General features: G+C 61.2%; 47 protein-coding genes and 1 tRNA gene (1 of these 48 running past the window's edge). 19 read left to right on the top strand and 29 right to left on the bottom strand.

Features of this window, described 5'->3' with window-relative positions:
- The 9 genes from RGM2987_RS16910 to RGM2987_RS16870 all read left to right on the top strand — a co-directional run.
- Positions 1-521, top strand: the 3' portion of a protein-coding gene (locus tag RGM2987_RS16910; RefSeq protein ID WP_245143332.1) for an alpha/beta fold hydrolase. It extends 211 nt beyond the left edge of the window; 521 of the gene's 732 nt are visible here — the last part of the coding sequence; the start codon falls outside the window, past its left edge; it ends in the stop codon at positions 519-521.
- A complete protein-coding gene (bioC, locus tag RGM2987_RS16905) occupies positions 514-1,326 on the top strand; it encodes a malonyl-ACP O-methyltransferase BioC (RefSeq protein WP_245143330.1) in 813 nt (270 codons plus the stop codon). The genes RGM2987_RS16910 and bioC overlap by 8 nt, the downstream gene beginning before the upstream one ends.
- The gene (gene bioD, locus RGM2987_RS16900; protein ID WP_245143327.1) at positions 1,323-2,003 is read left to right on the top strand and encodes a dethiobiotin synthase; all 681 of its coding nucleotides are present in this window, start codon (positions 1,323-1,325) and stop codon (positions 2,001-2,003) included. The genes bioC and bioD overlap by 4 nt, the downstream gene beginning before the upstream one ends.
- Positions 2,004-2,111: 108 nt before the next feature.
- Entirely contained in the window at positions 2,112-2,408 is a 297-nt protein-coding gene (locus RGM2987_RS16895) for a pyrroloquinoline quinone biosynthesis protein PqqE (protein ID WP_245143325.1), read from the top strand.
- A 276-nt stretch (positions 2,409-2,684) separates the two neighbouring features.
- Positions 2,685-4,490 carry a phenylacyl-CoA dehydrogenase gene (locus RGM2987_RS16890; protein ID WP_245143322.1) on the top strand — a complete coding sequence of 602 codons (1,806 nt, stop codon included), beginning with the start codon at positions 2,685-2,687 and terminating at the stop codon, positions 4,488-4,490.
- A gap of 332 nt (positions 4,491-4,822) precedes the next feature.
- The gene (locus RGM2987_RS16885; protein WP_245143320.1) at positions 4,823-6,112 is read left to right on the top strand and encodes a GGDEF domain-containing protein; all 1,290 of its coding nucleotides are present in this window, start codon (positions 4,823-4,825) and stop codon (positions 6,110-6,112) included.
- Between the two features lie 91 nt (positions 6,113-6,203).
- Positions 6,204-8,000 (top strand): acyl-CoA dehydrogenase C-terminal domain-containing protein, encoded by a 1,797-nt coding sequence (locus tag RGM2987_RS16880; RefSeq protein ID WP_245143318.1) that lies wholly within the window; start codon positions 6,204-6,206, stop codon positions 7,998-8,000.
- A gap of 276 nt (positions 8,001-8,276) precedes the next feature.
- On the top strand, positions 8,277-10,055 hold the full coding sequence (locus RGM2987_RS16875; protein WP_245143316.1) for an acyl-CoA dehydrogenase C-terminal domain-containing protein: 1,779 nt from the start codon (positions 8,277-8,279) through the stop codon (positions 10,053-10,055).
- Between the two features lie 334 nt (positions 10,056-10,389).
- Positions 10,390-10,548 carry a YqaE/Pmp3 family membrane protein gene (locus RGM2987_RS16870; RefSeq protein WP_003177654.1) on the top strand — a complete coding sequence of 53 codons (159 nt, stop codon included), beginning with the start codon at positions 10,390-10,392 and terminating at the stop codon, positions 10,546-10,548.
- A gap of 136 nt (positions 10,549-10,684) precedes the next feature.
- Here the strand turns inward: RGM2987_RS16870 and RGM2987_RS16865 are convergent, their stop codons facing one another.
- The 9 genes from RGM2987_RS16865 to RGM2987_RS16825 all read right to left on the bottom strand — a co-directional run bounded on the left by RGM2987_RS16865 (position 10,685) and on the right by RGM2987_RS16825 (position 21,027).
- Positions 10,685-12,514 (bottom strand): S9 family peptidase, encoded by a 1,830-nt coding sequence (locus RGM2987_RS16865; protein ID WP_245143313.1) that lies wholly within the window; start codon positions 12,512-12,514, stop codon positions 10,685-10,687.
- Positions 12,480-13,631: a pyrroloquinoline quinone biosynthesis protein PqqE gene (gene pqqE, locus RGM2987_RS16860; RefSeq protein WP_245143310.1), complete on the bottom strand. Its 1,152-nt coding sequence runs from the start codon at positions 13,629-13,631 to the stop codon at positions 12,480-12,482. Before pqqE ends, RGM2987_RS16865 begins: the two co-directional genes overlap by 35 nt.
- Entirely contained in the window at positions 13,603-13,878 is a 276-nt protein-coding gene (gene pqqD, locus RGM2987_RS16855) for a pyrroloquinoline quinone biosynthesis peptide chaperone PqqD (RefSeq protein WP_245143308.1), read from the bottom strand. Before pqqD ends, pqqE begins: the two co-directional genes overlap by 29 nt.
- On the bottom strand, positions 13,875-14,627 hold the full coding sequence (pqqC, locus tag RGM2987_RS16850) for a pyrroloquinoline-quinone synthase PqqC (protein ID WP_245143306.1): 753 nt from the start codon (positions 14,625-14,627) through the stop codon (positions 13,875-13,877). The genes pqqD and pqqC overlap by 4 nt, the downstream gene beginning before the upstream one ends.
- A gap of 213 nt (positions 14,628-14,840) precedes the next feature.
- Positions 14,841-15,752, bottom strand: a complete 912-nt coding sequence (pqqB, locus tag RGM2987_RS16845; RefSeq protein ID WP_245143304.1) for a pyrroloquinoline quinone biosynthesis protein PqqB — start codon at positions 15,750-15,752, stop codon at positions 14,841-14,843.
- An 81-nt stretch (positions 15,753-15,833) separates the two neighbouring features.
- Positions 15,834-15,908: a pyrroloquinoline quinone precursor peptide PqqA gene (pqqA, locus tag RGM2987_RS16840; protein ID WP_003177660.1), complete on the bottom strand. Its 75-nt coding sequence runs from the start codon at positions 15,906-15,908 to the stop codon at positions 15,834-15,836.
- 156 nt (positions 15,909-16,064) lie between these two features.
- Positions 16,065-18,494 carry a pyrroloquinoline quinone biosynthesis protein PqqF gene (gene pqqF, locus RGM2987_RS16835; RefSeq protein WP_245143302.1) on the bottom strand — a complete coding sequence of 810 codons (2,430 nt, stop codon included), beginning with the start codon at positions 18,492-18,494 and terminating at the stop codon, positions 16,065-16,067.
- 43 nt (positions 18,495-18,537) lie between these two features.
- Positions 18,538-19,332: a carbon-nitrogen hydrolase family protein gene (locus RGM2987_RS16830; protein ID WP_245143299.1), complete on the bottom strand. Its 795-nt coding sequence runs from the start codon at positions 19,330-19,332 to the stop codon at positions 18,538-18,540.
- Between the two features lie 12 nt (positions 19,333-19,344).
- On the bottom strand, positions 19,345-21,027 hold the full coding sequence (locus RGM2987_RS16825; RefSeq protein WP_245143297.1) for an NAD(P)/FAD-dependent oxidoreductase: 1,683 nt from the start codon (positions 21,025-21,027) through the stop codon (positions 19,345-19,347).
- A 347-nt stretch (positions 21,028-21,374) separates the two neighbouring features.
- Here RGM2987_RS16825 and RGM2987_RS16820 point away from each other — a divergent pair, with 347 nt between their 5' ends.
- Both RGM2987_RS16820 and RGM2987_RS16815 read left to right on the top strand, forming a co-directional pair.
- Entirely contained in the window at positions 21,375-21,740 is a 366-nt protein-coding gene (locus tag RGM2987_RS16820) for a type II toxin-antitoxin system RelE/ParE family toxin (RefSeq protein ID WP_245143295.1), read from the top strand.
- Positions 21,733-22,038 (top strand): XRE family transcriptional regulator, encoded by a 306-nt coding sequence (locus tag RGM2987_RS16815; protein ID WP_245143293.1) that lies wholly within the window; start codon positions 21,733-21,735, stop codon positions 22,036-22,038. The genes RGM2987_RS16820 and RGM2987_RS16815 overlap by 8 nt, the downstream gene beginning before the upstream one ends.
- 50 nt (positions 22,039-22,088) lie before the next feature.
- Here the strand turns inward: RGM2987_RS16815 and RGM2987_RS16810 are convergent, their stop codons facing one another.
- The 7 genes from RGM2987_RS16810 to rpsU form a co-directional block, all read right to left on the bottom strand.
- Complete coding sequence (locus RGM2987_RS16810; RefSeq protein ID WP_245143291.1) at positions 22,089-22,550, bottom strand: Lrp/AsnC family transcriptional regulator; 462 nt, start codon at positions 22,548-22,550, stop codon at positions 22,089-22,091.
- Positions 22,551-22,585: 35 nt separating this feature from the next.
- Positions 22,586-24,904, bottom strand: coding sequence for a hypothetical protein (locus RGM2987_RS16805; protein ID WP_280639959.1), 2,319 nt, complete (start codon positions 24,902-24,904; stop codon positions 22,586-22,588).
- 192 nt (positions 24,905-25,096) lie between these two features.
- Positions 25,097-25,173, bottom strand: a tRNA-Ile gene (locus tag RGM2987_RS16800).
- A gap of 15 nt (positions 25,174-25,188) precedes the next feature.
- Positions 25,189-28,932: an EAL domain-containing protein gene (locus tag RGM2987_RS16795; RefSeq protein WP_245143289.1), complete on the bottom strand. Its 3,744-nt coding sequence runs from the start codon at positions 28,930-28,932 to the stop codon at positions 25,189-25,191.
- A 125-nt stretch (positions 28,933-29,057) separates the two neighbouring features.
- Positions 29,058-30,905: an RNA polymerase sigma factor RpoD gene (gene rpoD / locus RGM2987_RS16790; RefSeq protein ID WP_245143286.1), complete on the bottom strand. Its 1,848-nt coding sequence runs from the start codon at positions 30,903-30,905 to the stop codon at positions 29,058-29,060.
- A gap of 67 nt (positions 30,906-30,972) precedes the next feature.
- Positions 30,973-32,931: a DNA primase gene (dnaG, locus tag RGM2987_RS16785; protein WP_245143284.1), complete on the bottom strand. Its 1,959-nt coding sequence runs from the start codon at positions 32,929-32,931 to the stop codon at positions 30,973-30,975.
- A 478-nt stretch (positions 32,932-33,409) separates the two neighbouring features.
- A complete protein-coding gene (rpsU, locus tag RGM2987_RS16780) occupies positions 33,410-33,625 on the bottom strand; it encodes a 30S ribosomal protein S21 (protein ID WP_002551877.1) in 216 nt (71 codons plus the stop codon).
- Positions 33,626-33,824: 199 nt separating this feature from the next.
- Between rpsU and tsaD the strand changes: the two genes are divergently transcribed.
- A complete protein-coding gene (tsaD, locus tag RGM2987_RS16775) occupies positions 33,825-34,850 on the top strand; it encodes a tRNA (adenosine(37)-N6)-threonylcarbamoyltransferase complex transferase subunit TsaD (protein ID WP_245143282.1) in 1,026 nt (341 codons plus the stop codon).
- Between the two features lie 7 nt (positions 34,851-34,857).
- Here the strand turns inward: tsaD and plsY are convergent, their stop codons facing one another.
- Positions 34,858-35,427 (bottom strand): glycerol-3-phosphate 1-O-acyltransferase PlsY, encoded by a 570-nt coding sequence (plsY, locus tag RGM2987_RS16770; protein WP_245143279.1) that lies wholly within the window; start codon positions 35,425-35,427, stop codon positions 34,858-34,860.
- Positions 35,428-35,500: 73 nt separating this feature from the next.
- On the opposite strand from plsY, the gene folB reads away from it, so the two are divergent.
- Both folB and folK read left to right on the top strand, forming a co-directional pair.
- Positions 35,501-35,854 carry a dihydroneopterin aldolase gene (folB, locus tag RGM2987_RS16765; RefSeq protein WP_245143277.1) on the top strand — a complete coding sequence of 118 codons (354 nt, stop codon included), beginning with the start codon at positions 35,501-35,503 and terminating at the stop codon, positions 35,852-35,854.
- On the top strand, positions 35,845-36,372 hold the full coding sequence (folK, locus tag RGM2987_RS16760; protein WP_245143275.1) for a 2-amino-4-hydroxy-6-hydroxymethyldihydropteridine diphosphokinase: 528 nt from the start codon (positions 35,845-35,847) through the stop codon (positions 36,370-36,372). The genes folB and folK overlap by 10 nt, the downstream gene beginning before the upstream one ends.
- 139 nt (positions 36,373-36,511) lie before the next feature.
- Here the strand turns inward: folK and RGM2987_RS16755 are convergent, their stop codons facing one another.
- The 11 genes from RGM2987_RS16755 to RGM2987_RS16705 form a co-directional block, all read right to left on the bottom strand.
- A complete protein-coding gene (locus tag RGM2987_RS16755; RefSeq protein WP_245143272.1) occupies positions 36,512-37,738 on the bottom strand; it encodes a multifunctional CCA addition/repair protein in 1,227 nt (408 codons plus the stop codon).
- 63 nt (positions 37,739-37,801) lie between these two features.
- Entirely contained in the window at positions 37,802-39,367 is a 1,566-nt protein-coding gene (locus tag RGM2987_RS16750; protein ID WP_245143270.1) for a SpoVR family protein, read from the bottom strand.
- A complete protein-coding gene (locus RGM2987_RS16745) occupies positions 39,364-40,635 on the bottom strand; it encodes a YeaH/YhbH family protein (RefSeq protein WP_245143267.1) in 1,272 nt (423 codons plus the stop codon). The genes RGM2987_RS16750 and RGM2987_RS16745 overlap by 4 nt, the downstream gene beginning before the upstream one ends.
- Positions 40,636-40,747: 112 nt before the next feature.
- Entirely contained in the window at positions 40,748-42,670 is a 1,923-nt protein-coding gene (locus tag RGM2987_RS16740; RefSeq protein WP_003177689.1) for a PrkA family serine protein kinase, read from the bottom strand.
- A 300-nt stretch (positions 42,671-42,970) separates the two neighbouring features.
- Positions 42,971-43,300, bottom strand: coding sequence for a thiosulfate sulfurtransferase GlpE (gene glpE / locus RGM2987_RS16735; protein WP_245143265.1), 330 nt, complete (start codon positions 43,298-43,300; stop codon positions 42,971-42,973).
- 25 nt (positions 43,301-43,325) lie between these two features.
- Positions 43,326-44,204 carry a symmetrical bis(5'-nucleosyl)-tetraphosphatase gene (locus RGM2987_RS16730; RefSeq protein WP_245143263.1) on the bottom strand — a complete coding sequence of 293 codons (879 nt, stop codon included), beginning with the start codon at positions 44,202-44,204 and terminating at the stop codon, positions 43,326-43,328.
- On the bottom strand, positions 44,204-44,584 hold the full coding sequence (gene apaG / locus RGM2987_RS16725) for a Co2+/Mg2+ efflux protein ApaG (RefSeq protein WP_245143261.1): 381 nt from the start codon (positions 44,582-44,584) through the stop codon (positions 44,204-44,206). Before apaG ends, RGM2987_RS16730 begins: the two co-directional genes overlap by 1 nt.
- A gap of 107 nt (positions 44,585-44,691) precedes the next feature.
- Positions 44,692-45,510 carry a 16S rRNA (adenine(1518)-N(6)/adenine(1519)-N(6))-dimethyltransferase RsmA gene (rsmA, locus tag RGM2987_RS16720; RefSeq protein WP_245143259.1) on the bottom strand — a complete coding sequence of 273 codons (819 nt, stop codon included), beginning with the start codon at positions 45,508-45,510 and terminating at the stop codon, positions 44,692-44,694.
- Positions 45,507-46,496 carry a 4-hydroxythreonine-4-phosphate dehydrogenase PdxA gene (pdxA, locus tag RGM2987_RS16715; protein WP_245143257.1) on the bottom strand — a complete coding sequence of 330 codons (990 nt, stop codon included), beginning with the start codon at positions 46,494-46,496 and terminating at the stop codon, positions 45,507-45,509. The genes rsmA and pdxA overlap by 4 nt, the downstream gene beginning before the upstream one ends.
- On the bottom strand, positions 46,493-47,809 hold the full coding sequence (gene surA / locus RGM2987_RS16710; protein WP_245143254.1) for a peptidylprolyl isomerase SurA: 1,317 nt from the start codon (positions 47,807-47,809) through the stop codon (positions 46,493-46,495). Before surA ends, pdxA begins: the two co-directional genes overlap by 4 nt.
- Complete coding sequence (locus RGM2987_RS16705; RefSeq protein ID WP_245143252.1) at positions 47,790-50,591, bottom strand: LPS-assembly protein LptD; 2,802 nt, start codon at positions 50,589-50,591, stop codon at positions 47,790-47,792. Before RGM2987_RS16705 ends, surA begins: the two co-directional genes overlap by 20 nt.
- A 130-nt stretch (positions 50,592-50,721) precedes the next feature.
- Here RGM2987_RS16705 and RGM2987_RS16700 point away from each other — a divergent pair, with 130 nt between their 5' ends.
- Genes RGM2987_RS16700 through RGM2987_RS16690 form a run of 3 tightly spaced genes read left to right on the top strand, consistent with a single transcriptional unit; the run spans position 50,722 to position 53,184 of the window.
- Complete coding sequence (locus RGM2987_RS16700) at positions 50,722-51,747, top strand: phosphotransferase (protein WP_245143250.1); 1,026 nt, start codon at positions 50,722-50,724, stop codon at positions 51,745-51,747.
- Positions 51,744-52,415, top strand: a complete 672-nt coding sequence (murU, locus tag RGM2987_RS16695) for an N-acetylmuramate alpha-1-phosphate uridylyltransferase MurU (RefSeq protein WP_245143248.1) — start codon at positions 51,744-51,746, stop codon at positions 52,413-52,415. The genes RGM2987_RS16700 and murU overlap by 4 nt, the downstream gene beginning before the upstream one ends.
- Position 52,416: 1 nt before the next feature.
- Complete coding sequence (locus tag RGM2987_RS16690) at positions 52,417-53,184, top strand: TerB family tellurite resistance protein (RefSeq protein WP_245143246.1); 768 nt, start codon at positions 52,417-52,419, stop codon at positions 53,182-53,184.
- Positions 53,185-53,363: 179 nt separating this feature from the next.
- On the opposite strand, the gene RGM2987_RS16685 is transcribed toward RGM2987_RS16690, so the two are convergent.
- Complete coding sequence (locus tag RGM2987_RS16685) at positions 53,364-54,359, bottom strand: alpha/beta hydrolase family protein (RefSeq protein ID WP_245143244.1); 996 nt, start codon at positions 54,357-54,359, stop codon at positions 53,364-53,366.
- Positions 54,360-54,434: 75 nt separating this feature from the next.
- Here RGM2987_RS16685 and RGM2987_RS16680 point away from each other — a divergent pair, with 75 nt between their 5' ends.
- Together RGM2987_RS16680 and RGM2987_RS16675 are read left to right on the top strand one after the other, a co-directional pair.
- Entirely contained in the window at positions 54,435-56,831 is a 2,397-nt protein-coding gene (locus RGM2987_RS16680; RefSeq protein ID WP_245143242.1) for a sensor histidine kinase, read from the top strand.
- Positions 56,832-56,892: 61 nt separating this feature from the next.
- The gene (locus RGM2987_RS16675) at positions 56,893-57,582 is read left to right on the top strand and encodes a response regulator transcription factor (RefSeq protein ID WP_245143239.1); all 690 of its coding nucleotides are present in this window, start codon (positions 56,893-56,895) and stop codon (positions 57,580-57,582) included.
- Positions 57,583-57,671 lie beyond the last annotated feature (89 nt).

Genomic DNA, 57,671 nt, shown 5'->3' with positions numbered 1-57,671 from the left:
GCATGCTGGCCGCAGAGCTGGCGGCGCGCCGGGGCGAGCGCTGCTGCGGCTTGCTGACGCTGGCGAGCAATGCGTCGTTCGTCGCCCATGAACAATGGTCGAGCGCAATGGCCGGCGAGACCTTCGACGGGTTCCTCGCCGGGTGCGCCGCCGATCCACGGCAGATCCTCAAGCGTTTTAGCCTGTTGTGCGCCCAGGGTTGCAGCGACCCACGCGGCTTGTCGCGGCTGCTGCTGGCCGGTGCGCCGGGAAGTTCAGATGATGTGTTGATGGCCGGCCTGCAAGTGCTGGCGCAACTGGACACTCGCGCGGCATTGCAGAGTTATCGCGGTCCGCAGCTGCATCTGTTCGCCGGGTTGGACGCCTTGGTGCCGGCCGAGGCCGCGAGTGACTTGCTGGCGTTGTTGCCGGATGTTGAAATCGGCCTGATCGAACAGGCCGGCCACGGATTCCTTCTGGACGACCCCCACGGTGTGGCAGCGGCGATCCAGGCTTTTCTGCATGAGTCCGGTGATGACTGATTTGTCTGTTCCCCCATTGCCCGGCGCCTTGCCCGACAAACGCCAAGTGGCCGCCTCGTTTTCCCGGGCGGCAGCCAGCTATGACAGCGTCGCCGAATTACAGCGAAACGTGGGTGAACAATTACTGGCGCGGTTACCTGCCGGGTTTGTGCCGGGGCGTTGGATGGACCTGGGCTGCGGCACCGGTTATTTCACCCGGGCCCTGGGTGCGCGCTTTGGCGCGGCGAACGGCCTGGCGCTGGATATCGCCGAAGGCATGCTCAATCACGCCCGCCCTCAGGGTGGCGCTGCGCATTTTGTCGCCGGCGATGCCGAGCGCCTGCCGGTGCAGGCGTCGAGCTGCGACCTGGTGTTCTCCAGCCTGGCGGTGCAGTGGTGCGCGGAGTTTGCTTCGGTGCTGAGCGAGGCCTATCGCGTATTGAAACCCGGTGGAGTGCTGGCCTTCACCAGCCTTTGCGTGGGCACGCTGTACGAATTGCGCGACAGCTGGCGTCAGGTAGACGGCCTGGTGCACGTCAACCGTTTCCGCGCGTTCGAGACCTATCAACAACTGTGCGCGGCCAGCGGGCTGAATCTCATCTGCCTGGAAAACCGTCCACATGTGCTGCACTACCCCGACGTGCGCAGCCTGACCCACGAGTTGAAAGCGCTGGGCGCGCACAACTTGAATCCCGGTCGCCCCGGCGGATTGACGGGCAGGGCGCGGATCAAGGCGCTCGTCGAGGCCTATGAACAGTTTCGTCAGGCACAAGGACTGCCGGCGACCTACCAGGTGGTCTACGCCGTTTTGGAGAAACCGCTATGAGCCAGGCCTATTTCATTACCGGCACTGACACCGACGTCGGCAAGACCACCGTCGCGACCGGCCTGCTGCATGCCGCTCGCCTGGCCGGCTTGAGTACCGCGGCCGGTAAGCCGGTGGCTTCCGGTTGCGAGATCACCCCCAAGGGCCTGCGTAACGCCGATGCGTTGGCGCTGTTGGCCGAGTGTTCGGTGCCGCTCGATTATGCCCAGGTCAACCCGGTGGCGTTCGAGCCGGCCATTGCGCCGCACTTGGCGGCCCGCGAGGCCGGCGTGGCGCTGACCGTGCAATCGTTGCTCGGGCCGATGCGCGAAGTGCTGGCCCTGCAAGCCGATTTCACATTGATAGAGGGCGCCGGTGGCTGGCGTGTCCCGTTGGCCGACCAGGACAATCTCTCGGACCTGGCCATGGCGCTGGGCTTGCCGGTGATCCTGGTGGTGGGCGTGCGCCTGGGGTGCATCAGTCATGCGCTGCTGACCGCCGAAGCCATTGCCCGGGACGGTTTGCAACTGGCCGGCTGGGTGGCGAATATCATCGACCCCAAGACCTCGCGTCTGGAAGAAAACCTCGCCACCCTGGCCGAACGCCTGCCGGCGCCGTGCCTGGGCAGAGTACCGAAAATCAAAGGTGTCACCGCCGAAGCCGTGGCCAGTCATCTGCACCTGGAACTGCTCGATTAAGGTTTTCGCTATGGTGAGGCAGTGTGCCATTAGTGTTTTTGTCGGGCCTTTCCGAAAGGCTTCTGCTTCAATAGCCCCTGTCGACCCTTCAAGAAGACGAGCTCTGCCATGCAAATCTCAGGAAATACCGCGTTCTATGCCGGTCTGAGCACTGTCCAGACGGGGCAGAACCGTGTCGATCAGGCAGCCAGCCAGATCGCCAGCACTACCATCGAGCGTTCGGTCACCAGCCAGTCCTCCGAAGTCCAGGTCGATCGCCTGCGCTCGGTGGATCGCAGCCAGCAGTCAGACGTGGCCAGTAACATGGTCGAAATGGCCCAAGGCAAGTTCCAGGTTGACTTGGGCGTGAAGGTTGCCAAGGCATCCGACGAAATGCTCGGTACATTGATCGATACCTTCGCCTGATCGCTGTACTTCAGATGTGCAAAGACGCCGCGATCATTCGCGGCGTTTTTGTCTCTAACCTCTTCTTGCTCAACTAATCTTTTATCTACACGTATCGCGGACCTTTGTCTGTGAAGAATTCTCCTGCCCGATTTTTTCCCGATTCGATGACGAATGGCAAAAGATCGACGCTTGACAAGATTTGGGCGTAAACGTATGTTTCAAACAACTGTTTGACCGCCACAACAAATCCACGCGGTCGTTCATTCCCGGTTACATCAGCAGAGGTTTATCGCTATGCCTGACTACAAGGCCCCCTTGCGTGATATTCGCTTCGTTCGTGACGAGCTGCTCGGCTACGAAGCGCATTATCAGAGCCTTCCGGCTTGCCAGGACGCAACTCCGGACATGGTTGACGCCATTCTCGAAGAAGGCGCCAAGTTTTGTGAGCAGGTGCTGGCTCCGCTGAACCGCGTGGGTGACATCGAAGGTTGCACCTGGAGCGAGTCCGGCGTGAAAACCCCGACCGGCTTCAAGGAAGCCTACAAGCAATTCGTCGAAGGCGGCTGGCCAAGCCTGGCCCACGACGTGGCGCACGGTGGTCAAGGTCTGCCCGAGTCCCTGGGCTTGGCAGTCAGTGAGATGGTCGGCGAATCCAACTGGTCGTGGGGCATGTACCCAGGCCTGTCCCATGGCGCGATGAACACGATTTCCGAGCACGGTACGCCCGAGCAGCAAGAGGCTTACCTGACCAAGCTGGTTTCCGGTGAATGGACCGGCACCATGTGCCTGACCGAACCTCATTGCGGTACCGACCTGGGCATGTTGCGCACCAAGGCCGAACCGCAGGCAGACGGCTCCTACAAGGTCACCGGCACCAAGATCTTCATTTCCGCTGGCGAACACGACATGGCCGACAACATCGTCCATATCGTCCTGGCACGCCTGCCGGACGCACCGGCCGGCACCAAGGGTATCTCGCTGTTCATCGTGCCCAAGTTCCTGCCCAATGCTGACGGCACCGTCGGCCAGCGCAACGCCGTGAGCTGTGGTTCCCTGGAACACAAGATGGGCATCCACGGCAACGCCACCTGCGTGATGAACTTCGACGCGGCCACCGGCTTCCTGATCGGCCCGGCGAACAAAGGCCTGAACTGCATGTTCACCTTCATGAACACTGCCCGCCTGGGTACCGCGCTGCAAGGCCTGGCCCACGCCGAGATCGGCTTCCAGGGCGGCCTGAAATATGCCCGCGACCGCCTGCAAATGCGCTCCCTGACTGGCCCGAAAGCGCCGGACAAGGCGGCTGACCCGATCATTGTCCACCCCGACGTGCGTCGCATGCTGCTGACCATGAAGGCCTTCGCCGAAGGTAACCGGGCGATGGTGTACTTCACCGCCAAGCAGGTCGACATCGTCAAGTACGGCGTGGATGAAGAAGAGAAGAAAAAGGCCGATGCGCTGCTGGCGTTCATGACGCCGATCGCCAAGGCATTCATGACCGAAGTCGGTTTCGAATCCGCCAACCACGGCGTGCAGATCTATGGCGGCCACGGCTTCATCGCCGAGTGGGGCATGGAGCAGAACGTTCGCGACAGCCGCATCTCGATGCTGTACGAAGGCACCACCGGCATCCAGGCGCTCGACCTGCTGGGCCGCAAAGTGCTGATGACCCAAGGCGAAGCGCTCAAGGGCTTCACCAAAATCGTTCACAAGTTCTGCCAGGGCAACGAAGGCAACGAAGCAGTCAAAGAGTTCGTAGGACCTCTGGCTGCCCTGAACAAGGAATGGGGCGAGCTGACGATGAAGGTCGGCATGGCGGCGATGAAGGACCGCGAAGAAGTCGGCGCGGCATCCGTGGACTACCTGATGTACTCCGGTTATGCCTGCCTGGCCTACTTCTGGGCCGACATGGCGCGACTGGCTGCGGAAAAACTCGCTGCCGGCACCACCGAAGAGGCGTTCTATACCGCCAAGCTGCAGACCGCGCGTTTCTACTTCCAGCGTATCCTGCCGCGTACCCGCACTCACGTGGCGGCCATGCTGTCGGGTGCCAATAACCTGATGGACATGAAAGAAGAAGACTTCGCGCTGGGCTACTAAGCCTTACGCGGTACTTCCCCAAAGCCGCTGCGTTCTTCGGAACGCAGCGGCTTTTTCATGCCCGCTTTAAATAAACTGTGGGAGCGGGCTTGCTCGCGAAAGCGTCGTTTCAGGCAGTACGTAGGTAACAGAGACACCGCCTTCGCGAGCAAGCCCGCTCCCACAGGGTATCGGTGTGATCTGAAACAATATTCATCCCGCCAGCCCCTAAGAAAACCTTCGCGCCTGCCGTTACAGCGATGGCAGTGTGACATCTGTCACATCTTCCGTGCCTTACTGCCCCATTAGCAGGCACAATGCCATCTTTGATCAGCCGGGTCGGAGCTTTACCCTTGCCGCGTTCTTCCGCTATACGTTTCAGCCATTTCCTACCGTCGCTGCTGCTATTGCTGGCGGGGCTCGGGGCTGCCTACGTCAAGGATCTCAACGTTTTCTTCACGTCACTGTTCAACGTCCTGCCGACCCTGGTGTTGCTGCTGGGCGGGGCGTATTGCGCTGTCTACCGGCGCCAGCGTGAGCTGTTTCTGATGGTCACGGTGTACATCGCCTACTTCCTGCTGGACACCCAGACTGACTTTTTTCGCGATAACGGCAAGGTGCGCGAAGACGCGGCCGTGGTGTTCCACCTCGTCTGCCTGCTGCTGCCGCTGTTGTTCGGGTTGTTTGCCGCGTGGCAAGAGCGTACTCATCTGTTCCAGGACATGGTGGCGCGGTTCGCGGTGCTGTTGGTGTTCGGCAGTGTCGCGCTGGCCCTGGAGCAGAGCTTCCCCCAGGCGTTGCTGTTGTGGCTTTCGGAGATCCGTTGGCCGGCGTTGCATGGCGCCTGGATGAGTCTGATCCAGTTGTCCTACCCGGTGTTCGCCGCCGCCTTCCTGTTGCTGGCCTGGCAATACTGGCGCAACCCTCGGCCCTTGCACGCGGCGCAGCTGGTGGGGCTGCTTGGATTGTTCTGGATGCTGCCGAAAACCTTCATCCTGCCGTTCACCCTGAACATCATGTGCAGCCAGGTGATGTTGATGATCGCCGCGGCGGTTGCCCATGAGGCCTATCAGATGGCATTCCGTGATGAACTCACCGGTCTGCCGGGACGTCGGGCGCTGAATGAACGCATGCAACGCCTGGGGCGCAATTACGTGTTGGCGATGAGCGACGTGGACCATTTCAAGAAATTCAACGACACCCACGGCCACGACGTGGGCGATCAGGTGCTGCGCCTGGTGGCGAGCAAGTTGTCGAAAATCGGCGGTGGCGGTAGGGCGTATCGCTATGGCGGTGAAGAATTTGCCTTGGTGTTCGCAGGCAAGACCATTGATGAGTGCATGCCTCATCTGGAAGTCATCCGACAGTCCATCGAGACGTACAACATCCAGTTGCGTAATCCCGACAGTCGCCCCCAGGACGATCAACAGGGTCGCCAGCGCCGCGCCGGGGCTGGCGCGTCCAGCGTTTCGGTGACGGTCAGCATCGGCGTGGCCGAACGCCTCGAGCAACGCACCCCCGAAGAAGTGCTCAAGTCGGCCGACCAGGCCCTCTATAACGCCAAGGGCGCGGGGCGCAATTGTGTGATCGCCTTTGGGCAGAACCGGCGCGGCGCGGTCCGCATGGAGGCCGCCGCGGGTTGAGTGATGACGGCGCATTCAGCGTCTGGACAGTGATTGTGAGCGTCGATGGCCGGCAGTAGGTTGCAATGATCTGCTACCGGAGAAAACCACCATGCCCGAGTACAAAGCCCCGCTGCGCGACATGCGCTTTCTGATCGATCACGTTTTCGATTTCCATGGCCGTTATGCCGAGCTGGGCGCCAGCGATGCCAGCCCGGACATGGTCAGCGCGATTCTCGAGGAAGGTGCACGATTCTGCGAGAACGTGCTGGCGCCGCTCAATCGTTCCGGTGACGAGCAAGGCTGCCATTTCGACAACGGCGTGGTCACTACGCCTACAGGTTTCAAGCAGGCTTTCGCACAATACGTGGAAGGCGGCTGGCATGGGCTGGCGGCGGATCCGGTGTATGGCGGCCAGGGCCTGCCCAGTTCCTTGGGACTGGTCATCAGCGAAATGGTCGGTTCCAGCAACACCTCCTGGGGCATGTACCCGGGCCTGACTCACGGTGCGATGTCGGCCATCCATGCCCATGGCACCGAAGAACAGAAACAGACCTATCTGAGCAAGCTCACCGCCGGCCAGTGGACGGGCACCATGTGCCTGACCGAAGCCCATTGCGGCACCGACCTGGGCATCATCAAGACCCGCGCCGTGCCTCAGGCCGACGGCAGTTATGCGATCACCGGCAGCAAGATCTTCATCTCCGCCGGTGAGCACGACATGAGCGATAACATCATCCATCTGGTGCTTGCCAAACTGCCGGACGCGCCCGCCGGGACCAAGGGCATCTCGCTGTTTATCGTGCCCAAGTTCCTGCCCGACAGCACGGGTGAAGCAGGGGCGCGCAATGGGGTGAGCTGCGGCTCGATCGAACACAAGATGGGCATCAAGGCCTCGGCCACCTGCGTGCTGAACTTCGACGGCGCCAAGGGCTTCCTGATCGGCGAGCCGAACAAAGGCCTCAACTGCATGTTCACCATGATGAACCACGCCCGGCTCGGCACCGGCATGCAGGGGCTGTGTCTTGGCGAGGCGAGCTTCCAGGGTGCCATCCGATATGCCAACGACCGCTTGCAGATGCGCTCGCTGACCGGGCCCAAGGCGCCGGAAAAAGCCGCCGACCCGATCATCGTCCATCCGGACGTGCGCAGGATGTTGCTGACCATGAAAGCCTTCAATGAAGGCAACCGGGCGCTGACCTACTTCACTGCGCAACTGCTGGACACCGCGCACCTGAGCAAGGACGAGAATGCCCGCCAGGAGGCCGAAGACCTGTTGGCCTTCCTGACGCCGATTTGCAAGGCCTTCATGACCGATACCGGGCTTGAGGTGACCAACCACGGCATGCAGGTGTTTGGCGGGCACGGTTTCATTCGTGAATGGGGCATGGAGCAACTGGTGCGAGACTGCCGCATCGCGCCGATCTATGAAGGCACCAACGGCATCCAGGCCCTGGACCTGCTGGGGCGCAAGGTGCTGGGCAGCCAGGGCAAGTTGCTGCGCGGCTTCACCAAGATCGTTCACAAGTTCTGCGCCGCCAACGCGGCGCATCCGCAGTTCAAGGATTATGTCGCGCAACTCGACGGGCTCAACCAGCAATGGGGCGAACTGACCACCCGGGTGGGCATGGCCGCCATGAAGAATCCGGACGAAGTGGGCGCTGCCTCGGTGGATTACCTGATGTACAGCGGCTACATCATCCTCGCGTACCTGTGGCTGCGCATGGCGTTGGTGGCCCAGGCGCAACTCGACGGTGGCGACGGTGACGCGGACTTTTGCCGTGGCAAGCTGGCGACCTGTGAGTTTTACTTCAAGCGTCTGCTGCCGCGCACGGCCGCCCATCGGGCTGCTGTCGAAGCCGGGAGTGATTGCCTGATGAAGCTGCCGGCGGAGCTGTTCGCCCTTTAACGAGCGGTTGAAACACAAAACCTGTGGCGAGGGAGCTTGCTCCCGCTGGGACGGTCCGACGCCTCGGGCGAAGCGGCCCCATGTTTTGCGATTGCTGCGCAATCGAGCGGGAGCAAGCTCCCTCGCCACAATAATCGCGTTGGATTCCTTTGTGACTAAAATTAACAAAAAGGTCACAGGATGACCCTATGTGTCGCAAAAGTTGTTGAGGTACACTCCAGCCATTGCCGAAACCCTTTCCTACGAACCAATTGTTTAGATCCTGCGAGGTTTGCCATGGCTGACTACAAAGCGCCCCTGCGCGATATGCGCTTCGTCCTCAATGAAGTGTTTGAGGTCGCAAAGCTCTGGGCCGAACTGCCGGCGCTGGCTGAAACCGTAGACGCTGAAACCGTCGAGGCGATCCTTGAAGAAGCCGGCAAGGTCACCAGCAAAAGCATCGCGCCCCTCAGCCGTGCCGCTGACGAAGAAGGTTGTCACTGGGCCGACGGTGCTGTCACCACGCCGGCAGGTTTCCCACAGGCCTACAAGACTTACGCTGAAGGCGGTTGGGTCGGTGTCGGCGGTGACCCGGCCTATGGCGGCATGGGCATGCCCAAGGCCGTTTCGGCCCAGGTCGAGGAAATGGTCAACTCCGCCAGCCTGTCCTTCGGTCTGTATCCGATGCTGACCGCCGGGGCTTGTCTGTCGATCAATGCCCACGCCAGCGAAGCGCTGAAGGCCGCGTACCTGCCGAACATGTACGCCGGTGTCTGGGCGGGCTCCATGTGCCTGACCGAGCCTCACGCCGGTACCGACCTGGGGATCATTCGCACCAAGGCCGAGCCCCAGGCGGATGGTTCCTACAAGGTCAGCGGCACCAAGATCTTCATCACCGGTGGCGAACACGACCTCACCGAGAACATCATTCACCTGGTGCTGGCGAAGCTGCCGGACGCGCCGGCTGGGCCGAAAGGCATTTCGCTGTTCCTGGTGCCCAAGTTCATGGTCAATGCCGACGGCAGCCTGGGCGCACGTAACGCGGCCAACTGCGGCTCGATCGAACACAAGATGGGCATCCAGGCGTCCGCCACCTGCGTAATGAACTTTGACGAAGCCGTGGGCTACCTGGTGGGTGAGCCGAACAAAGGCCTGGCGGCGATGTTCACCATGATGAATTACGAGCGCCTGGGCGTCGGTATCCAAGGCCTGGCCACCGGCGAGCGCTCCTACCAGAACGCCGTCGAATACGCCCGTGACCGCCTGCAGAGCCGTTCGCCTACTGGCGCGCAGAACAAGGACAAGGTCGCCGACCCGATCATCGTCCACCCCGACGTGCGCCGGATGCTGCTGACCATGAAAGCCTCGAACGAGGGCGGACGAGCGTTTTCCACCTACGTGGCGATGCAACTGGACACCGCCAAGTTCAGTGAGGACGCGGCCACCCGCAAGCGCGCCGAAGATCTGGTGGCGCTGTTGACCCCGGTCGCCAAGGCGTTCCTGACCGACCTGGGCCTGGAAACCACCGTCCATGGCCAGCAGATTTTCGGGGGCCATGGCTACATCCGTGAGTGGGGCCAGGAACAGCTGGTGCGTGACGTGCGCATCACCCAGATCTACGAAGGCACCAACGGTATCCAGGCGCTGGACTTGGTGGGGCGCAAGATCGTCGGCAGTGGCGGGGCGTTCTACAAATTGTTCGCCGATGAAATTCGCCATTTCACTCGCACCGCGAGCAATGACCTGGCGGAGTTTACCCAGCCGCTGAATCAAGCTGTCGGTACGCTGGATGAGCTGACCGCGTGGCTGCTGGACCGGGCGAAAACCAATCCGAATGAAATCGGTGCGGCCTCGGTGGAATATCTCCAGGTCTTCGGCTACACCGCCTACGCCTACATGTGGGCGTTGATGGCCAAGGCTGCCTTGGGTAAGGAAAACCAGGACGATTTTTACGCGAGCAAGCTGGGGACCGCGCGTTTCTACTTCGCCCGCCTGCTGCCACGCATTCATTCCTTGAGCGCTTCGGTGAAGGCGGGGAGCGAGTCGCTGTTCCTGCTGGAAGCCGCGCAGTTTTGAAACATGGCGTCATGTAAGCATTTGCTTACATGACGTGCTGGCGTTTTCCCTCTACCGGTCGATTGGATCCACGGCTAATCTACTTCACATGGACGTCGCGCAGGATGCGCATAAGCAACAACACGGACACGTAGGATTCTGCCAGGAAGGCGGAGTGAAATGGATGTCAGGGAAACAGTCTGCAAAGCCCCGCTTCGGCGGGGTTTTCTTTTGCCTGCGTTTTTTGTCGATGCACAGGCGTGAGCCTTCCCACTGATGGCGGTTGAACCCTGACGAGCGGTCATGGGTCAATGAGCTATATGGCAATGCAGCCATCGCCCATCAGGAGCCCACCATGGATTTCATTCGTATCATCATCGCCATTCTGCTGCCGCCGCTGGGTGTATTCCTGCAGGTCGGTTTCGGCGGGGCCTTCTGGCTGAACATTCTGCTGACGCTGCTGGGTTACATCCCGGGCATCGTGCATGCGGTGTACATCATCGCCAAGCGCTGAGGGTCCGGCACGGATCTGAAGGCTCTGATCCCTATTGTGGGAGCGGGCTTGCTCGCGAAGCGGTGTGTCTGTCACGTCAATGTTGAATGTGCCGACGCATTCGCGAGCAAGCCCGCTCCCACAGTCTTTGGTCGTTCTATAAGCCGTATTCCATCACCCGGCGATAGAACAACCACTCATGCTCCAGCGCATGAGCCTGGTTCGCCGCCTTGCGAAAGCCATGGCGTTCGTCCGGGTAGTAATAGGCCTGCACCGCAACGCCCTTGTTCTCCAACGCCTTCACCATGTCGCGGGTCTGCTGCGGTACGACCACGGCATCCAACTCGCCCTGGAAGAAAATCACCGGCACGCGGATTTGATCGGCGTGCAGCAGCGGGGTGCGGGCGCGATAGCGTTCGGCATCCTGGCGGGGGTCGCCGATCAGCCAGTCCAGGTAATCGCCCTCGAACTTGTGCGTTGCGCGGGCCAGGGCCACAGGATCACTGACGCCGTAGAGGCTGGCACCGGCGCGGAACACATCGTGGAACGCCAGGGCACACAGTGTCGTGTATCCACCGGCACTGCCGCCGCGGATGAACGCACGGCGGCCATCGATCAAACCCTGTTCGTCCAGATAGGAGACCACCGCGCAGGCATCCTCGACATCCACCACACCCCAGTTCAAATGCAGCGCCTGCCGATACGCCCGGCCATAGCCGCTACTGCCTCGGTAGTTGAGATCGGCGACGGCAAAGCCGCGGTGGGTCCAGTACTGGATACGTGGATCAAACACCGGATAACAGGCCGAGGTCGGGCCGCCGTGGATGAACACCACCAGGGGTGGTTTCGCATCGGCGGTCATGGCCGGATAAAAGAACCCATGGGCCTCTTCTGAGGCCGAGGGGTAGCGCAGGGTTCGCGGACGGCTGATCTGCTCGACGGGCAGCGGCGCGAGGCCACCGGCCAATACCGTGACTGCATGGCCTTGGCGCTCGATGGCGATGACGGCCGACGGGGTGGTCGGCGAGGCGGCTATCGCATAAATGAACCGCTCATCCAGCGCCAGGCTGCGAAACCGGCTATAGGCGCCAGTGAAGTCCTCGCCAGCAGCGTCGCTGCGACACAGGCCCAACCGTCCGAAACCCGCTTCGGTCCAGCTCGCCAAGTACGATTGCTCGCCCAACGGCAGCCAGGAGCATCCTCCTAGTTGCCACGGCGCGGACCCATGGTCGGCCTCGGCGGCGAGCAGCGGCTCCAGGCCGTTGGCCGACTCCACCCAGGGCTGCCAGAAGCCCGCGCGGTCCGTCAGGCAATAAAGACGATCGGCCGCATCGAAACGCGGCTGCTGGATGGATTCGCCATCGCCTTTGCCCGCCACACAGCGCGGCTCACTCCAGCCCGAGGCATCGCGTTCGGCCAGCATCAAGCGCGTTGCCGTCCACGGTTGATGCGGACGGCTCCACTCAACCCATGCCAGCCGACGGCCGTCCGGGCTCAGGGTGGGCGAGGCGTAGAAGTCCGCGCCTTCAGCCAACAAATGCCTTTGCTGATCCACCAGTGCGATTGACACTAAGCGATGCTGGTTGGCCTGTTCCTCCACCGCCAGCACCTGTCCGAAGGCGAAACTGAGGTCACCGTAGCGACAATCGCCAGAGGTCAGCGCCACAGGGAGCGGGTCGGCCAACGATTGGTGATACAGCTGCTGGTCGGCCTCATTGACGAACAGCACGCCGTTGTCGCTCAGGCAGAACGATCCGCCGCCGTATTCATAGACCCGGCTACGTGCGCTGAAACCGTCCGGCGTCAGGCAACGGGCCTGGTGGTTTTGCCAGTGCCAGATCCGGCAAGCGCCGTCCTCGGGCCGGTATTCGTTCCAGAACAGGCCCAGGGGCCCGAGCTGCAGTTCGGCGAAGTCGGTGCCGGCGGCAACGGCCTGGGCGGCGCTGAACGGGTCAGCCTTTGGCGATAAGGTGCGAGTTTCGTTCATTGCGAAAGGCCAGTTGCTCAATGGTTTGCGTGGCGTGCTCGGCGTCTGCGCGAGCCTTTAGAATCACCCCGTGATGTTCGGATTTACTGCACACCGGATCGGCGTTGCTGGCGTCGCCCGTGAGCATGAACGCCTGGCAGCGACAGCCGCCGAAATCCTTTTCCTTTTCATCGCAGGACCGGCACGGTTCGGGCATCCAGTCATAGCCGCGAAAGCGATTGAAGCCGAACGAGTCGTACCAGATGTGCTGCATGCTGTGGTCGCGCACGTTGGGAAACTGCACCGGCATCTGGCGGGCGCCATGACAGGGCAGCGCGGTGCCGTCCGGCGTGACCGTCAGGAAGATACTGCCCCAGCCGTTCATGCACGCCTTAGGACGTTCTTCGTAATAGTCAGGCGTGACGAAGATCAACTTGCACGGATGCCCCTGGGCTTCCAGCCTGGCGCGATATTCGTTGGTGATCCGCTCGGCGCGCACCAGTTGCTCTTGGGTGGGCAACAGACCGACGCGGTTGAGCTGGGCCCAGCCGTAGAACTGGCAGGTGGCGAGTTCGACGAAGTCGGCTTCAAGGGCGATGCACAGCTCGATGATGCGGTCGATCTTGTCGATGTTGTGCCGATGAGTGACGAAGTTCAGCACCATCGGATAGCCGTGGGCCTTCACCGCCCGGGCCATTTCGAGTTTTTGCGCGAAGGCTTTTTTCGAGCCGGCCAGCAGGTTGTTCACCTGCTCGTCGCTGGCCTGGAAACTGATCTGGATATGGTCCAGACCGGCCTTCTTGAAGTCGCTGATCTTCTGTTCGGTCAAGCCGATGCCGGAGGTGATCAGGTTGGTGTAGAAGCCCAGCCTGCGGGCCTCGCCGATCAGTTCGGCGAGGTCCTGGCGTACCAGCGGCTCGCCACCTGAAAAGCCCAACTGCGCGGCGCCCATTTCCCGGGCTTCGCGAAAGACCTTGAACCACTGCTCGGTGCTCAGCTCCTTGCCCTGCTCGGCAAAGTCCAGCGGGTTGGAGCAGTACGGGCATTGCAACGGGCAGCGATAGGTCAGCTCCGCCAGCAACCACAGCGGCAGGCCGATCGCCGGCTTGTCAGGCGAGGGTGATCCAATGCTCTGCACGGGCGACCTCCATGAATTGCTCGATGTCGTCACCGAGTTCCGGCACGTCGGGGAACTGTTTGGCCAGTTCGCCGATGATGGCCGCGACATCCCGTTCGCCATCGATCAAACCGCCGATCAGGGCAGCGCTGTCGTTGAGCTTGATCATGCCTTCAGGATAGAGCAGCACATGGCCTTTCTGTGCCGGCTCGTACTGGAAGCGATAGCCGGGGCGCCAGTGAGGGGTTTTGCTGCGGTCGAAACTCATAAAGGGATTCCTTTGTGCCACACCCGTTGCCCGGTCACGCTGTGATAGGGCGGGCGGTTCAATTCGTAGGCCATGCTCATGGCGTCGAGCATGCTCCAGAGGATGTCCAGTTTGAACTGGAGAATCTCCAACATGCGCTCCTGACCTGCGCGAGTGGTGTAGTGCTGCAAGGTAATCGCCAGCCCATGTTCCACATCACGCCGGGCCTGGCCCAGGCGGGTACGGAAATACTCATAGCCGGCCGGATCGATCCACGGGTAGTGCTGGGGCCAGCTGTCCAGGCGCGACTGGTGGATCTGCGGGGCGAACAGTTCGGTCAGTGAGCTGCTGGCGGCTTCCTGCCAACTGGCCCGGCGGGCAAAGTTGACGTAGGCATCCACCGCGAAGCGCACGCCCGGCAATACCAGTTCCTGGGAACGCAGTTGATCGGGATCCAGGCCCACTGCCTGGCCGAGGCGCAACCAGGCTTCGATGCCGCCGTCTTCGCCGGGCGCGCCGTCATGGTCGAGCAGGCGCTGGATCCACTCGCGGCGGATCTCCCGGTCCGGGCAGTTGGCCAGGATCGCGGCGTCCTTGAGCGGGATGTTCACCTGATAGTAAAAGCGGTTTGCGACCCAGCCCTGGATCTGCTCGCGAGTGGCGCGCCCCTCATACATCGCCACGTGGTACGGGTGATGGATGTGGTAATACGCACCTTTGGCGCGCAGGGCCGCTTCGAACTCGGCGGGGGGCAGGGGGGTGTTAGTCATTGCGGTTCTCCGGGAATACCCAGCGGCGGTTGTGGTGCCTGGTCTGGCCTCTTCGCGAGCAAGCCCGCTCCCACATTGGTTTTGCAGCGTATGAAATATCCAGCACTACTCGAACTACTGTGGGAGCGGGCTTGCTCGCGAAGGCGTCCCTCCAGCTTGCGTCGGCGTTGACTGACACAGCGCAAACTCACTTCCACCATCGTCCAGTCCTCCCTACAACTCAATACTCATTCCGTCGTAGGCCACTTCAATCCTTCGACGTACCAGTTCAGCCCGCTCGGGCGAGTCTTCGTCCAGGATCGGGTTGGTGTTGTTGATATGGATAAGGACCTTGCGCGGCTCGGGCAACTGCTCCAGTACCTCAAGCATCCCGCCGGGGCCGTTCTGCGCCAGGTGGCCCATTTCCCGACCGGTACGGGTGCCGACGCCACGGCGCTGCATTTCATCGTCGTCCCACATCGTGCCGTCCACCAACAGGCAATCGCTGCCGGCCATGATCTCCAGCAACGGCCCGTCGACCTTGCCCAGGCCCGGGGCGTAGAACAGCTTGCCGCCGGTGCGCAGGTCTTCGACGATCAGCCCGATGTTGTCGCCGGGGTGTGGGTCGAAGCGGTGCGGTGAATAGGGTGGCGCGGCGCTGCGCAGCGGCAACGGGCTGAAGCGCAGGTTGGGACAGGCCGGGATGGTGAAGCTCTGGTCGAGTTCGATGCGGTTCCAGCTCAAGCCGCCGTTCCAGTGGGTCAGCATGTTGAACAACGGGAAACCGCTGCTCAGGTCCTCGTGGACCATGTCGGTACACCAGACCTGATGCGGGCAACCTTCGCGCAGGCTGAGCAGGCCGGTGGTGTGGTCGATCTGGCTGTCCATCAGGATGATGGCGCCAATCCCGGTGTCCCGCAGGGCTCGGCCGGGCTGCATCGGGGCGAAACCCTGGAGCTGGGCGCGAATGTCCGGGGAGGCGTTGCACAGTACCCAATTCACCCCGTCATCGGAAATCGCGATGGACGACTGAGTACGCGCCTGGGCCCGCAGGCTGCCGTTGCGAAAGCCTGCGCAATTGGCGCAGTTGCAATTCCACTGGGGAAAGCCTCCGCCGGCGGCGGAACCTAGAATCTGGACGAACATGGCCGCTCCATCTGCAAACCGAAATAAAAAACGCCCCGGCTGACCGAGGCGTTGTGCTGCATGCTTAACTGCCTGCAACCATCAACGGCTGGCGAAGTACATGGTGACTTCGAAGCCGATACGCAGGTCGATATATGCGGGTTTGGACCAGGACATGGAAATACTCCTTTGGTTGGGGTTGGACGTGTGAGACCTATACATATAGTCCACCTCCGTTCGGAGATGTTCAGATGCGCAGGCGGCTATGTTACTAAATTAAACAAATTCGTTGGCCGTGATCTCTGAGAAAGCTCGTTGCAGAGCCTGCAACGATCATTGTGCCGCTCGCCACGGACCACCGGGACACGCCTCGCTGGCGAGGCAATACCAGCCACCTTCAGCACGAATCAGACCTCGCGCCGCGTTCAATAGTTGCCCGCGATCCAGTCGCTCGATAGCGATGGGCAATTGCTGAAGGTAACCATCCGCGCGCCCGGCCAGTTTCCCGTGCCAGAGCAGGTCGGCCGCCTGGACCAGAGGCAGGGTGTCGCTTGCGAATTGGCCGGCGAGGGCCTGTTGGGCGTGGATCAGGCTCGCATCGTCGATGTGCTGGAGGCGCTCCGGCAGTTCGGCCAGGAACTGTTCGATATGGCCGATCAACTGCACCGTCGAAGCGTTGGGGGATTGGACGCCAAACAGGAGGCCGGTTTGGCCGTTGATCTGTTTCAATCCGCTGAACACTCCATAGCCCAGCTGCAACTCGACCCGCAGGCGCTGGTAAAACGGCGTCTGACACAGCTGCGCGAGCAACCGCCACGCCGCTTCGTCGGACAACTCCTGAGTTGGCGTAGGGCAGAACAGCAACACCGCGTGTTCATCGCCTTGGGTTTCAAGCGTATGCCAGACACGATCGGCACGTGCTGTCGGCGGTTCGGCGTCCTGGTCGGGAATACCGGGCACGCGGGCCAGCCCCGGGCCCATCGCTGCCTGGGTCGCCGCCGACAGGCCCATGGCGAGGCCATCCCACGGTGCCGTTGCCCAGATGTCGTCGGATGGAGCGGATGCCAGAGGTTGCGCGTTGCGCTGACAGAGATTCGGCAATGCCTTCAACAGTCGTCGAATCGGCATCGGCTGTGCCTCGTCATCGGGACGGGCCACCGGCAGCGGTTGACCCAGCCTCGTCAGGATGTGCTCCAGCACCCTCGGCAGGGGCGCCTGCAATCCAACCAGTTTGAGCAGGTATTGAATGCCAGACGGCTCGAAGGTGACGTTCACACCGGCCTGGCGAGCATCTTCAAACAGATCCTGAAGGTGTTGCTCGAGCCTGGCCTGGAAATCCAGCGGAGCCTGGGCTGCCAACTGCCAGCGAAGGTACACCGCGCCTTCCCGAGTGTTATCCGCCAAGGCCTGGCTGAATTGCATCGCCGAGCGTTCCCGGCGGCCTCGGGAGCGATCCTGGGCGAAGGTGCGCAAACCGCGGTGGGCGCTGGTCTGGCCGCGTATCAGACCGGCGCGGGACGGTTCGTCCGGTGTTTGCAGGAACGGGTTGGGTGGGGGCAGTTGCCATTGTTCGTCGAAAGAATCTGCGGGGTGCAACTGCTTGAGAATGTCCCTGAGCCGCACAAGATCGTTTTCCGACAGCGGGCTGTCACGTCCTTCACTGTCCCAGCGAGCCAGTTGCAACGCCGATCCGGCTTCCAGTCGACGCTGCAGCAAGGCGGTGAATTCCTTGCGCAAAGGCATCCAGTCATCCTGGGCGGCGAAAAAGCCCAACCAATCCTGGAGCAGTCGCTGGATTTCCTTCGCCCCCTGAGAATTGTCGAGCTTGAGGCCGAGATGCAGCAGCGCCTGCCCGTCGAACTCGTACAGTGGCGTGGCCGTGAGGCTGCTCGCCAAGCCGCGCTCACGCAGCGTGGCGAGCAAGCCGCCCGGCTTGCTGGAGTTCAGCCATGCACAGAGAAAGTCCAACGCTTGCGCTGAAGCAGCGGGAAGCTGCTCGAAGGTAAACAGCAGGTCGAGACCGCCATCGCGCACTTGTTGGTAACGGGATTGGGTCGACGCCATCAGCTCGGGTGGCGACTGTTGGACCAGCGCTTGGCCCATTGGCAGGTGGTCGCTGAACTGTCCGGCCAGGGCTTTCAAGGCCTCGACACTTTGCGGGCCGGCCAGGCTCAGGGTCATCTGGCCGCTCTGGTAAAACCGCCGATAAAAATCGCGCAGGGCCGCTTGGAATTCAGGCTGTTCGACGGCGAGGCTCTGGCGATTGCCTGCGTGAAAGCCGCGCAGCGGGTGGGCCGCCGAAAGCCCGTCGCACAGGGCAAGTTGCCGCTGGGCTGCTGCGTCCTGGGACCAGGCGGTGAATTCGGCGTGCAGCACTTCTCGCTCGCGCAACTGCTCGGATTCGTCCAGGCGCGGATGGGCGAGCATGTCCCACAGCCGCTCCAGCCCGCCGGCGAAGGCCGCAGGCGGCAATTCGAAAAAGAAATCCGTGGTGCGCTCACTGGTACGGGCGTTGACTTGGCCGCCGTGTCGCTGCACGTGAACCATCAGGTTCTCCCCAGTAGGAAAACGCTCGGTGCCGAGAAAGAACAGATGCTCGAGAAAATGCGCCAATCCGGGCCAGGCCAGGGGCGCGTCATGACTGCCGGCCGCCACCCGCAGCACCGCAGCACTACGTTTCAGGCCAGGGGCATGACGCACTGTCACCCGCAAGCCACTGGCCAGGGTTTCAGTATGAGAATGGAGAAAATCGGGGGCCGGCATGAGCGCTTCCAGAACAGAGATGCGCCCATGCTAGCGGATTAACTCAATGCTTGTGCAGGTCGCCGTAAAGGGCCGGGCGGCGGTCGTGCAGGTAGTTGTAGGCGGTGCGGGAGTCTTCCAGCAGTTGTCGATCCAGTTCACCCACGATCAACGCCTCATCCAGCCCAGCGAGCGCGGGACGGCTGCCATCCGGCGCGGCGATGCTGCTCTGGCCGCAATACAACAGCTCACCCTCATGGCCGCAGTAGTTGGCGTAAGCGACGAAGCACTGGTTCTCGATGGCCCGGGCGCGCACGGTCACATCGGCTATGAACTCGTAGGGCTGCATATTGGCGGTCGGTACCAGGATCAGCTCGGCACCGGCCAGTGCCAGGCGCCTGGCGTTTTCCGGGAATTCCAGGTCGTAGCAGATCAGGAAGCCGAGCTTCCAGCCGTTGAGCTCGACAATGGGCAGCGCCGAGTCGCCAGCGCTGAACATCGCATGATCGAGGTCGCCGAACAGATGGCTCTTGCGGTAGTTGGCGAGGCGTTCGCCCTGGGCGTCGATCAGTTGCAGCGAGTTGTAGATCTGCCCGTCTTCGCTGCGCTCAGGGTAGCCATAGACGATTGCCAGGCCGGTCGCCTTGGCGATGCGGCCGATCTGCTGCGCCCATTCGCCGTTGTAGACCTCTGCCAATACATTCACCGCATCGACGCCGATGTTGTAGCCGGTGAGGAACATCTCCGGCAACACCAAGACATCGGCGCCCCTGGCCTCCAACGCTATCCGGTGCAAGCGTTGCAGGTTGGCGGCCGGATCCAGTGGCAGCGGTGGGCATTGGTAAAGGGCTACGCGCATCGACAACTCCTTTTATTCGGGCAAGGCGATCGGACCGATCTCATGGAATACATCACCTGGACCCGGGTTCTCGGCGTGAGTTTCACCGCCGAAGTGCTTCATGATTCCCCACACGGCGTTGAGTGAGGTCTGTACCGCGCCCTCGACCCAGGCGGGTGTCCATGAGACGTCATCGCCGGCGATAAAGATCCCGCGTTGTTCGGCGGGCATGTCGTCCTGCATGAAATGGGCGTACATGCGCTGGTTGTAGCGGTAGTGGCCGGGCAGGGCACCTTTGAAGGCACCGAGGAAATGCGGATCGGCTTCCCAGGATACGGTGATCGGATCGCCGATGATCCGCGCGGCAATGTCCACCTTCGGATAGATTTTCTTCAGGGCATCGAGGGCCAGCTTCACGCGTTTTTCTACCGGGTGCGGCAGCATTTTCAGTGCGTCGCTCATCCACGAATAGGACAGGCAAATCACTCCCGGCTTGTCGTCGCCGTTGTCGAACAGGTACGTGCCACGGGTCAGGCGGTCGGTGAGGGTCATGCTCATCAGGTCGCGCCCGGTTTCCGGATCCTTGTCTTTCCAGAATGGCCGGTCGACCATCACAAAGGTCTTCGACGCTTGCATGTAGCGGGTGCGGTCCAGGGCCATCCACATTTTCTGCGAGAACAGGGCCTCTTCGCATTCGATCTGGGTGGTCAGCAGCCAGCTCTGGCAAGTGACCAGTACCGCTGCATACTCGCGGGTGTTGTCCCACACGTCCGTCACACTGAACCGGCCGTCGGCGGCACGCGCGATGCGCTTCACACCGCTGCGCGGGGCGCCCTGGTGCAAGGAATTCAGGCTGGTGCCTTCCGGCCAGTGCGCGCAGCGTTCCGGCACATGGCGCCAGATGCCGTGGGGCACCCGCTCGACGCCGCCGACCACCAGGTGCTGGTGGTCATCGCAGTTGGTCATCACCACGCGGAAGATTTCCAGCATCGAATTGGGAAAGTCCGAATCCCAGCCGCCGGTGCCAAAGCCGACCTGGCCGAATATTTCGCGGTGCTGGAACGACAACTTGGCGAACGCCTTGGAGGTGGCGACGAAGTCGTAGAACGTGCGGTCGTCCCACAGGGGCACCAGGGTATTCCACAGCGCCTTGAGACGCGGTACGTCGCGGTCGCGGATCGCCTGCTGGATCTCGCCGAAGCTCGAGCGATCCTCTAGCGCATCCGCCCAGGCTTCGGCCACTTCCTGGAACAATGCCGGCAGGTCGGTCATTTTCTCTGCGTAATAGGTCTGCCCTTCCAGGTCGATGACCGTACTGCCCGAGGCCGAGGTCAGCGGGTTGGGAAACGGTTTCGTCTCCAGGCCCAACTTGTCGACGTAGTGGTAGAACGCTGTGGAGGACACCGGAAAACGCATGCCCCCCAGCTCGGCGATCACCCCTTCGGCGCCATTGAATGCCTGCGAGCGCAGGCGCCCGCCCATTTTCGACGCTTCGTAGACCACCGGCTTCAGGCCCAGCTTCATCAATTCATACGCCGCCACGAGGCCGGCGATCCCAGCGCCGACAATCGCCACCTCCGCGCCATGGTTATGCGCCGGGATGCTGCCGAGCCCGGCAGGGTGTTCGATCCAGTCGTCAAAGGCGAAAGGAAAGTCCGGACCGAAAATGGTGATGGGCTTCTTGCCGTCTGCGGGGTGGCGATTGTGCTTGTTCATGGCTGGCCTTGATGAGCGACTCGACGCGGCGTTCGCGTCTGAGTATAGGAAAGATGTCGGCCATTCTAGGGAGTGTGGAATACGTTAATAAGACACAATATGTCGTCGTTTTGGCGATTTATAAGTCGTTTTGTAGTGTTTGTTGGTCTGAATGACGAAAACTGATCCTGCTAGCGATAGCGGTGCGACAGTCATTGGCAGCCGAGCTGATTCTGGAACGGCATCCTGTTACATCGATATTCGCGGAAACCCTCTTTAACAATTGCCCGCGTGACCAAGGGGGTGAGCAGCGGACGAAGCACCTAAGGTTATTCCCTTGAGGTTATATAACTTGGGTGTCATATTGGATGAAATGGGACGTTGAGTACACGGATGAATTTGAGGCTTGGTGGAACCGACTCAGCGATTCCGAACAGGACTCAGTGCAGGTTTCGGTGATGTTGCTTGGCGATGCCGGTCCGCATCTGGGCTTTCCTCACACGAGCAATATCAAGGGTGCGCATCACGGCAATCTTCGTGAGCTAAGGGTGCAGCACGCGGGCCGGCCTTATCGAGTGCTCTATGCGTTTGATCCCCGCCGCTGCGCCATTCTACTGCTTGGTGGTGATAAAACCGGCCAGGCACGTTGGTATCAAGACAATGTGCCTGTTGCCGAGCGGCTTTATGACGAGCATCTGGAAATATTGAAGAAAGAGGGCTTTCACAATGGCTAAGAAATTTGCCGATCTGGTGGCGCATCGTTCGCCTGAATCCCAGATTCGCGCGCAGGCTCTGTATCAGAAACTGCGGGCGGAAATGCCGTTGCACGAGTTGCGTCAGGCGCAGGAGTTGAGCCAGGACGCTTTGGCCAAGACGCTGCAGATTAACCAGGCCGCCGTCTCGAAAATGGAGCGTCGTACCGACATGTATATCAGCACATTGCGCAACTACATTCGCGCTATGGGCGGAGAGTTGGAAATTATCGCGACTTTCCCTGATGGTCAGGTCAGGATCGAGAACTTCTCCCATTAAATGCAGTAAATCTGGGTATGAGCAAGCCAGCGCTTGGGAGATAACCGTCGTTAAACCGGCTGCCCCCGATCAATCTTGCTGCTGAGGATGATCGAAGTGGTGGTCTTTTCCACGCCGTCGACGCTGCCGATCTGATCGAGCAACTGGTCCAGTTGCTCCGGCGAGTCGGTGCGTAGCCAGGCGACGTAATCGAACTCACCGCTGACCGCACACAGTTGCTGGACCTGGGCCATGGCACTCAAGCGGCGCACTACGTCTTTGCCGGAGCGCGGTTGGACGGTGATGCCGACGTAGGCTTGCAGGCCGCCGTCGATGACCCGTTGTCCCAGGCGCACGCCGTAGCCGGTAATGACCTTGGTTTTTTCCAACCGCGCCAGACGCGAGGTCACGGTGGTACGGGCGATGCCCAATTGCCGGGCAAGCATGGCCACGCTTTCCCGTGCATTGATTTGCAGGGCTGCGATCAACTGGCGATCGATTTCGTCGAGGACGGGAGGACGGATGTCAGGCACGGAGGGCTCCGGTGCAAGCTTCAGGGGCTGGCATATTACAGGCTCCAGTGTTCGAAGTAGCTGATGGAAGGTACCGTCAGCGCCTGCCAAACCGGTGCCAGATGCAGCTGTGCGGGCACGAGCCAATAACCGTCCTGGCGAATAAGCTGTTCGCCGGGTAATTGCAAAAGCAGGTCCAGGGAAAACGACTGGACTGAACCTTGGTCATCGTCGTCCTCAGCTTCCCAATCGCGTTCAAAACAACGTACTCGCAGTTGTTCGGCGTCGAAGCTCTCATATTGCGGACGGTTGCCCAGCCATTGCGTATGGACCCGCAACGTATGCTCGAGAATATCGAGCAGCAACAGTTGCCAGCCTCGATAGCTTCCACACAGTTGCGTCGCATCGGTCACCATGCGGGTCAGTGCCAGGTAACGACCGTCCGCCGACCAGATCATCGACGGCGCCAAGTTGTTCAAGGCACAGCCAGACGCGGTCAGTAGATAGCCGCCGAGCCGTGGGCTGTCCGCCCGTACCCAGCTGTCGGCATATTCCGTCTCGCTGCCGAACAACCAGGCGGCGTCCTGATCGTCTGGCGCAGGCTGGATGAAATCACCTTCGGCGATGGCCGCTTGCGGACGATCCACCAAGCGCCAAGGGGCAACGGTGTGCAGTTGTGAGTCGGTGACCTGCAATTGCACGGTGTTGTAGAACAGCCGGTACTGTTCGCTGGGATGAAAGAATGCAGAATCGCCAGCGGTGGGTGCTGCGACATTGAAGCGTTGCAGCGCGGTGCTTTCCTGCTCCTGATCGAGACGGCCCGTAACCACTGCAAGACTCAGCCGGCCATCACGAAAATCGAGAATCCGCGCCGCCCACATCGATGGCCCTTCCAACAAGCTCCGTTGCTTTACATCGGCGATGACGGCGTGGGAGGCGACGATCATTGAATCGGGGTGGGGCAGCAGCGCCAGATAACGCCCGCAATCGGAAACCCGATGATCCAGCAACCAGCGTCCCGGCAATTGCCAGTCCCCGATCTGGCAGTGATAAGCGCCAAGACCCTCAGCGTTGTCGCCCAGCGAAAACAAGTGAGCTGGCACGCCACCGAGCAACGGTTGCGTCTCGATATACGAATCGCCCGGCAGGCCGCGGCTGTCCAGCGGCATCACGATAGCCATCCGGGTCAACTGGAGTTCGGCAACCTGCACGCGCCCCTGGGCGTCATGCCCGACCTGGGTTTCGGTATCGCTGTGGATACTGTCCAGCCGATAACCGTAGCGGCCACTGCTCGGGCGCGGGAAGTCGAGGTACGCGCCGAAATGCACATGGCCGGCGTCGAAGCGCAACAGTTCATGCCAATAGAACGACGGTTCGGCGTCACGCTTCACCCAGGGCGAGGGGAGCGGGCGCCAGCCTTCGTCGAGCTGCCACAGCCAGTACAGGTCGCCGCCTTCGTGACCGTCCTGCTCCTGGGCCAAGCACACCAGGGCGCGGTGATCGGCGCTCCACACCAGCGGCGCATCTGCGGCCATCAACAGGCCGGACGGCTGCCCGTTGACGCTGATGGCATAGCGCGGAGACAGCAGCGGAGCCAATGGCTGGGCCAGGTCTCTGAAGGTCGAGGGCAGTGAAATGTCGCCCACCAGGCGCTGTCGCCCGTCAGCGGAGCGCCGTTCAAACGTTTGCTGGGCACGGTCAGGTTGCCTGTCAGGTTCCAGCCACAGGTCGGCAACAGGTACCAGGTCAACGGCACTGGCGGTTTGCAGCAGTTCCTCGAGCCCGGTCTGACGGACACTGTCATCCACCAGCGGACTGTGGCGACCGCTCAAACCCTTGAGATCAAATGCATCCAACTCCCACAGTTCGCTATCGGCGCAGCGATACAGCCGTCGCTGCTCACGGTCGAGAACCACCAGACCCCAGTTCTGCCGGGACGGTACCGTCGCGGCAAAGTAATGACCATCCTCGGAAAACAAAGCCGAAGAGCCGAGCCCTTGCAGGAGCACGCCGTCAGGAAACAGGTAGTCGCAATAAGTTGGGCCGCCCATGGCGATCTCACTGTGATTGAACACCCGGATCGGCTCGCCTTCCGGGGTGACCTGCGGTTCGCTTCCGCCCCAGGCGCTGGCGCCCTTGACGGAAACGGGCGTCAGACCCAGGCGTCGCTCCCAGGTACTGACGCACGCGAGCCCGCCGAAGATGGCGATGATGGCCGCGACGATACCCCACCAATCCGGCAGCGCCCGGCCCACGCTGAACCCCAGGCCAAACACCGCGCCGACCATCAGCCGGGCCAACCCCCGGCCCGTGGATAAGAAGCCGAAGCGGGCCGCCAGCCCCATCAGCATCCCTAAGAGCAGGACTGTCAGCATTGCCAGCGCGGGCGGCATTACCGTGACGAGAAAAGCTGGCACGAGCAGGATGCCGAGTTGCCAGAACAAGTCGAGAAACAGGCGGGGCAGGCTGGGGGTGGCGATGATGGGAGTCTCGGTAAGGGGGGCTAAGGGATGCTCCTTGCAAAGCTGCCAGAAACACAAAAGCCGCGCAATGCGCGGCTTTCGAAATGGTGGGCCCACACGGACTCGAACCGTGGACCAAAGGATTATGAGTCCTCTGCTCTAACCAACTGAGCTATAGGCCCTCAGTAGGTCGCGGATTATAACGACGGTTTCTCGGCTGTGCTATCCGAATAATCCGATACGGTCACACGCAGAAACGTTGCAGCGAATTCATCCGCGCACAGAGGCAGGCTGACGATGTAGCCCTGGATCTGTTCGCAACCCTCTTCGGCAAGGAATTGCTGTTGGGCCAGGGTTTCGACGCCTTCGGCAATGATGCTGAATTGCATGCTCCGGCCCAAGGCGATGATTGCCCGTACGATGGCCGCGTCGTGGGGGTCATCGGGCAGGCCGCGGACGAAGGACTGGTCGATCTTTAGGATGTCCAGCGGCAGCCGTTTGAGGTAACTCAGGGAGGAGTAGCCGGTGCCGAAATCATCGATGGCCAGTTGCACGCCAAGTTTTTTCAGTTGGTGCAGCACCATCAGCGCTTCTTCGGCCTGGCTCATGATGAAGTTTTCGGTAATTTCCAGTTGCAATAAGCCCGGTTGCAGGTGGTTTTCCCGCAGCAGTTGTTCGATACGCCCCAGCAGGTTCGGCTGGCGCAGTTGGGCACCGGCCAGGTTGACCGACAGCGGGCCGAGGCTATCGTAGGTGCGGTTCCATTCGCACAATTGCCGACAGGCGCGCTCCAGTACCCAGTCGCCGATCTGCAGGATCATGCCGTTCTCTTCCGCCAGCGGAATGAAGTGTTCCGGTGGCACATCACCGAATGTCGGGTGGTACCAGCGAATCAGTGCTTCGGCACCTACCAGGCGGTTGTCGATGAGGCTGATTTTCGGTTGGAAAGAAAGCGACAGCTCGTTGCGCTCGATCGCCCGCCGCAGTTCATGCTCCAGGGCCACGCGTTCGCTGGCTTGGGCGGTGAGGTCACGGGTGTAGCTTTCCACCCGGTTGCGCCCTTTGGCCTTGGAGCGGTACATCGCCGCGTCGGCATTCTTGACCAGCGTGGCAACGTCTCCACCATCCTGTGGATACAGGCTGGTGCCGATGCTGGCGCTGATGAAGAACTCGTGTTCACCGGCCTGGAAAGGCGCACCAAAACAGTTCAGCAGCTTCTGAGCGATGTGCTCGGCGTCGCTGGGTTGTTGCAGCCCCGGCAGCAGGATGATGAATTCATCGCCGCCCAGGCGCGCCACGGTGTCGATATCACGCAGTTGCTCGCGCAGGCGCACGGCGATGCCTTTGAGCAGCAGGTCGCCGACCGGGTGCCCGAGGCTGTCATTGATGTGTTTGAAGCGGTCCAGGTCGAGGAACAGCACCGCGCCCTGGCCGCCATTTTCCTGTTGGCTGTTGAGAGCGGCCAACAACCGGCTTTCGAACAGCGTGCGATTTGGCAGTCCGGTGAGCGGATCGTGGTGAGCCTGGTAGTCGAGCCGGGCCTGGGCATGCTTGAGGCTGGAGATATCGGCGAAGACCGCGACGAAATGGGTGATCTGCTGGTTGCGATTGCGCACCGCGCTGATGGTCAGCCAGCTGGGGTACAGCTCGCCGTTCTTGCGCCGGTTGGAAATCTCGCCTTGCCAGTGCCCTTCTGCTGTCAGCTGGTGCCACATCGCCGCATAAAACGCGCTGTCGTGCAGCCCGGACGCCAGCAGTCGAGGCGTATGGCCCAGGGCTTCTGTTTCGCTATAGCCGGTGATCTCGGTGAAGGCGCGGTTCACGGCGCTGATGTGCTGTTGCGTATCGGTGATCAGGACGCCTTCGGCGGTGCTTTCGAATACAGTGGCGGCCTGTTGCAGTTTTTCCTGCATGAAATGGCGTTCGGTGATGTCTCGGGCGATGGTCAGCATGCAGTTTTCATTGCCGATGGGCAGTGGTCGGCTGGAGACTTCGCAAAGCCGGATCTGCCCGTCGTTGCGGCGGATATGGCAGCTGAAATCCTTCACGAAGCCATCGCGTTGCAACAGGTCGAGCATCTGCTTACGTTCGTTGAGATTGACCCAGATCCCCAGGTCCAGGGTCGACCGGTCTACCGACAACGCGCTGTTGAAGCCGGTGATGCGGCTAAAGCCTTCATTGACTTCAATCAGCAAACCGTCGCTTTGCCGGGACAGCAACAGGCCGTCGGGCGAGGCATGAAACGCCTTCGCGAACTTCTCTTCGGAGGTTTGCAGTTGCTGCTGGGTTTCCTTGAGCTGGCTGATATCACGTACCACCACCACCAGGGCCGGCGTGGTATCGAGGTCGAAGGGCTCGGCGGAGATCAAACCGGTGAAGGCCTGGCCGTTGCTGCGGCGAAAAGGCATCTCCAGATTGCGAATGCTTCCGGCCTGCAAGCGTTGCAGCAGGCTCGGGCCGACGCCCGGGATGCCCCATATATTCAATTCGGTCGCGGTCTTGCCCACCACCTCGTCGGCGCTCAGGCCAATCTGCTCTTCAAAGGCGGTATTGACCTCCAGCAGGCAGCCGTCTACCAGGCGCGCGATGACCAGGATGTCCGGGCACTGGCGGAACACCGAGGCAAACTTCTGCTCCGACAGGCGCAGCGCTTCTTCGGTGCGCTTGGCTTCGCTGATGTCGATCATCAGCCCGCGCAGCACCGGTTCGTGGCCGTGCTCGATCAGGCTGACGATGTCGCGCACCCACAAGCAGCGGCCGTCGGCGGTGATGACGCGATAATCAATACAGTGGTCGCGACCGGCCAGCACTTCAGCGTCGCAATAGGTCTGGGCGCGGATCAGGTCGGCGGGATGAATGATGTTGCGCCAGAACCCCGGAATCAACCAGTGGGCGAGGGGATAGCCGAGCAGTTCCTCGGCATGGGGTGAAACGTAGCTGTAGGTGAAATCGCTGACTTTTGCTTCCCAGGCAATCGCCGAGAGGCTCTCCACCAGGCCGCGGTAATGGTATTCACTGCTGCGCAGTTCCTGTTCCAGGTCGACGCGTCGGGCGATTTCGGAGCTTAGCCGGCGGTTGATGCGAATGACCACGGCGAGGATGCAGACCAGCAGGAGCAGTGCCGGCAGGCCATAAATCAACAGGTCCGACCAGAACTGACGATAGTCACGCACATTGCCGACCCACTTTTCCTGGATCTCGCTGATCTCGGCCGGGCTCATGTCGGCCAAGACTTTGTCCAGAATGCCTACCAGAATCTTGTTGTCGCGCGGGACGCCCATCGCCAGTTGATAGCGATAGGGGGTTTCGCCGCTGACGTACAGGCCGTCGAGTTTGAGTTGGCGCAGGCTCCAGACGCTGGAGGCGAGGTCGCCGACTACCGCATCCACTTCATCGGTCGCCAACGCTTGCAGGGCCGAGCTGACGTTAGGGAGCGCCACCAGGTTCAGGTCGGGATGATGGTTGCGCAGCAGTTCGTGGGGGGCGTAGTTCTCCACCACGGCGATTTTCAACCCGTAGAGATCCTGCAGGTTGTGAGGCTGGGCGCCGCCCTGGTGGGCCAGGATGACGATCGGAAAATCCAGGTAGGGGCGGGTAAATGCCAGGTAATTCTGGCGTTCAGGGGTGGACATGATGCCTGGTAGCAGGTCGATCTTGCCCTGTGCCACCTGCTCCAGCACAGCGGTCCAGCTGACCGGTTCGATGGGTGTGAGCGTGACAGCCAGACGCTCGCGGATGATTTCGACGTAATCGGCGGCCAGCCCCTGGTAGCGGCCCTGATCGTCGCGGAATTCAAATGGCGGCCAAGAGGCATCGACACCCAGGCGCAGGTCAGGATGGTCCTTGAGCCAGCGGAGCTCCTCGTCGGTGAGCGTCAACGCGCCAGCGGTTGCGGTCCATGTCATCAATGACAGCAAAAGCGCGGCCGTCAGTCTGGGCATCACTGTCTCGCCATGGCTTGGGAAAGGATGTTTCGAGTGTAGACGGGCTATAGGGCAGGGAGGGGGGTAACGGGGATTTTATCTGCACATGACAAAACCCCCGGCAGGGCCGGGGGTTCTGGGGGTTACTCGTCGAGGAAGGAGCGCAGATGCTCGCTTCGCGTCGGGTGGCGCAATTTGCGCAACGCCTTGGCTTCGATCTGGCGAATCCGCTCGCGGGTCACATCGAACTGCTTACCGACTTCCTCGAGGGTGTGGTCGGTATTCATGTCGATGCCGAAACGCATGCGCAGTACCTTGGCTTCACGGGCAGTGAGGCCGGAGAGCACTTCGCGCGTCGCTTCCTTGAGGCTCTCAACGGTGGCGACGTCGATCGGCGACTGCATGGTGGAGTCTTCGATGAAGTCACCCAGATGGGAGTCTTCGTCATCACCGATTGGGGTTTCCATGGAGATCGGCTCTTTGGCGATCTTCAGCACCTTGCGGATCTTGTCCTCAGGCATTTCCATGCGTTCGCCCAGCTCTTCCGGCGTCGGTTCGCGACCCATTTCCTGCAACATCTGCCGGGAAATACGGTTGAGCTTGTTGATCGTCTCGATCATGTGCACCGGAATACGGATGGTGCGGGCCTGGTCGGCGATCGAGCGAGTGATCGCCTGACGGATCCACCAGGTGGCATAGGTCGAGAACTTGTAGCCGCGACGGTATTCGAACTTGTCCACCGCTTTCATCAGGCCGATATTGCCTTCCTGGATCAAGTCGAGGAATTGCAGGCCGCGGTTGGTGTACTTCTTGGCAATCGAGATCACCAGGCGCAAGTTCGCTTCGACCATCTCTTTCTTCGCGCGACGGGCCTTGGCCTCGCCGATCGACATGCGACGGTTGATGTCCTTGATCTCGGCGATGCTCAGGCCGGTCTCGGTTTCCAACGCGCTCAGCTTCTGCTGGCAACGGATGATGTCCGGTTGCAGGCGGGCAATGGCTTCGGCGTACTTGCTCTTGCCCTTGGCCAGTGCGTCGGTCCAGCTTTCGTCGACTTCATTGCCAGGGAACTGACGCAGGAAGTCGGCACGCGGCATGCGGGCGTCACGTACACAGAGCTGCATGATCGCGCGCTCTTGCTGGCGCAAGCGATCCAGGGCGCTACGGACACGCTCGACCAGGCCTTCGAACTGCTTGGGCACCAGCTTGATCGGCATGAACAGCTCGGCCAGGGCCAACAGCTCGGCGATGGCCTGCTTGTTGTTGCGGCCGTGCTTTTTCAGCGCCTTGCGGGTGATTTCCATCTGGTCGGCCACAGCGCCGAAACGCTGTGCAGCGATGACCGGATCCGGGCCGCTTTCGGCTTCTTCTTCGTCATCGCTGGCTTCGGCGTCGTCGTCATCGCTGTCGTCGTCGGCCTTGGCGGCTTTCGAGTCGATCGGCGGCGGCACTTCGGCGGCAGGCGGCGCGATGCCGTCGTCCGGGTCGATGTAGCCGCTCAGGACGTCGGACAGACGGCCACCTTCGGTGGTGACGCGGGTGTACTCGGAGAGAATATGCTCAACCGTGCCAGGGAAGTGCGCGATTGCGCCCATCACTTCACGGATGCCTTCTTCAATGCGCTTGGCGATTTCGATTTCGCCTTCACGCGTGAGGAGCTCTACCGTACCCATTTCACGCATGTACATGCGCACGGGGTCCGTGGTACGACCGATGTCGGTCTCGACCGCCGCCAACGCTGCGGCCGCTTCTTCAGCGGCCGCCTCGTCGGTATCGGCGTCGGCCAGCATCAGGGCGTCCTTATCAGGAGCAACCTCGAATACGTTGATCCCCATGTCGTTGATCATGCGGATGATGTCTTCCACCTGTTCCGGATCTGAAATATCCTCCGGCAGGTGGTCGTTGACCTCCGCGTAAGTCAGGTAGCCCTGCTCACGACCCAATAGGATCAACTCTTTGATACGAGACTGCTGTTGCGCTTTTCCGGACATAACACCCTATCCACTGAAGGTCTTGGCGGGCAAAAAACAAGCCGAGGATTATACCTGAGCTGTGACCTCACGCGCCAGTTGAGGTCGGGTTTGATGCGCTGACATTGCGGCTGAGTAAGTCGCGCAATTGGTTTTTCTCTTCGCTGGTCAACTCGCTTTGGCGAGCTTTTCGCAGAAGTTGTTCCAGATTTCGCTCGCGTTGGCGGGCGGACAAGCTAGTAATGGTGTCGAAAAACTGTTGTTCAAGGTTATCTCCTTCAATCAGCCATTCCTTCTCGGCCAGGGCCTTCAACAAGCGTCCCTGCTCGGTGCCATGCCACCGTGCGATCAGCTGGAAGGAGTTTAGCCTGGGGTTTTTCTGCACCGCTTCAAGGAGCGCCACCAGCAATTGCGTGTTGCTGTGGTCCTCGGCGGCGAAGTGCCCCGCATCCTCGACTTTTCCAGCCAGTTGCGGGTGATGCAGCAAGGTACGCAGGGCGGCCAGGGTTGGTGGTTCGACGGCGGCCGGCACCCGCGGGGCACGTGGCTGGTCGCGATCGCCGCGCTTGCCGTTCTTGTCCCAGGGCTTTTTGTCCCATTTCTTGCCACCGCTGCCAGGTTTCTTCGGCGTCCATTGCTGCTGCGGCGCATAGTCTTGTTGAGTTTGATGATAGTCGGCGTAATCCGGCATCGCGTCGTAATCGATGCCTGGATCGTAGGCCGGCGGCGCCTCCGGCGGGGCGCTGTGCGCCAATTGATTGACCGCTTCGCTGTTGAGCCCGGTGATCTCGGTCAGGCGCTGACGCATTAGCGTGCGCAGGTTGGCGCCGGGCACTTTGTCGATCAACGGCGCCGCGAGCGTGACCATGTGGGCCTTGCCTTCGAGGGAGCGCGGATCGGCCTCTTCGGTCAATTGCTGGAAAAAATAATCGGCCAACGGTTGCGCATGCTGGTTGATCCGCGCGCGGAACGCATCGGTGCCTTCGGAGCGCACCAGGGTGTCCGGATCCTCGCCCTCGGGCAGGAACAGAAAGCGTGCCCGTCGCCCATCCTGCAGGCAGGGCAATGTCGCTTCCAGCGCACGCCAGGCGGCATTACGCCCGGCCTGGTCGCCGTCAAAGCAGAACAGCACGCTGGGAACCACGCGAAACAGGCGCTTCATGTGCTCTTCGCTGGTGGCCGTGCCGAGGGTCGCGACGGCATTGCGCAGGCCTTGCTGGGCCAGGGCAATCACGTCCATGTAGCCTTCGACGACGATGATTTCATCGAGGTTGCGGTTGTTCTTGCGCACTTCGTACAGGCCATAGAGTTCCTGGCCTTTATGGAATACCGGCGTTTCCGGGGAGTTCAGGTATTTAGGCTTGTCATCGCCGAGTACCCGACCACCAAAGGCGATGATCCGCCCACGTGTGTCGCGGATCGGAAACATCACCCGGTCACGGAAGCGGTCGTAGCGTTTGCCGGTCTCGGCATTCTCGATCAGCAGGCCGGCGTCGATCATGGCCCGCTGTTGCAACGTGTCGCTGCTCAGGTGCTTGTACAGGTTGTCCCAGCCGGGCGGGGCGAAGCCCAGGCCAAAGTCCCGGGCGATTTCGCCGGTCAGGCCGCGGCCCTTGAGATAGTCCACCGCAGCCTTGCGGGCCGGATGGCTCTTGAGGGCCTGGCGATAAAAATCGGCGGCTGCTGTCAGCAGCGGGTAGAGCGGCGAGTCGGTCGGTTGACGCGGCTTGTGCTGGCGACCGCTTTCCTCGCGGGGGATCTCCATGCCGGCGGCTTTGGCCAGTTCTTCGACAGCCTGGGGGAAGTCCAGGTTGTCGTGGTCCATGATGAAACCGAGGGCATTGCCGCCGGCGCCGCAGCCGAAGCAATAGTAGAACTGCTTGTCGGGGCTGACGCTGAAGGACGGGGTTTTCTCTTTGTGAAACGGGCAGCAGGCCGTGTAGTTCTTGCCCGCTTTCTTCATTTGCAGGCGAGAGCTGACCACGTCGACGATGTCGGTGCGGTTCAGGAGGTCGTCAATAAAGCTCTGGGGAATCAGCCCGGCCATGGCGTTCTCATCATCACTGCGCGAAATAAGGCCCGAAATCAGCAGGGGTCATCGGTCCCTGGTCTTGAGGCACGTTAAAACGGTGGCTCGACCGGGTTGTCTGCAGTATCGCTGTCGGGAAGTGTATCTGCCGATAATCCACTGACGTTAATGACGATCAGTATTCGACTGTTTGAATGTGTTGCGCTGAGTCCGGTAACGGCCGGTCGGGCCTCGGATAGCTCATGAAGCGGGCACGCAGGCAGGTGCCTTGGGCTGATCGTCGTTAGAGGAATCAGGGTGTGCTCGTCAGCAGCCTTGGAAGGCTCGTCAGAAAAGACGTGCACCGCTGGCGAGAAGCCAGGTCTGACGCGGTGAAACAGGTTGTCTTGGTCGCGTCTGCGGCTTTGACGGTGAAGCATCAAGCGTTATTCCGCAAATGCCATAAGCCCGGCTTGAGGGCCGGGCTTGGCAGAAGCTTGCTACGGACGTCTGTGTATTAGTACAGACGTACGGCGCGGCGCTGTTCGCGCTGAACTTTCTTGGCGTGACGCTTAACAGCGGCTGCTGCTTTGCGCTTACGCTCAGAAGTCGGCTTCTCGTAGAATTCGCGGCTACGAACTTCAGCCAGAACACCGGCTTTTTCGCAGGAGCGCTTGAAACGACGCAGAGCTACGTCGAAGGGTTCGTTCTCTTTTACTTTGACGGCTGGCATCCAGAGCTACCTTCATTCATTACCGGGGTCAACATCCTCGCGGCAAAAGAGCACTTGAAGACGTCGGTTTTTAAGGGTTGCGGATGTTAACCCCTCAACGCTCGGAATGCAAAGCCTCTGATCGAAAACCGCTGGTCGGGGCATCACGCGGCGACTATTATGCGCGCCTTCGAATTCAGCCTCTACAAGGCGCAGACCCATGCTAGTACTGGGATTAGAAACCTCCTGCGACGAAACCGGTGTCGCACTTTACGACAGTGAGCGCGGCCTGCTGGCCGATGCGCTGTTCAGCCAGATCGACCTGCATCGTGCCTACGGCGGGGTGGTCCCCGAGCTCGCCTCCCGCGATCACGTCAAGCGCATGCTGCCCTTGATCCGTCAGGTCCTGGCCGAAGGCGGCTGTGTGCCGACCGAGATCGATGCCATTGCCTACACCGCCGGCCCGGGGCTGGTGGGCGCGCTGCTGGTAGGCGCATCCTGTGCCCAGGCGCTGGCGTTTGCCTGGGGTATTCCAGCCCTCGGCGTGCACCATATGGAAGGTCACCTGCTGGCGCCGATGCTGGAGTCGCAACCGCCCGAGTTTCCGTTCGTCGCTTTGTTGGTATCAGGTGGTCACACACAGCTCATTCGGGTCGACGGAATCGGCCATTACGAGTTGCTCGGTGAAACCCTCGACGATGCCGCCGGTGAAGCCTTCGACAAAACCGCGAAAATGATGGGCCTCAATTATCCTGGCGGGCCGGAAATTTCACGGCTTGCAACCCAGGGGGTTGAAGGACGTTTCGTATTCCCGCGTCCGATGTGTGATCGCCCGGGCCTGGATTTCAGCTTCAGCGGCCTGAAGACCTTCGCTTTGAACACTTGGCAGCAATGCGTCAGCGCCGGGGACGACAGCGAGCAAGCCCGTTGCGACATCTCGCTGGCGTTCCAGCAGGCCGTGGTGGAGACTTTGACCATCAAGTGCAAGCGAGCGTTGAAACAGGCCGGGCTCAAGCGTCTGGTGATTGCCGGTGGCGTGAGTGCGAACAAGGCCTTGCGGGTCTCGCTGGAGAAAATGCTCGGCGACATGAAGGGCGATGTGTTCTACGCCAGGCCGCAGTTCTGTACCGATAACGGCGCAATGATCGCCTTCGCCGGCTGCCAGCGCTTGAAGGCCGGCCAGCGGGAAAGCCTGGCGATCAGCGTCCAGGCGCGCTGGCCCATGGAGCAGCTGTCGCCGTTGTGACGATCATTTAGAAATGCCGTTCGCGCCCGGCGAACAGGTCGCGTAGATTGCCCCGGTGACGCCAGACGATCAGTGCAACCAGTGCGGTCATCGGCAGCAAGGCCGCCGGTTCCTGCCAGGCCAGCAGCGGCAGGGTCAGCGGTGTGGCAATCAATGCGGCCAGCGAGCTGGTGCGGGTGAGGTAGAACGTCAGTAGCCAGGCGCATACTGCCAGCAGGGCCGCGGGCGGATACAGCCCCAGCAACATGCCGGCGGCAGTGGCGACACCCTTGCCGCCACGAAAGCGGAAGTACAGCGGGAACAGGTGACCGATGACGGCGCATACGCCGATCCAGGCCTGTTGTTGCAATGAGAGCCCTGCAAGGCTGGCGATCAATACGGGTACAAGGCCTTTGCAGAGGTCACCAAGCAGGGTCAGGACAGCCAGTTTGCGTCCGGCCAGGCGCAGCATGTTGGTGGCGCCGGCATTGCCCGAGCCACTCATTCGCGGATCCGGGCGACCGGTCAGGCGGCTGAGCAAAATGGCGAAGGACAGCGAGCCGAGCAGGTAGGCGAGAATCGCCAGTGACCAAAACATGCTAACTATTCCGGGCGAGGACGCCCTGATTCTAACGGCGCATTGCGCCCTTGTCGTGCTGCGGAGAAGAGTGTTGGACAGAGTGTTTATCGAGGGCCTGGAAGTCGACACCGTCATCGGTGCCTATGACTGGGAGCGAGGCATCCGACAGTGTCTGCGGCTTGATCTGAGTTTTGCCTGGGATAACCGTCCGGCTGCGGCGGGTGATGACCTGACCCTGGCACTCGACTATGCCAGCGTATCGTCGCGCATCCAGGCGTTTGCCGCGCAGGCGCAGTTTCAACTGGTCGAGACCTTTGCCGAGCGACTGGCCCAGGAACTGATGGACGAGTTCAAGATCACCTGGCTGCGCCTGAAAGTGACCAAGCCTGGCGCTGTTCCGGCCGCCAGTGGAGTAGGCGTGGAGATCGAGCGCGGATGTCGCTGACTCAGGTTTTTCTCGGGCTCGGCAGCAATATCGAGCGTGAAACCCATTTGCGCGCCGGGCTTGAAGCCCTGGCGGGTTTCCTTTCGGATATGCGTTGTTCGGCGGTGTTCGAGAGCCAGCCGGTGGGCATCAAGAGTGGGCCGTTCTTCAACTTTGTCGTGTCGGCGTTCACCGACCTGCCGCTGATGGAGCTGGATCGTCGCCTCAAGTTCATCGAGGCGGACAATGGCCGTTATGCACCTGACCGCAAGGGGCTGCCGCTGGACATCGACGTGTTGCTGTACGGCGAACAGGTCGGCAACTTCGATGGGCTGGTGCTGCCGCGCGCAGAAATTCTCAAGAATGCTTTCGTCCTGTGGCCGTTATCGTTGATCGCGCCGGATCGGATTCACCCAGGCGTGGGCAAAGGCTTCGCCGCTTTGTGGGAAGAATCACAGATCGACCAGGTGCTGGCGCCGGTGGCTTTCGAATGGCGAGGCCGGCAACTGACGCCGTTGGAACTGCTGCGTCCTTCCTGACGCCATCGCGAGCAGGCTCGCTCCCACATTGACGAGGGTGGTCTCAGGATTTCATCCACCGCAAACCCTGTGGGAGCGAGCCTGCTCGCGATTACGGTGATGCATGCGCCAAAGATGCCAACTGGCACAGCGCTCCCCATCAGCCCGCCGCTTCCTTGTACGCCTTCAACGCCCTGAGCCGCTCGCGCTTGAGCGCCTCGCCCAGTTCCGGCCCCTTGAACCCTTTCTCCAGCAACGGCTGCACGGCCACAGCGCGCGCTGCGGCTGCCGCGCCACGCAAATAGTCCGCCTGTGGATAACTCCGCTCCTCCAGCCCTTTGCGCCCACGCGCATCCATCTCACAGGCGGCGATGAATTCCTCGAAGCGCTGGGGGCGGCGATACACGTCGAAACTTTGCAGCAGCTCAAGCAGCGTGGACGCTTTCAACTCCAGCGCACGATGACCATGGGTGTGATATTGGCCGACCAATAGTGCCAGTTCCTGGCAGTCGCGTGGCACCTTGAAGCGCTCGTTGACTGCCTTGATCGGCTTCAGCCCCGTGTGTTCGTGGGCGATGTGGCGCGGCCATTCATGCTCGGGTGTCAGGCCTTTCCCCAAGTCGTGGAGCAGGCACGCCCAACGAACCGTCAGCGGTTGACGGTGCAGGGCAGCCTGCTCCAGCACGCTCAGGGTGTGGACGCCGGTGTCGATTTCCGGGTGATGCGCCTCAGGTTGCGGTACGCCGAACAGCGCGTCGACCTCGGGCATCAGGACCTTGAGGGCTGTGCAGTCACGCAGTACCTGGATAAAAACCTGTGGTTGGTTTTCCATCAGGGCGCGGGAGATTTCCTTCCAGCTGCGTTCGGCGGTCAACGCTTGCAGTTCGCCGGAGTCACTGAGCTGGCGCATCAACTCCAGGGTTTCCTCCGCGACCTTGAAACCCAGCGGCGCGTAGCGCGCGGCAAAGCGGGCAACCCGCAGGACTCGGAGTGGATCTTCGGCGAAAGCCGGGGAAACGTGGCGAAGCACCCGGGCGTCAAGGTCGCGCTGGCCGTTGTAGGGATCCGTCAGGTTGCCATGGTCGTCTTCGGCCATGGCGTTGATCGTCAAGTCCCGGCGGATCAGGTCTTGCTCGAGGGTCACGTCAGGACTGGCATGGAATACGAAGCCGCCATAGCCTCGGCCGCTTTTGCGTTCGGTGCGGGCAAGGGCGTATTCCTCGCCAGTCTTCGGGTCGAGGAAGACTGGAAAGTCAGCCCCCACGGGGCGAAAACCCAAGGCGAGCATTTGCTCGGCGGTGGCACCCACCACGACCCGGTCGATATCTGTGACGGGAATGCCCAGCAGGCGATCGCGAACGGCGCCGCCGACTTTATAGATCTGCATAAAAAACCTCCGTTGGTCCGACAGGATAACCTTTGCGCCGGACGTTCGGAGGCGGAAACGGGATCAGAGGTGGATGACGGCCAGATCCAGACGGCCATAGTCTCCTTCGGCTTGTTCGTTTCTGGGCGGTACGTGGTGGGTTTTCATGACCTGGTCGCCTTGCAGGGTCTCCAGATGAATATCGAACCCCCAGAGGCGATGCAGGTGTTTGAGCACTTCATCGGTGGAATCACCCAACGGTTTACGGTTGTGTGCCTGGTGTCGCAGCGTCAGTGAGCGATCTCCCCGACGGTCAATGCTGTAGATCTGCACATTGGGCTCGCGGTTGCCCAGGTTGTATTGCGCCGCCAGGGTTTCGCGGATGATGCGGTAGCCGCCCTCATCATGGATGGCGGGCACCAACAGGTCATCTTTCTGATCGTCATCGAGGATGCTGAACAGCTTCAGGTCGCGGATCACCTTCGGCGAGAGGTACTGCAGGATGAAGCTTTCGTCCTTGAAGCTGCTCATGGCGAACTTGATCGTGGACAACCAGTCGGAGCCGGCAATTTCCGGAAACCAGCGGCGATCCTCTTCGGTGGGGTCCTCACACATGCGCCGTATGTCGCGATACATGGCGAAACCCAGTGCGTATGGGTTGATGCCGCTGTAATACGGGCTGTCGAAGCCCGGCTGGAACACCACGCTGGTGTGGGACGTCAGGAACTCCATCATGAAGCCGTCGGTGACCAGGCCTTCGTCGTACAGGTCGTTCATCAGGGTGTAGTGCCAGAACGTAGCCCAGCCTTCGTTCATGACCTGGGTCTGGCGTTGTGGATAAAAGTACTGGGCGATCTTGCGCACGATGCGCACGATTTCCCGCTGCCATGGCTCTAGCAGCGGCGCATGTTTTTCAATGAAATAGAGGATGTTTTCCTGGGGTTCGGCGGGAAAACGTGCATTGTCCTTCTCGTTGTACTTGTCCGCGCCCTTGGGAATGGTGCGCCACAGGTCGTTGATCTGTTTCTGCAGGTGCTCTTCCCGGTCCTTCTGACGCCGACGTTCTTCTTCGGCGGAAATCGGATACGGCCGTTTGTAGCGGTCCACACCGTAGTTCATCAGGGCGTGGCAGGAGTCCAGCAGATCCTCGACTGCATCAATGCCGTGGCGCTCCTCGCATTGCATGATGTATTGCTTGGCGAATACCAGGTAATCAATGATCGAGCTGGCGTCGGTCCAGGTGCGGAACAGGTAGTTACCCTTGAAGAAGCTGTTGTGTCCGTAGCAGGCGTGCGCCACCACTAGCGCCTGCATGCAGATGGTGTTTTCTTCCATCAGGTAGGCGATGCAAGGGTCGGAGTTGATCACGATCTCATAGGCCAGCCCCATCTGACCGCGACTGTAGGATTTCTCGGTGCTGAGGAAGTGCTTGCCGTAGGACCAGTGGTGATAGCCCAACGGCATGCCGACCGACGCGTAGGCGTCCATCATCTGCTCGGCGGTAATGACCTCGATCTGGTTGGGGTAGGTATCTAGTGCATAGCGGTCCGCGATACGGCTGATTTCGCGGTCGTAGGCCTGGATCAGCTCGAACGTCCATTCGGAGCCGGTGGAAATGGGCTGGCGCTTCTGCTCTTTTTTGGCGGTCATATCACTAACCTGCGCTGGAAGAGTTCACGGAAGACCGGGTAGATATCCCCGGCCGAGACCAATTGCTGTTGGGCAAATGTGTCGCTGAAGGCTTCGGCAATCCGCTCATATTCGTACCACAACGCCTGGTGTTCCCGTGGAGTAATTTCCACATAGGTGTAGTACTGGACGAACGGCATGATCTGGTTGATCAGAATGTCGCGGCAGATCGGCGAGTCGTCGTTCCAGTTGTCACCGTCCGATGCCTGCGCGGCATAGATATTCCACTCGTTGGCCGGATAACGCTCGGCCATGATCTCCTGCATCAGTTTCAAGGCGCTGGAGACGATCGTGCCGCCGGTCTCCCTGGAGTAGAAGAACTCTTCTTCATCCACTTCCCTGGCGCTGGTGTGGTGGCGGATGAACACCACGTCGATCTTGTCGTAGTTGCGTTTCAGGAACAGGTACAGAAGGATGAAGAAACGCTTGGCGATGTCCTTGGTGGCCTGGGTCATGGAGCCGGAAACGTCCATCAGGCAGAACATCACCGCCTTGGAGCTGGGGTTGGGTTGCTTGACCAGCAGGTTGTACTTGAGGTCGAAGGTATCCAGGAACGGAACACGGTGGATGCGTGCGCTGAGTTTCTCGATTTCCGCTTCCAGGTCCTGAATATCGCCAAAGTTGTCGGGTTCTTCACGCTTCAGACGTGCCAATTCCTCTTTGGCTTCACGCAGTTTGGCCCGGCTGCTGCCTGACAGCGCGATGCGCCTGGCGTGGGCCGAGCGCAGGGTACGAATGATGTTGATGCGCGAGGGATTGCCTTCATTGCTGATGCCCGCGCGCACGGTCTTGAAGGTGTCGGTGCCGGTCAGGTTGCGCTTGACCAGGTTCGGCAGCTCCAGGTCCTCGAACATGAATTCCAGGAATTCTTCCTGGGTAATCTGGAATACGAACTCATCCATGCCCTCGCCGGAGTTGCCGGCCTTGCCGGGCCCCTTGCCGCCGCCACCGCCCTGCGGTCGGGGGATGTGTTCGCCGCTGGTGAATTCCTTGTTGCCGGGATGTACGACGGTCTGTTTGCCGCCGCGGCCATGGTGAAGCACCGGTTCGTCGATATCGCGACCGGGAATACTGATCTGTTCACCGTGTTCCATGTCGGTAATGGAACGCCGGCTGACCGCCTCTTCAACGGCCTTCTTGATGTGGTCACGGTAACGCCGCAGAAAACGCTGGCGGTTTACCGTGCTCTTGTTCTTGCCATTAAGGCGTCGGTCGATCACATAGCTCATAGGCCCCTCCGGGGGAGCTTCAAGTCGTTAGCCTCAAGCTGCAAGGCAGGTGGCGTCGAGCCTGGGGCTCAACGCCGTCCCTTGCAGCCTGTCGCTAGAAGCTTGCCGCTGCTTATTGCGATTTGCGGACCCGCAGGTACCACTCGGAGAGCAGCCGTACCTGTTTGTCGGTGTAGCCACGTTCGACCATGCGTGTAACGAAGTCGTTGTGTTTTTGCTGGTCCTCCTTGCTGGCCTTGGCGTTGAAGCTGATGACGGGCAGCAGGTCTTCGGTGTTGGAGAACATTTTCTTCTCGATGACCACCCGCAGCTTTTCATAGCTGAGCCAGGTGGGGTTCTTGCCGTTGTTGTTGGCCCGGGCACGCAGCACGAAGTTGACGATTTCGTTGCGGAAATCCTTCGGATTGCTGATGCCGGCCGGCTTCTCGATTTTCTCCAGCTCTTCGTTGAGGGCGACGCGGTTGAGGATTTCGCCGGTTTCCGGGTCGCGGTATTCCTGGTCCTGGATCCAGAAGTCCGCGTACAGCACGTAGCGGTCGAAGATGTTCTGGCCGTACTCGCTGTAGGACTCCAGGTACGCGGTCTGGATTTCCTTGCCGATGAATTCGATGTAGCGCGGCGCCAGGTATTCCTTGAGGAAGCGCAAGTAGCGCTCGCGGGTTTCGGCCTGGAACTGTTCCTGCTCGATCTGCTGCTCCAGCACGTACAGCAGGTGCACCGGGTTGGCGGCGATTTCGTGCGGGTCAAAGTTGAAGACCTTGGACAGGATCTTGAACGCGAAACGTGTCGACAGACCGTTCATCCCTTCATCGACCCCGGCGTTGTCGCGGTATTCCTGGATCGACTTGGCCTTCGGATCGGTGTCCTTGAGGTTTTCACCGTCATACACGCGCATCTTCGAATAGATGTTAGAGTTTTCCGGCTCCTTGAGGCGCGACAGCACGGTGAACTGGGCGAGCATCTTCAGGGTGTCTGGCGCGCAATGGGCCTTGGACAGCGAGCTGTTGAACAGCAGTTTGTCGTAGATCTTCACCTCATCGCTGACCCGCAGGCAGTACGGCACCTTGACGATATAGATCCGGTCGATGAACGCTTCGTTGTTCTTGTTATTGCGGAAGGTGTGCCATTCCGATTCATTGGAGTGGGCCAGCAGGATCCCGGTGAAGGGAATGGCCCCCAGGCCTTCGGTACTGTTGTAGTTGCCTTCCTGGGTGGCGGTCAGCAAAGGGTGCAGCACTTTGATGGGCGCCTTGAACATCTCGACGAATTCCATCAGGCCCTGGTTGGCCCGGCACAGTGCACCCGAGTAACTGTAGGCATCGGCATCGTTCTGTGGAAATTCTTCGAGCTTGCGGATATCGACCTTGCCCACCAGTGCCGAGATATCCTGGTTGTTCTCGTCCCCGGGTTCGGTCTTGGCGACCGCGATCTGGTTGAGGATCGACGGGTAGAGCTTGACCACCCGGAACTGGCTGATGTCGCCGCCGAACTCGGCCAGGCGCTTGGTGGCCCATGGCGACATGATGGTGTTGAGATAGCGCCGGGGAATACCGAAGTCTTCCTCGAGGATCGCGCCGTCCTCAGTGGCGTTGAACAGCCCCAGGGGCGACTCGAAAACCGGTGAGCCCTTGATGGCGTAGAAGGGCACTTTCTCGATCAGTTGTTTGAGTTTCTCGGCCAGGGACGATTTACCGCCACCCACCGGGCCCAGCAGATAAAGGATCTGTTTCTTCTCTTCCAGGCCTTGGGCGGCATGGCGGAAATAGGACACGATCTGTTCGATGCACTCTTCCATCCCATGGAAGTCAGCAAAGGCCGGATAGCGGCGAATCACCTTGTTGGAAAAGATCCGCGAGAGCCTCGAATTGGTCGAGGTGTCCAGCAGCTCCGGTTCTCCGATTGCCAGCAACAGACGCTCCGCAGCCGACACATAGGCACTGCGGTCCTGCTTGCAGAGTTCGAGGTATTCCTGCAGCGAGTATTCCTCCTGCCGCGTGGACTCGAAACGTTGCTGGAAGTGGCTAAAAATACTCATGACGTCACCTCGCTCGATACGTGGAGCCGGTGTCGGATCTATCAGTCGATGCTGGACAGCCGCTGGGAACCCAGTTGCCGTTTACCCCCCAGAATACTTCCAGGATTACAGGTTCCTGAAAGCTGACTCCCGATGACCCGCGCGCCGGTGTACCGGCTCTCCCCTGTTTTGGATGGCCTGAGGCTAAGGATAGTTCGGAATCCGGGAGGTAAAGGTGGAATACGTAATTAGTTGTGGCAGACCGTTCGTCTGCTGTCGCTCTAGCCCACGGTTCACGCGGGCTGGGGCAACATGAAAAAATTATTCCGCTGTGGCTTGCGCTGTTTCGCCGGGATAAATCGTGCGCCACAGCTCGAAACCGCCGTCCATGCTGTAGACGTCGGTAAAGCCCTGGCTGACCAGGTAAGCGGCTGCGCTCTGGCTGGAATTGCCGTGATAGCAGACCACCACGACAGGGGCGTCGAGGTCGGCGGCGCGGATGAAATCGGCGATGGAATGGTTATCCAGATGCGTGGAGCCGCTGATGTGCAGGGCGGCAAAAGTCGCCGGGTCGCGGACATCGACGACGACTGCGCCTTGCTCGCGCAGGGCCTGGGCCTGTTCCGGGGGAATGCGTTTGAATGCGGACATGTGGGGCTCCTGTAGCCAGCACCGGTCAGACGGCTGTACGGGCCGGCGATGGTGCGGTGGTCGAGGGATTATGGGGTTTGGGGCGGCCCTGTTCGTTGCAATCGCAACGCAATAGCTCGCCGCTGTCGACGTTCATTAACGTCATCGCACTGCCCCACACGCAACCGGTGTCGAGGGCGATGACCCCGGGTTCGTCGGATTGGCCTTCAAGCGCCGCCCAGTGGCCGAAAATGATCTTGAGGCTTCGGGTCTTGCGCTCTTTGTGCTTGAACCAGGGGGCATAGCCGGGCGGTGCGGTCTCGATGCCTTCCTTGCCCTTGAGGTCGAGCTTGCCGTCGCGGGTGCAGAAGCGCATGCGGGTGAAGTAGTTGGTAATGACCCGAAGACGGGCTACGCCGGTAAGGTCGTTGTCCCACTTGACCGGTTCGTTGCCGTACATGCCATCCAGGTAGGGCCCGAACAGATTGTCGTCGCGCAGCGCCTGTTCGACCTCGGCCGCGCACTTGAGGGCCTTGCGCAACGACCACTGGGGCGCAATGCCCGCGTGCACCAGTGCCAGGTTGCGCTGCTCGTCGTAGTGCATGAGTTTCTGCTGACGCAGCCATTCCAGCAGCTCGACGCAATCGGGGGCCGCCAGTATTTCACTGAGCGTATCGGATTTCTTCAGCCGCTCGATGTTTCGCCAGGCTGCCAGCAGGTGCAGGTCGTGGTTGCCGAGCACGCACACCAGCGACTGGCGGATGTTGTAGAGAAAGCGCAACGTCTCGAGCGATTGCGGGCCACGGTTGACCAGGTCCCCCACCAGCCACAGCGTGTCTTGCTGCGGGTCGAAGGCGACTCGCTCCAGCAGGCACTTGAGCGGGTCGAGACAGCCCTGCAGGTCGCCGACCGCATACGTGGCCATCAGTGCAGGGCCCCGGGTACCGCCAGGCGAAAAGGCTTGATGACGGCATCGAAGCGTTTGCCGTCTTCGGCCAGCATCTGGTAGGTGCCTTGCATCGTGCCGACCCGGGTGGTCATCACGGTGCCGCTGCTGTAGCTGTGGCTTTGACCGGCGTCGATCAGCGGCTGCTGGCCGACGACCCCTTCACCGCGCACTTCTTCGACATGGCCGTCACCGTCGGTAATGACCCAATGCCGCGACAGCAGCCTGGCCGGCAAGGAGCCGTTATTGCGTACGGTAATGCTGTAGGCGAAAGCGAAACGGTTGTGCTCAGGTTGGGACTGTTCGGTCAGATAGCGGGTGGTGACGCTGACGTCGACCTGGTAGCGAGGATCGGACATGCAAAAGGCCTTAAGAACGAAGCGGGACGCGGGTCACTGATGGCATCAGTCTAGGCCAAGTATCGGGTAGTAGACCAGAGTGGCATCCTACCCGATCACGAGTGCCGTCAGTTGGCCTCGGCTTTTGACGCGAGCTGATCGCTGAGCTTGTCGGCCAGGCGCACGAATGCTGCCAGGTCCAACTGCTCGGGGCGCAGGCTGCCGTCGACGCCGGCAGATTCGATTTCGGCGCTGCTGAGCAACAGCTTCAAGGTATTGCGCAGGGTCTTGCGGCGCTGGTTGAACGCTTCGCGCACTACGCGCTCCAGCAGGCGATGATCCTTGGCCGGATGCGGGAGGATGGCGTGAGGAACCAGGCGGACGATAGCTGAGTCGACCTTGGGCGGAGGGTTGAATGCCCCCGGGCCGACGTTGAACAGGTGTTCGACCCGGCAATGATACTGGACCATGATCGACAGCCGGCCCCAATCACCGCCGCCGGGGCCCGCGGCGAGACGCTCGACCACTTCTTTTTGCAGCATGAAGTGCATGTCACGGATCAGTCCGGCATTGCTCAGCAGGTGGAAGATCAGCGGCGTCGAGATGTTGTACGGAAGATTCCCGACCACCCGCAGGCTGTTCGGCGCGGCGTCCAGGCTGTTGAAGTCGAATTTCAGCGCGTCGCCCTGGTGCAGATTGAAATTGCTTCTGTCAGCAAACTGCTGGTTGAGGATCGGCACCAGGTCTTTGTCCAGTTCCACCACATCCAGCTGCGCACCGCTGTCGAGCAGGCCTTCGGTCAAGGCGCCCTGGCCAGGGCCGATTTCCAGCATGCGGTCGCCGGACTTGGCATTGATGGAGCGCAGGATGCGATCGATCACGCCGGCGTCATGCAAAAAGTTCTGGCCGAAGCGCTTGCGCGCGCGGTGTTGGTATTGCTCAGTCATAAACGGGTCTCGGCCATCTGGTAGGCGGTTTCCAGCGCGACTTGCAGGCTGCCGGTATCGATCTTGCCGCTGCCCGCCAGGTCCAGGGCGGTGCCATGGTCCACGGAAGTGCGGATGATCGGCAGGCCCAGGGTCACGTTGACCGCCGCGCCGAAGCCTTTGTACTTCAGCACGGGCAGGCCCTGGTCGTGGTACATCGCCAGCACCGCGTCGCAGTGCTCCAGATATTTGGGGGTAAACAGAGTGTCGGCAGGCAGCGGGCCACGCAGGTCCATGCCCTCGCTGCGCAAGCGCTCCAATGTAGGTTCTATGATGTCGATTTCTTCGCGGCCCAGGTGTCCGCCTTCGCCGGCATGGGGATTGAGCCCGCACACCAGGATACGCGGCCGGGCGATGCCGAATTTGTTTTGCAGGTCGGCGTGCAGGATACGGGTAACCCGCTCCAGGCGATCTGGAGTGATGGCGTCGGCGATGTCGCGCAAGGGCAGGTGAGTGGTCACCAGGGCGACGCGCAGGCCGCGGGTGGCGAGCATCATCACCACCTGGGCGGTGTGGGTCAGGTCTGCGAGGAATTCAGTATGCCCGGAAAAGGCGATCCCGGATTCGTTGATCACGCCCTTGTGGACCGGCGCGGTGATCATGCCGGCGAACGTACCCTCCAGGCAGCCCTGGCCGGCACGGCTCAGGGTTTGCAGGACGAATGCGGCGTTAGCCTTGTCCAGCTGCCCGGTGATGACCGGAGCGCCCAGCGGCGTATCCCAGACATACAGGCTGTTGGCGGGCGCCGGGGCATCAGGCCAGGCATCGGGCGTCACCGGCAGCAGGTCGACGACCAGCCCCAGCTGCGCGGCCCGTTCGAGGAGCAGGTCGCGGCTGGTGATGGCAATCAGGGGATGTGGCTGGGGTTGCGAGGCGAGCAGCAGGCACAGGTCGGGACCGATGCCGGCAGGCTCGCCGGGCGTCAGCGCAAAGCGCTTGGGTTTCACTGCGCGGCCTGGTCTGCACCAGGAAGTTTGATTTCAACGTAGGCTTCGTCGCGAATCTGACGCAGCCAGGTTTGCAGCTCTTCGTCGTATTTGCGGTTACGCAATACAGTCATCGCTTGTTGCTCACGCGCCTGGGTCGTGCTGTCGGTGGCGCGACGGCCAAGGACTTCCAGCACGTGCCAGCCATAAGGACTCTTGAACGGCTTGGACAACTGGCCTTGTGGCGTCTGGGCCATGACCTGGCGGAACTCGGGCACCAGCGCGTTCGGATCAACCCAGTTCAGGTCGCCGCCGTTAAGGGCCGAACCCGGATCTTCGGAAAAGCTTTTTGCCAGCTCGGCGAAATCTTCGCCCGCTTCGATGCGGTCGTAGAGTTTTTCCGCCAGGCGCTTGGTCTCGGCTTCGCTGCGGATTTCACTTGGCTTGATCAGGATATGGCGGACATGCACCTCGTCACGCACCTGGGTGCCGCCACCGCGTTTCTCCAACACCTTGAGAATGATGAAGCCGCCAGGCGTGCGCGCTGGCTGGGTAATATCGCCTACCGCCATGGCACTCAGCTCGCGGTCGAATGGAGGTGGCAACTGAGCGGGCTTGCGCCAACCCATGTCGCCGCCTTCCAGGGCGTTTTCGCTGGCCGAGCGGGCGACGGCCAGTTGACCGAAGTCGGCACCCTGCTTGAGCTGTTGGTAGACGTCCATTGCCTGGCGATAAGCGCTCTGGATCGCCTCGGAGTTGGCGCTTTCCGGGGTCGGGATCAGGATATTGGCCAGGTGCAGTTCTTCGGAAAGCTGCATCTTGCCCAGGTCGGACGCAAGAAAATTCTTCACTTCCTGCTCGGACACCTGGATGCGTTCGGCCACACGGCGCTGACGCACACGGCTGATGACCATTTCGCGGCGGATCTGGTCGCGGGCATCATCGTAGGACAGGCCGTCGCGAGCCAGGGCGGCGCGGAACTGGTCGATGGTCATGTTATTGCGCTGGGCAATAGTGCCGACGGCCTGGTTCAGCTCCTCATCGGTGATGCGAATGCCGGAGCGTTCACCGATCTGCAACTGCAGGTTTTCGACAATCAGGCGTTCGAGCACCTGTTGGTCCAGCACGCCCGGTGGAGGCAGGCCGCCACCGCGCTTGGCGATGGTTTGCTGCACTTCATGGACACGCTGGTCCAGCTGGCTCTGCATGACCACGTCGTTGTCGACGATGGCCACCACTTTATCGATGGACTGCACCGCGGCGTTGGCCGCGGTACCCAGGAACAGCGCGCCCAGCATCAGCGGGCGCAGACAATCAGAAAGCTTGGTCTTCACGTTCACGATAACCTTGGATGCCTTTGTCGAGGAAGCTCTCTACCTTGGCGCCAGTGAGGCCGCCGAGTCCCTTCAGAACAATTTGGAGGAAGACGCCGTGGTCGCCTTTTTCGTTTTCCGGAGCTTCCTGACTGAATTCGTCATAGGCAACCCAGTAACGGTTGATCAGGCGCAGTTTCCAGCAGCAGTTGTCGTACTCGAAACCGCCGAAGGCTTCCAGGGTCCGATTGCGGTTGTAGTCATACTGCCAGCGGCTGATGGCGTTCCACTGCGGCACGATCGGCCAGATGACCGAGAAGTCGTGCTGCTTGATCTTGTAGTAGTCCTTCACGTAGCCAGGCTGGCCTGGAGTGCCGTAGTCGCCACCGCCCACTTGCCACTGACCGGTGCTCTGGTTGTAACGAACCAGGTCATTGCGGTAGCGGTAGCCGGCGTTGATGACCTTGTTCGGGTTGTCTTCAGGCTGGTAGTGGAACATCGCACTGCCCGAGCGAGGGCTGTGGCTGTCCGGGTCCCAGTTGTAGTCGGCGGTGGTGCGCCAGTCACGGTTCCAGCGGTATTCGTATTCCAGCGCGTAAGGCGAGACGTTCGAATGCGCATCCTCGCGAGTCCTTGCGTCGATGCCCGGCAACTGGACTTCACGGTCCTTGAAGTACAGGGCCTGGCCGACGCTGATGCGCTGGCGTTCAAAGCCGTTTTCTTCGATCCAGCGGTTGGTCACGCCCAGGGACAGCTTGTTCTCGTCGCCGACGCGGTCGGAGCCGGTGAAGCGGTTGTCCCGGAACAGCGAGGAATAGTTGAAGGTGCTTTCGCTGGTATCGAAGACCGGAATGTCGCTCTGGTCTTTCTCCGGTACGTAGAGGTAGTAGAGGCGCGGCTCCAGGGTCTGGCGATAGTTCTTGCCGAACCACTGGGTGTTGCGGTCGAAGTACAGGCCACTGTCGATGCTGGCGATTGGTACGCCACGGCTCTGGTTGCGACTGTAGGTGCCGTTCAGGCGGTCGCCTTCGGCGTTTTGACCGTCAATTTGCTGCTTGCCTTGATTATCCAGATCCAGGTCATACCGGGTGTACTGGTACTTGAGCGATGGCTTGATGAAGCCATAGCTGGCGTTCATTGGCAGGCTGACAATCGGCGCCAGGTTCATGCGGTCGCCGGTAGCGCGAGCCAGCCCCTTGACGTTTTCGTCAAGGAACAGTTCGCTGGAGTCGCCGTCCTTGTTTGTGTAGTTCCCCGTCCTCAAATCCCGATCAAACCGCACAAACTCAGTGTTATACGCAAAATCCAGCCCGCCCGGATGCTGCGGCAGGGCACCATTGAAGGTGATCTGCGGCAGGCGATCGTACGGGGTTATGTTGGACACGGTTGCCATCTGATAGGCCTGCACATTCAAACGTGCAGTAAAGGTGTCGCCGCGATAGCTGACCGCGCCCTGCTGGTTCACGAAGTCCTTGGACTCGACGCCGATCTGGTCGGTCTGCAGATCCTGGAAGTAGTAGGGGTCGCTGATCTTGGTGTAGTCGACTTCCGTCGATACGCGCGAATCCAGGCCACCCTTGTGTTGCCAGTTGTACATGTAGCGGGTCTTGCTGTAGTCGGTCTGCTTGCTGCGATCGTCATCCTCATCGTTGAGGTACGCAGCGCCGAACTGACCTTCGCTGGACTTGGTCAGGTAGCGGAATTCGCCTTCCATCAACATGCCGCGCTTGCTCATGTAGCGCGGGTACAACGTGGCATCGTAGTTCGGCGCCAGGTTGAAGTAGTACGGGGTGACCAGCAGAAAGCCGGTGTCGCTACCGCTGCCAATGGTCGGCGGCAGGAAGCCGGACTGGCGACGGTCGTCGATCGGGAAATAGATGTACGGCGTGTACAGGACGGGGATGTCCTTGACCCGCAACGTCACGTTGGTCGCCGTACCGAAGCCGGTGGCCGGGTTCAGGGTGATGTTGTTGCCCTTGAGCGTCCACGCGTTGCTGTTTGGTTCGCACGTGGTGTACGTGCCGTCCTTGAGGCGGATGATCGCGTTTTCGGCACGCTTGGCATACAGCGCGTTACCGCGGATGCGCGACTTGTGCATCACGTATTCGGCGTTGTCGACCTTGGCTTCACCGGTGTCCAGTTGCACATCGGCGTGGTCGCCGACGATCAGCGCACCGTTGTCGCGAACCCGCACGTTGCCGCTCAGCTCACCACGGTTCTCGGCCTGGTACAGGCTGGCCTCGTCGGCCTCCACCTGCATGCTGCCCTGGCGCATGACCACGTCGCCCGCCAGGGTCGCCACCTGCTGCTCCTGCTCGTAGCGGGAAGCCTTGGCGCCGAGGAAGGTCGGGGCGTCACTTTTAGCAGTCTTGTCGTTCATGCCGGGACGCGTCGGCTCGATGTAGGCACCCGAGCAGTACGGACCGGTTTCAGCCAATTGCGCCGGAGTGAGGTTCTCGCGTGGAACCCAATCCAGGTGGCTGTAGTCTGCACTGCGCGACTTCAGGCCGCGGCCTTTGGCTTCGGTGACGAGCATCGGCTTTTCGCCGGCTTCTTCGCTCGAACCGCTATTGGCCGGAGCCTCGCCGTTATCGGAAACCGCACTGCCATCGTGCACCGGACGCGGCGGCAAGGCAGCGGCGGGCGTCTTGGGCGAACAGTCCCAGGCACCCGAAGCGGAGACGGAGCAGTCATACTGCTGCGCCGCGACGACGAATGAAGAGGCCAGGGGTTGCAGGGCCAGCAGACTGCCGGTGACCAACAACGGAAATTTTTTACGAAACGCGGGGGATTTCAATGCCATCTTATTAGTCCGGGCTTCCTGCGTGCCATCTGCCCGCGGTGTGGGCCGCACGCCTCTCGATGGTCTGAAAAAGATGCTGGATAATAAAGCATGACCCGCTTGACGGCTAGGGCCGTCGGAGACCCTTGTAATGCGCGACCAAGATGTACGCCTGCAACACCTGAAAGTTTGGCTCGATGAACAACTGCCGCCCCTTTTCGCTCAACAGGGCTGGGGTGCCGTACCCCCGGCCACGTTGACCGCGGCCAGCAGCGACGCGAGTTTCCGGCGGTATTTCCGCTGGGAAGGCGAAGGCCGCAGCCTGATCGTGATGGACGCGCCGCCGCCCCAGGAAAACTGCAAACCTTTCGTGGATATCGCTTTTTTGCTGGCGAAATCCGGCATTAACGTGCCAAAAATTTATGCAGAAGACCTTGAGCGCGGGTTTCTTTTGCTCAATGACCTGGGCAACAAGACCTACCTGGACGTGATTGACGGCGAAAATGCCGACGATTTATTCCGCGATGCCCTGCAAGCGCTGCTGGCTTTCCAGCAACTGCCGATGGTCGCGCCATTGCCCAGCTATGACGTCGCGCTGCTGCGCCGCGAGCTGGAGCTGTTCCCCGAGTGGTACGTCAAGCGTGAGCTGGGTATCGAGTTCGATCCGGCCCAGCAGCAACTCTGGCAGCAGGCGTCCGACTTATTGATCAACAGCGCCCTGGCCCAGCCCAAAGTGCTCGTGCATCGTGACTATATGCCGCGCAACCTGATGCTCAGTGTGCCGAATCCCGGCGTGCTGGATTTCCAGGACGCGGTCTATGGCCCCGTCACCTATGACGTGACTTGTCTGTTCAAGGACGCCTTTCTCAGTTGGCCCGAGGCGCGCGTGCGCGGCTGGCTGGAGGATTACTGGCAACAGGCCGGCGCGTTGGGCATACCGGTCCAGCCGGATCTCGAGGACTTCCTGCGGGCCAGCGACTTGATGGGCGTACAACGTCATCTGAAGGTTATCGGGATCTTTGCGCGCATCTGTCACCGTGATGGCAAGCCGCGTTATCTCGGCGATGTACCGCGCTTCTTTGCTTATATAGAAGCGGTCGTGGCCCGTCGTCCTGAGCTGGCGCCTCTGGCGGAGCTCCTCCAGAGCCTGCGCCAAGCGAGCGGAGCCCCGGCATGAAGGCGATGATCCTGGCGGCGGGCAAGGGCGAGCGCATGCGCCCGCTGACCCTCACTACACCCAAGCCATTGATTCGCGTGGCAGGCGTTCCCTTGATCGAGTACCACCTGCGAGCCCTGGCGCGGGCCGGGTTCACGCAGATCGTGATCAACCATGCCTGGCTCGGTCAGCAGATCGAAGATCATCTGGGGGATGGCTCACGGTTTGGCGTGAGCATCCGCTACTCGCCGGAAGGCGAGCCGCTGGAAACCGGCGGTGGTATCTTCCGCGCCCTGCCGCTATTGGGCGATGAAGCGTTTGTGGTGGTGAACGGCGATGTCTGGACCGATTACGATTTCAGCGCGTTGCACCGGCCCCTCGAAGGGCTGGCGCACCTGGTACTGGTGGATAACCCCGAGCATCACCCGGGCGGCGATTTCGTCTTGGCCGATGCAAAGGTTCACGATAGTGCCCAAGCTGCCGACAAACTGACCTACAGCGGCATCTCGGTGATTCACCCGCAGCTGTTCGAAGGCTGTTCGGATGGAGCTTTCAAGCTCGCGCCGCTGCTGCGCAAGGCCATGGCCGAGGGGCGCGTCAGTGGCGAACGGCTGGAGGGACACTGGGTCGATGTCGGCACTCATGAACGTTTGGCGCAGGTCGAAACCTTGATAGAAGCGAGCGGTTGATATGTGGTGGCCAGGGACTCTGATTGGAGCCGGGGCGGGCTTTGCCATCGCCAGCATCCCGGGGGCCATGCTTGGTGCTTTGTTGGGGCAAGCGCTGGATCGGCGCCTGAACCTGCAAAATTGGGCGCAGGTACGTGAACGCCTGGGTGGACGCCCGGCGTTGCGCAACGACGAATTGTTGTTCGTGTTGCTGGGGCGCTTGGCGAAAAGCGATGGCCGTGTGGTTGACGGTCATATCCAACAGGCGCGCCAGGAAATGCGTGCGTTGGACCTGAGCGAACCGGCGCAGCGCCGGGCCATCGCTGCGTTCAACCGGGGTAAATCCGGGAGCGATCGCCTGCGCGGTTATTTGCGGCGGCTTGCCACGCAGCCCCATGCGGCCGAAGGTGTATTAAGAGCCTGTTGGCGGATGGTTTACGCGGATGGGCGTGCCGGTACAAGCGAGCGCGAATTGATTGCCCGCTGGGGTAAGTGGCTGGGGTGGACGCAGCAACAGGTCCAGGCGTTGGCGACTGATTATGAGCCGCACAAGTTGTCGCTGCCCAACAGCGGCGTGACTTATCAGGAGGCGCTGCGCCTGTTGGGGGTTTCGGCCACCAGCGAACCGTCGCAGATCAAGCGGGCTTATCGTCGTCTGATCAGTCGTCATCATCCGGACAAGATCGCCGGCAGCGGCGCAACGCCGTTGCAGGTGCGCGAAGCCACCGACAAGACCCGGGAACTGCATAACGCCTATCGGCTGATTCGCGAGCGGCGGGATTTTCGCTAGTCAGCCATTCATCCGTGGCGAGGGAGCTTGCTCCCGCTCGACTGCACAGCAGTCGCAGTCGGTCTGACGCGGTGTGTCGGGCGGACCGTGTCGGATGGAGTCAGGACTGCTTTGCAGTCCAGCGGGAGCAAGCTCCCTCGCCACGGGAGTGCGCACCGGCATAAGAGCCGGTGCAAACCTCAATTCCCTGGATTCTGTGGATTCAACCAACCCCGAACCCGCCGGAACACCTGTTCCTGCTGGGCTGCTGAATCAGGCACCGACTTGAGGGACACCTGGCTGAACGTCGAGCCTTTCAGGCGTTTGCTTGCTTGCAAGCGCTCCAGCGCCGCGTTGCGATCCAGTGGCTTGTCCGTGTAGAAAATATCGGCCGTCGGTATTTTCAGGGTGGGCGTCAGTTCCGCCAGGCCAGGTTTGGCGGTCGCCGGGGTCTGGGCGGCGATCATCACCAAGCGTGCGATTTGCGCGGGCTGCTTTTCATTCAAGTAACGCGCCGCCCAATAGGCGCCGGTGCCATGGCCCAGCAGTACGATGCTGCGGGCACTTTGCTGCTCGGCGTAGGCCAGGGCCGCATCGATACGGGCGAAGATGCGTTCGGCATCGGCCCTGGCGTGTTCTTCATCGGTTTGCGCAATCGCCGGATCTACCGCGTCGGCCTCGCCCCCGGCAATCTGTTCGATCGGTGCCGCGGTGGTTGCATCCGGCGCCGCGGCGGCCGCGTCAGCCGGCTTGACCTCCGGTGGAACTTCCACCACGCGCGGTGCGATGACATCGCTTTGCAGGTCCGGCAGGGTGATACTCAGGCTGCTCCATTCGACGTCAGGCAACTTTTTACGCAACGGGCCGACCACTTGCGGCCAGTCAGCCGTTTCGCCGGCGCCGGGGATTATGATGACGGCGCCCTTGGGTTCGCTGGTATTGGCCGGCTTCCAGAGCGCCAGGAACGTGTCGCTGCCGGTCTGCAGTTGTTGCTGCTCCTGGAGTGGGACTTTTCGTTCCAGTGCGTTCGCCTCTTCCTGGCTACGCTCGAGCAAAGGCTGGCGCTCGGTGGGCTTTTCCCCGGCAGGTTGCTCCGCGGCGGCGGGTGCTGGTTCGTCAGCCTGTACAGAAAACGCACTTGGCAGGATCAGCGACAGGCACAATGCTGGCAATGCCAGGCGGTAAACAGAGGGCATCGGATATTCCATGACCAGAAAGTATTTCCGGCAGCCTAATGGGTTGGTCAGTGTTTGTCAGTGCATGAGACTTCGATGATGCGTTTTTGCTGCCTGTGGGTTATCGGCTGTTTATGGCTTCCCTTGATGTCGTGGGCCGCGCCCGCGCCGTCCACCCACGGCGCACAGCTCAATGCACAGCAGCGCCAGTGGCTGGCGCAACACCCGCAATTGCGGGTCGGCCTGGTATTGCAGGCACCCTATGCACAATACGACCGGCGCTTGCAGCGGTTGTCCGGGACCAACGTCGAGCTGATGCAGTGGTTGGGCAAGGCGCTGAACGTCGAACTGACCTGGCGCAATTTCCAGGACGTGGCGCAGCTGGAAGCGGCGGTACGCGATGGCGAAGTTGATATTGCACCGGGCCTTACCCAGTCCCCGGGTGGGCTCAAGCTCTGGCAGTTTTCCGACCCGTACATGCGGGTGCCGCAATTGATCGTCGGCGCGCAGAAAAGCGCCGAGGGCGTGGAACTGGAGAAACTCGACCCCCAGGCCCGCGTCGCGGTGCGCATGCCCAGCGCCACGGCCGATTACCTGCGTGGCAACTACCCGATGCTGAATCTGCAGGGCGTGCCCCTGGAGCGCCAGGCCTTGCAACTGCTGCTCAGCCAGCAGGCCCGATACGCCGTGGTCGACGAGGCGCAATTGGGGCGCTTGATGGTCGAGCCCGAATTCGCCGAGCTGGTAGTGGTGGGCGACATCGGCTTGCCGCAGTTGTTGCGGGTCGCCACCCGCCGCGACTGGCCGGAGCTGGCGCAGATTATCGATAGCGGTTTGCGGGCGATCCCGGCCAAGTCGCTGGAGCAACTGCACAACCGTTGGATCAAGCCCAAATACCCGCGTCTGACCGAAAGCCCGGGGTTCTGGCAAAACCTGACGCTGTTGATGCTGGCGCTGCTGCTCAGCAGCGTGGCCATCGTGTTCTGGCAGCGTCGCCAGCAACGCGGGCTGGAGCGACGTCTTCGGGCCGCACGGGAAGACATCGCCCAGCGCGCCGCCAGCGAAGAGGCCTTGCGCCTGACGCAGTTTTCCATCGATCAAAGTACGGTCGGCATCCTCTGGGTCAACTGGGACAGCCATGTGCGCTATGCCAATCGTGCCGCCGAAAGCATGCTCGGCTACGGCTCGGGCGCGATCATCGACCGACCGTTGATCGACTTCGAACCGGGCCTGCACATGGATCGCTGGCTGAACCTGTGGAAGCGCGCCCGAGCCAGTGAGGACGGCCCGCAAAGTTTCGAAACCGAATGCGTGCGGGCCGATGGCAGTATCCTGCCGGCCGACGTTTCCTTGAGCTTCCTGCGCTTTCGCGACGCCGAATACCTGGTGGTCTACCTCAACGACGTCACCGAGCGTCGCAGGGCGCTGGCCGCGTTGCGCGAAAGCGAGGCGCGTTTGCAGGGCATCGCCGCCAACGTGCCGGGCCTGGTCTTTCGCCTGGAGCGGGCGCCGGTGACCGGCCAGATCGACTTCGCCTACATCAGCGAGGGCAGTGAAAGCCTGGTGGGCTATTCCCCGGCGACCTTGGCCCGCAGCGACACCGGGCTGCGCAGCCTGGTGCATCCTGAAGACAAGGCCAGCTACCACCGCACCCAGGACCAGGCGCTGGACAGCGACAGCGACTGGTCCTGGCAGGGCCGCATCCTGACCCGCGAAGGCCAGGAGCGCTGGGCCGAGATCAAGGCGATCTCCCGGCGTCTCGAGGACGGCGCCTACGTCTGGGACGGCATCGTCTGGGACATCACCGAAAGCAAGCGCATCGAACTGGAACTGGCCAGCTCCCGGGAGCAATTGCGTGAGTTGTCGGCGCACCTGGAAAGTGTGCGGGAAGAAGAAAAAGCGCGGATTGCCCGGGAAGTCCATGACGAGCTGGGGCAGATGCTGACGGTGTTGAAGCTGGAAACTTCCATGTGTGAACTGGCCTACGCACAATTGGACCCGGGCCTGCACGAGCGACTCAACAGCATGAAGCGCCTGATCGCCCAGCTCTTCCAACTGGTGCGGGACGTGGCGACGGCATTGCGTCCACCGATCCTCGACGCGGGCATCGCCTCGGCCATCGAATGGCAGGCCCGGCGCTTCGAGGCGCGCACCCAGATTCCATGCCTGGTACAGGTGCCGGACAACCTCCCGCCATTGAGCGACGCCAAGGCCATTGGCCTGTTCCGGATTCTCCAGGAGGCGCTGACCAATGTGATGCGCCATGCCCAGGCCCATACCGTGGAATTGACCCTGGTCCAGGAAGGCGATGAATTGTGTCTGACGGTCAGCGATGACGGTGTAGGATTTATTGCCGGCACCGGTCGGCCGACGTCCTTTGGCCTGGTCGGGATGCGTGAGCGGGTATTGATCATGGGTGGGCAGTTGTCCCTCGAGAGTGAGCCGGGGGAGGGGACGACGCTGGCGGTGCGGGTGCCGTTGGAGGAGGCTTGAGGACGTGGTTGCCTGAACCGACGCTTTCGCGAGCAAGCCCGCTCCCACATTGATCAAGGCAATGCATAAACCCTGTGGGAGCGAGCCTGCTCGCGATTGGATTCTGAATCTGGAGAAGAACGTGATCCGTGTACTGGTAGCCGAAGACCACACCATCGTGCGCGAAGGCATCAAGCAGTTGATCGGCCTGGCCAAAGATCTGGTGGTAGCGGGGGAGGCGAGCAATGGCGAGCAACTGCTCGAAACCCTGCGGCATGTGCCCTGTGAAGTGGTGCTGCTGGACATCTCCATGCCCGGTGTCAACGGCCTGGAGGCCATCCCACGGATCCGTGCGCTGAACAATCCGCCGGCCATCCTGGTGTTGTCGATGCATGACGAGGCGCAAATGGCTGCCCGTGCGTTGAAAGTCGGCGCGGCCGGTTACGCGACGAAGGACAGCGATCCGGCCTTGCTGCTCATGGCGATTCGCAAGGTTGCCGCCGGTGGACGCTACATTGACCCCGACCTGGCCGACCGCATGGTCTTCGAGGTCGGCCTGACCGACTCGCGCCCGCTGCACTCGCTGCTGTCGGAGCGCGAATTTTCGGTCTTCGAGCGTCTGGCCCATGGCGCAAACGTCAACGACATCGCCCAGCAACTGGCCCTGAGCAGCAAGACCATCAGTACCCACAAGGCGCGGCTGATGCAGAAACTCAACATCACTTCGCTGGCGGAGCTGGTGAAATATGCGATGGAGCATAAACTCCTCTAGGTCCCACCGCAGTTCCCTTGTGGGAGCGGGCTTGCTCGCGAATGCGGTCCTTCAGTTACATCTGTATGGACTGTCACACCGCATTCGCG

The organism is Pseudomonas sp. RGM2987 (assembly GCF_022952855.1).
Classification (GTDB): Bacteria; Pseudomonadota; Gammaproteobacteria; order Pseudomonadales; family Pseudomonadaceae; genus Aquipseudomonas.
Note: the sequence above shows the minus strand (reverse complement) of the source record. Positions and strands in the feature narration are given on the sequence as shown.

Excerpts from the sequence above, each read along its gene's own strand:
- bioC (WP_245143330.1), top strand. The coding sequence starts at position 514 with ATGACTGATTTGTCTGTTCCCCCATTGCCCGGCGCCTTGCCCGACAAA.
- bioD (WP_245143327.1), top strand. The coding sequence starts at position 1,323 with ATGAGCCAGGCCTATTTCATTACCGGCACTGACACCGACGTCGGCAAG.
- RGM2987_RS16895 (WP_245143325.1), top strand. The coding sequence starts at position 2,112 with ATGCAAATCTCAGGAAATACCGCGTTCTATGCCGGTCTGAGCACTGTC.
- RGM2987_RS16890 (WP_245143322.1), top strand. The coding sequence starts at position 2,685 with ATGCCTGACTACAAGGCCCCCTTGCGTGATATTCGCTTCGTTCGTGAC.
- RGM2987_RS16880 (WP_245143318.1), top strand. The coding sequence starts at position 6,204 with ATGCCCGAGTACAAAGCCCCGCTGCGCGACATGCGCTTTCTGATCGAT.
- RGM2987_RS16875 (WP_245143316.1), top strand. The coding sequence starts at position 8,277 with ATGGCTGACTACAAAGCGCCCCTGCGCGATATGCGCTTCGTCCTCAAT.
- RGM2987_RS16870 (WP_003177654.1), top strand. The coding sequence starts at position 10,390 with ATGGATTTCATTCGTATCATCATCGCCATTCTGCTGCCGCCGCTGGGT.
- RGM2987_RS16865 (WP_245143313.1), bottom strand. The coding sequence starts at position 12,514 with ATGAACGAAACTCGCACCTTATCGCCAAAGGCTGACCCGTTCAGCGCC.
- pqqD (WP_245143308.1), bottom strand. The coding sequence starts at position 13,878 with ATGAGTTTCGACCGCAGCAAAACCCCTCACTGGCGCCCCGGCTATCGC.
- pqqC (WP_245143306.1), bottom strand. The coding sequence starts at position 14,627 with ATGACTAACACCCCCCTGCCCCCCGCCGAGTTCGAAGCGGCCCTGCGC.
- pqqB (WP_245143304.1), bottom strand. The coding sequence starts at position 15,752 with ATGTTCGTCCAGATTCTAGGTTCCGCCGCCGGCGGAGGCTTTCCCCAG.
- pqqF (WP_245143302.1), bottom strand. The coding sequence starts at position 18,494 with ATGCCGGCCCCCGATTTTCTCCATTCTCATACTGAAACCCTGGCCAGT.
- RGM2987_RS16830 (WP_245143299.1), bottom strand. The coding sequence starts at position 19,332 with ATGCGCGTAGCCCTTTACCAATGCCCACCGCTGCCACTGGATCCGGCC.
- RGM2987_RS16825 (WP_245143297.1), bottom strand. The coding sequence starts at position 21,027 with ATGAACAAGCACAATCGCCACCCCGCAGACGGCAAGAAGCCCATCACC.
- RGM2987_RS16820 (WP_245143295.1), top strand. The coding sequence starts at position 21,375 with ATGAAATGGGACGTTGAGTACACGGATGAATTTGAGGCTTGGTGGAAC.
- RGM2987_RS16815 (WP_245143293.1), top strand. The coding sequence starts at position 21,733 with ATGGCTAAGAAATTTGCCGATCTGGTGGCGCATCGTTCGCCTGAATCC.
- RGM2987_RS16805 (WP_280639959.1), bottom strand. The coding sequence starts at position 24,904 with ATGCTGACAGTCCTGCTCTTAGGGATGCTGATGGGGCTGGCGGCCCGC.
- RGM2987_RS16795 (WP_245143289.1), bottom strand. The coding sequence starts at position 28,932 with ATGCCCAGACTGACGGCCGCGCTTTTGCTGTCATTGATGACATGGACC.
- rpoD (WP_245143286.1), bottom strand. The coding sequence starts at position 30,905 with ATGTCCGGAAAAGCGCAACAGCAGTCTCGTATCAAAGAGTTGATCCTA.
- dnaG (WP_245143284.1), bottom strand. The coding sequence starts at position 32,931 with ATGGCCGGGCTGATTCCCCAGAGCTTTATTGACGACCTCCTGAACCGC.
- rpsU (WP_002551877.1), bottom strand. The coding sequence starts at position 33,625 with ATGCCAGCCGTCAAAGTAAAAGAGAACGAACCCTTCGACGTAGCTCTG.
- tsaD (WP_245143282.1), top strand. The coding sequence starts at position 33,825 with ATGCTAGTACTGGGATTAGAAACCTCCTGCGACGAAACCGGTGTCGCA.
- plsY (WP_245143279.1), bottom strand. The coding sequence starts at position 35,427 with ATGTTTTGGTCACTGGCGATTCTCGCCTACCTGCTCGGCTCGCTGTCC.
- folK (WP_245143275.1), top strand. The coding sequence starts at position 35,845 with ATGTCGCTGACTCAGGTTTTTCTCGGGCTCGGCAGCAATATCGAGCGT.
- RGM2987_RS16755 (WP_245143272.1), bottom strand. The coding sequence starts at position 37,738 with ATGCAGATCTATAAAGTCGGCGGCGCCGTTCGCGATCGCCTGCTGGGC.
- RGM2987_RS16750 (WP_245143270.1), bottom strand. The coding sequence starts at position 39,367 with ATGACCGCCAAAAAAGAGCAGAAGCGCCAGCCCATTTCCACCGGCTCC.
- RGM2987_RS16745 (WP_245143267.1), bottom strand. The coding sequence starts at position 40,635 with ATGAGCTATGTGATCGACCGACGCCTTAATGGCAAGAACAAGAGCACG.
- RGM2987_RS16740 (WP_003177689.1), bottom strand. The coding sequence starts at position 42,670 with ATGAGTATTTTTAGCCACTTCCAGCAACGTTTCGAGTCCACGCGGCAG.
- glpE (WP_245143265.1), bottom strand. The coding sequence starts at position 43,300 with ATGTCCGCATTCAAACGCATTCCCCCGGAACAGGCCCAGGCCCTGCGC.
- RGM2987_RS16730 (WP_245143263.1), bottom strand. The coding sequence starts at position 44,204 with ATGGCCACGTATGCGGTCGGCGACCTGCAGGGCTGTCTCGACCCGCTC.
- apaG (WP_245143261.1), bottom strand. The coding sequence starts at position 44,584 with ATGTCCGATCCTCGCTACCAGGTCGACGTCAGCGTCACCACCCGCTAT.
- rsmA (WP_245143259.1), bottom strand. The coding sequence starts at position 45,510 with ATGACTGAGCAATACCAACACCGCGCGCGCAAGCGCTTCGGCCAGAAC.
- RGM2987_RS16705 (WP_245143252.1), bottom strand. The coding sequence starts at position 50,591 with ATGGCATTGAAATCCCCCGCGTTTCGTAAAAAATTTCCGTTGTTGGTC.
- RGM2987_RS16700 (WP_245143250.1), top strand. The coding sequence starts at position 50,722 with ATGCGCGACCAAGATGTACGCCTGCAACACCTGAAAGTTTGGCTCGAT.
- murU (WP_245143248.1), top strand. The coding sequence starts at position 51,744 with ATGAAGGCGATGATCCTGGCGGCGGGCAAGGGCGAGCGCATGCGCCCG.
- RGM2987_RS16690 (WP_245143246.1), top strand. The coding sequence starts at position 52,417 with ATGTGGTGGCCAGGGACTCTGATTGGAGCCGGGGCGGGCTTTGCCATC.
- RGM2987_RS16685 (WP_245143244.1), bottom strand. The coding sequence starts at position 54,359 with ATGCCCTCTGTTTACCGCCTGGCATTGCCAGCATTGTGCCTGTCGCTG.
- RGM2987_RS16680 (WP_245143242.1), top strand. The coding sequence starts at position 54,435 with ATGATGCGTTTTTGCTGCCTGTGGGTTATCGGCTGTTTATGGCTTCCC.
- RGM2987_RS16675 (WP_245143239.1), top strand. The coding sequence starts at position 56,893 with ATGCATAAACCCTGTGGGAGCGAGCCTGCTCGCGATTGGATTCTGAAT.